The sequence below is a fragment of the Moraxella sp. CTOTU48717 genome (assembly GCF_032057165.1).
Taxonomy (GTDB): Bacteria; Pseudomonadota; Gammaproteobacteria; order Pseudomonadales; family Moraxellaceae; genus Faucicola; species Faucicola tetraodonis.
Map to the genome: position 1 here is coordinate 57,672 of NZ_DAMBBC010000011.1, position 51,322 is coordinate 108,993.

Below are 51,322 nucleotides of genomic sequence, written 5' to 3' on the forward strand. Positions count from 1 at the left end.
TCAATGTCTCAAGGTCGTGCAACCTACTCAATGGAGTTTGCAAAATACGCTGAGACACCACGTAACGTTGCTGATGAAATCATCAAAAAATTCACTCATAAAGATGATGACGAATAAATTTGATGGGCAATTTGATGGTTAAACCCAATCAAATTCTTCTATCCTATTCGACACTGAAAAAAATTATAAGTTAGCTAATTTGACCTGTTAAATTTAATGGGTCAAATTTTCATAACCTATAAGCGTTGATAATAAAGTAAATGACCTAATAGCATTAGGTTAATATTAACAAAAGAGGATTAAATTATGGCAAAGGCCAAGTTTGAACGTACTAAACCACACGTTAACGTAGGCACCATTGGACACGTTGACCATGGTAAAACAACCCTAACAGCTGCGATTGCGACCGTAGCAGCAAAACACAACGGTGGTGAAGCCAAAGACTACGCGTCAATTGACTCAGCCCCTGAAGAAAAAGCCCGTGGTATCACCATCAACACCTCACACATTGAATATGACACCCAAGCACGTCACTACGCACACGTAGACTGTCCTGGCCATGCTGACTATGTTAAAAACATGATCACTGGTGCCGCACAGATGGACGGCGCCATCCTAGTCGTATCAGCCACTGACGGCCCAATGCCACAAACCCGTGAACACATCCTACTATCACGCCAAGTAGGTGTACCATACATCATGGTATTCATGAACAAATGTGACATGGTTGATGACGAAGAACTACTAGAACTTGTCGAAATGGAAGTACGTGAACTACTATCAAGCTACGACTTCCCTGGCGATGACACCCCAATCATCAAAGGTTCTGCCCTAGAAGCCCTAAACGGTGGCGAAGGCAAATACGGTGAACCAGCCGTACTAGAACTACTTGACACCCTAGACAGCTACATCCCAGAACCAGAACGTGCGATTGACAAACCATTCTTAATGCCAATCGAAGACGTATTCTCAATCTCTGGTCGTGGTACTGTAGTAACAGGCCGTGTAGAATCAGGCGTCATCAAAGTTGGTGAAGAAATTGAAATCGTTGGTATCAAACCAACCGCAAAAACCACCTGTACTGGCGTTGAAATGTTCCGTAAACTGCTAGACGAAGGTCGTGCAGGCGAGAACTGTGGTGTACTACTACGTGGTACCAAACGTGAAGACGTACAACGTGGTCAAGTATTGGCTAAACCAGGTTCAATCAAACCACACACCAAATTTGACGCAGAAGTATACGTACTATCAAAAGAAGAAGGTGGTCGTCACACCCCATTCTTAAATGGTTACCGTCCACAATTCTACTTCCGTACCACTGACGTAACTGGCGCAATCCAATTACCAGAAGGTACAGAGATGGTAATGCCTGGCGATAACGTTGAAATGAACGTAGAGCTAATCCACCCAATCGCAATGGACCAAGGCTTACGCTTTGCAATCCGTGAAGGTGGCCGTACTGTAGGTGCGGGTGTTGTTGCTAAAGTTAACGACTAATCGTTAGCGAGCATACAAAAGAGTCACTTCGGTGGCTCTTTTTTTATACCTGCTTTTATGCCTGGCCTTTTGCCAAAATTTTATTTACCACTAGAATTTACGATTCTTTTAGGTCATTTTAGACAATAAAAAAAGCCAAGCGCTAAGCTTGGCTAAATTATACCTCAATAGATGCTAGTGTAGACCGCTGATATAGTCAGACAATACTTTGATATCGTTATCCGATAATTTTGAGGCTACGATTTGCATCATGCCTTTATCGCCTTTCTTAGCTGCATCATTCACACGCACTTGTGATGGGTCGGTCACCTCGTCTTCACGACCTGCCGCCCGGAATAGTTTTAATTGGGTCGCGATATAGGCTGAATGCTGACCCCCAATACGTGGAAAAGCGGCTAAATCGTTACCATTGGCTTTACCACCGTGACAGCCTGCACAAGGAATCACACCGCGTGTACTATTACCACCATAATACAATTTTTGTGCCACGGGAGCGTAAGCAGGATTGGCATAACCTACCCCCCAACGTGGTTGGCTTGCATAATAACCTGCCACATTCGCCAGGTCTTGGTCATTTAATTTTGCCACTTGCGATGACATAATAGGATTGACACGCGCGCCTGATTTGAATTCGGTTAGCTGTTTATAGAGATACTTAACGTTTTGTCCGCCAAGGTTAGGCTGTGCAGGAACACTACTAACACCATTGACGCCATGACAAGCACCACAAACTGATTCAGCAATAACCTTACCTTTGGCAATGTCATATTTTGGTACGGTAACAGCTGCAGAACCGCTTACGCTGGCAATTAAAAGGCTTGCGGCAGTGAGTATTTTTTTCATCGGTAACAATTCCTACTAAAGCGTGTTGGTTATGACTCACAATGAGCTAGCGACAAAGGCATTACTTACAATATCAAAGCAACACCCAGTTATCATCATATATATTTATTGCTTTAACACTGGTGAATGTATCTACTAAGTTACAATATTATAGCAAGACAACCATGCGCTTGTCTGCAAAATTTGTAGGCTACCCTATTAATGAACGCTAATCATATGGCTAATACGGCATTTAAGTTAGCTAAATGATTTTAAAACACCGAGGGTTTTGTCGATTACAGTGACAGTCATGATTAAAACCATAATCGAATAATTGATATGGCTGATTATTATGCCATAACTCGATAATCATGTAAAAGTCATTTGCAGGTTGGCAAGCGGGTTTCACTACAAAAAATATCTCACAAAACAGCGGTAGCAAGTGCTCAAAATTTTGGGTTATGGGTATTTGCTGATACAATAGCGCTTTAACATTAAGATTATGTGCTGATGATGGATTTTACTAACACCCTTGCGCCGACTGCGATTACTGACGATAGTGATGCGGCAAAACGCTGGTTGCATCAAACCCAATTTATGCTGTCTGCCCCTACTTTCAAACTGTGTCCTGCCGATACGGGTCGCGAAGTTGCTTTTGCTGGCCGCTCAAATGCTGGTAAGTCCTCTTGCATTAATGCATTGACCCAGCAGCGCCAGTTAGCCCGCTCCTCCAAAACCCCAGGTCGCACCCAAATGATTAACTTTTTTAATATGGGCAATTTGGATCAGCGGTTGGTGGATTTGCCAGGGTATGGCTATGCCGCCGTGCCCGAGGCGATGAAAAAAGAATGGCAGTCAGAGCTGGAAAAATACCTAATTTCGCGTAAAAGCCTCGCAGGTTTAGTGCTGCTCACAGACATTCGCCATCCACTAAAATTCTTTGATGAGCAAATGCTACACTGGGCAAAAGACGGTGAGCTTGAGGTTCATGTGCTATTAACCAAAGCCGATAAGCTCAAATATGGTGCTGCCAAAAACACGTTACAGCAAACCCGCAATCAGCTTAATAAATTAAAATTGCCGTTTAGTATTCAATTATTTTCTGCCCAAGATAGAATTGGTCTCGAAGAACTGTCACTGAAACTTGCCAGTTGGTTGGCGCTACCGGAGCAGGATGAGCCAACGGATAATGAACCTACGTTAGCCGTCTAATCGTTAAGATGGTTTAAACTGATTGGCGTCTTGTACTTGGTTGATTTGCTGATTCAGCAGTGCTAGCAAAGATTGGTTACTAGGTAGCTGCTTTGCTAACGATTTGGCTTGGGTGAGTGATGTCACCGCGTCTTTTAGCTCATTGCGCCATAACTCGCTATACGCGCGATAGCGTAACGTATTGATGCGATGAATCAGTTGCTCATCGCCGCTACGATGTTTTGCAAGTAGTTGACTGGCTTGTTGTAATCGATCCCACACCATGACGTCACGGGGATTTTGCTTGGATAAGGGTTGAAGCAGCGCTAATACTTTTTGACCACTTTCTGCAGTAGGTCGATATTTTAAATAAATGTCACTTAGATAGCGTGGCACATCTGTGCGCTCAGGATACACAGAAGCGAGTTGCTGCAATTTAGCGATTGCCACATCGACATTGCCTTGCTGCGCCGCTAACTGGCTAAATGTCACGACTGCTAGGGGATTGGCGAGCGTATTGATGTCCTTGTCAAAATCCTGCATTAAGCTTTGTGCCGCTTTGGGTTGTCCGTTATCAAGATAATAATTAATCAGCGCAAGCTTGGCACCTTCACTGGTTTTCGCCCCTTGTTCCAAATCGGCTTTGTTTACTAGATAGCCATAGTAGCGAGCACGCCACTGGATTTGTTCAAACAGTTGCGCACGCTGCTGTTGAATAGATTGATAACGGTTTGATGCCATATTAGCTTGGCTATCACGCTTGTAAGTTGCGACTCGCGCCCTTGCTTCACTGATTCTATCTGCGGTGAGCGGATGGCTTAAAATAAAACTGGGAATCAAGGTGTTACTTTTGACAGGGTTTTGTTGGTCTAGGGTGGCAAAGAAACTGGGCATGGCATTGACGTCATAGCCCGCTTGGTTCATGATTTGCATGCCAATACGGTCGGCTTCTCGCTCTTGACCGCGGCTATAGGAAGCAGCAGCGTTGGCAGACATCGCCTGAGAGCCTAGCATGACAGCGGCAGCGGCATCACCATCCCCGACTTTGGATGCTGCGACGCCCGCCAAAAGACCGCCTGCCTGCATCAGTAGCTGTTTGGTTTTTTCATCATTGCGATGTTGATAATGGCGCTGGCTGACATGAGCAATCTCATGCGCGACGACGCTCACTATTTCATCCAGACTTTTAGCTTTATCCAACAAACCGACATTGATGCCGATAAGCCCAGACGGTACTGCAAAGGCATTGATTTGCTTGTCATTGATAATCACTAGCCCCATGGGTGCGTTGAGACCTGCTACCGCATTGATTTGCCACACAATTTGTTCAAGCGATTGCTGCAACCAAGGGTCTTTTATCAGCGCTGCATTGCCGTTGATTTGTCGAAGCGCCCACTCACCGACTTGGCGATTTTGCTCGGTATCGATGAGCGCTTGTCCATTGTCCATAGAGGCTAATTGGCTATTCACCTTGGTAGGCTCAGCACTTGCAATCATGACTGGATTAAAAGCAGGCGCACTTTGATAGGAGAAGTTATCTAACGCAAAAACCGCTGTTGATAGGGTACTTAATATAGCTACTATGAGCGTTTTTCTTAATAAATAACTAGCAGATAAATAACCAGCAAATGGATTGATGGGCATGCGCGACCTTTGACAGCGAATTAGCTTAGAATGGTGGTTAAAAAATGGTGTTTAAAAAAAAGGCAAATGCTAAATAATACTGCTCAATATACAAATTTCAGCAGCTTTAAAAAGCCAAATTTTGTAATGATATCTTGCTGCAATCTACCGACCACTAAGTACAGGATAAAGGTTAGATTTTCAAAAATATAATGCTAACTTTGATTTATCTCAATCGTCTACACTTGTAATTTAGCCTATAATAACCACCTAACACACTTTAAATTTTCCAGTAGCGATTTTATTACCATGACGGATTCTTCTCAGATTACGCTAAATCCTGCCTTACTCTCAGATGACGCCTTTTGCCAAGATTGGGGATTGTTTCGCTCAGGCGAACATAACAATCTCAACATCAATGCTCAAATTGAGCACTATGTAAATGGTAAAGGACTCGCCTGCCCGATGCCGCTGCTTAAACTTAAAATGGCACTAAAAAAGACCGCGTTGGGTCATGCGGTGTATGTGACCGCAACCGACCCTAACAGCAAGCGTGACATCGCAGCTTTTTGTCAGCATGCCGGATATACACTCGTACAGCACACATCAATCATACCGTCTGAAAATACAACAGACACAATCTTTCACTCGATCATAACCAAAAATTGCTAAACGCCTCTTACAAAAAAGCTGGCTTTAAGGCATACTAAATAACAGAAATTAAAGGACAATTGACAGGCTATTTCATGGCTACAAAGACCAAAACAACGACAATAAAAAAGACTGCCAACGCAAAAAAATCGACCAAGCTTGACGCTAAGCTGGGTGACGATCCACACGCTGCATTTGATGACATCGATGACGACGAACTCGATGAATTTGACGAGCCAGACTTTGATAGCTTAGGCGACGACGATATCGACCTTGCACAGCTCCCTGATAGTTATGATGACTATGATGAGTTGGTGGACGAGGATGATGACGACTATGACGATGAGTTTGCTGAAAAACCACGTAAGACTGCATCGCGATCCCGTCAAAAGAAAGCCATGACCAATGCCCTTGTTCCTACCATGCCGACTGCGCTATCTGCGCCTGGGGTAAATTTAGGCGCGTATATCAACGCGGTTCATCAAATTCCTATTTTGACGGCAGAGCAAGAACAGGAGCTAGCGCATCGCTATACTGACGAAGGGGATGTAGAAGCAGCACGACTGCTGGTTATGTCGCATCTGCGGTTTGTGATTCACATTGCGCGCAGTTACTCTGGCTATGGTTTGCCACAAGGTGACTTGATTCAAGAAGGCAATGTCGGCTTGATGAAAGCGGTGAAACGCTTTGACCCAAACAAAGGCGTGCGTTTGGTGTCTTTTGCGGTGCATTGGATCAAAGCTGAAATCCATGAGTTTGTGATTCGCAACTGGCGTATCGTCAAAGTCGCGACCACCAAAGCGCACCGCAAGCTGTTTTTTAACTTGCGCTCACTGAAAAAAACCAACAACCAGTTAACGCTGGAAGAAGCCGAAGCGATTGCCAAAGACTTAAATGTTACTGTCAAGCAAGTGCTAGAGATGGAAAGCCGTCTGACTTCGTATGATGCATCGTTTGAAGCACAAAGTGATGATGAAGACGAAGGTCGCTATGCACCGCAGTATTTTTTAGAAGATGCGGCTGACCCAGCCGATATGGTAGAAGATGCTGATTGGGAAGAAAATAACAATTCAGCCTTGATGGAAGCGATGGAAGATTTGGACGATCGTTCGCGGGATATTGTACAGCAGCGCTGGCTCAATGAGCAAAAAGCGACCTTGCACGAGTTGGCGGCGGAGTATAATATCTCCGCGGAACGGGTACGCCAAATTGAAAAAAATGCCATGGATAAAATCAAAGAAGCCATGTTAGCCAATACCCATTTGCAGTTGGATTAAACGTCATGAATTGGTTAAGTGTTGGTGCGATAAATATGGCAGTGGCGGTCGCCTGTGGGGCGTTTGCCGCACATGGGCTTAAACCGCGTTTGTCAGCCGAGCAAATGGCTTGGTGGCAAACTGGTACGCAATACTTTTTTTATCACGCGCTTGGGTTGTTGATTGTTGGTATGTTATTGCGTATAAACCTCACCTCTCCTACTATCGCGTGGGTGATGCAACTGGGTATTGTGTTTTTTACAGGTTCACTATATTTGATGGCTTTGGGCATGCCACGATGGCTCGGTGCCATTACCCCGATTGGCGGCACGCTGTTTATTATCGCATGGATTTGGCTTGCGATTAGTGTTGCTAAGCACACTTCATCAGTTTAACCTTATTTAACCATGACAGAAAGCGTAACAAAACAGGAAGCGAAATAATGCCACAAGTGACTTTAAATGGTGACGTCAAACAAACGTTACATCAAAATCTCTTACAACTATTGGATGAAATGGGGCAAACCCAAGGTCGTTTTGCTGTTGAAATCAACGGTGAATTGATTCCAAAAAGCCAATTGGCAAATGTCACCTTGCAAGATGGTATGAACATTGAAGTAGTGCAAGCGGTGGGTGGTGGCTAATCATATCAGCGTAAAAGGAGCGGGTAACTCACCCGCTTTTTTATTTTTGCATTACACTAATTTTTGGTCATGGCTAATAAACGGTTGGCGGTTAGCCCATGTAAAAAAACCGACATCGCAATCATTACCACACAAATCACCCAAATTTTTAGCGCTTCATCACTGGTAAATACGCCCTTATTCATCGCATAGGCAATATAATACAATGTACCAATCCCACGAATGCCCAGTCCTGCCGTTACCCAGCGTTCATTGCGACTCATCCCCAGTTTACCTAGGCTAAAATAACCCACGATGGGACGTATCAAAAATATAAACGCCAAACATACCACATACACTTGCCAGCTAAGAGTAACATCACTCGCTAACGCTTGACCCACTAGCAGTCCCAAAAATACCATCACGAGCGACATCAGCAAACCTTCAATTTGCTCAGCAAAATCATGCAAGCCTTCATGATATTCATGTTCACATTCTGAGCGCCGAAGGGTTAACGCGGCGACAAATACGGCAATAAAACCATAACCATGCACAAACTCTGTGATGCTATAAGCCAGTAACATCAAGGCTAACACCATATAACTTTGCTCGACTTTATCGGGATATGCCTTAGTAAATAGCCAATTTGCCAAAAACTTACCGACACAGTAACCCGCCACCACCCCTGCGATGATTCGCCATAACACATCATAACCCAACCAATGCAGCCAATCTTCTACACCAAAACCTTGATTGAGAGACACTGCCGTAGCAATGGCTATCGCTAAATACACGAACGGAAATGCCAGTCCATCATTGAGACCCGCCTCTGAGGTGAGGGTAAATCGGGTCACATCTTCCTGTCGTTCGGAGTTGGGTGGACCGACTTGGATGCTTGCCGCTAGCACAGGGTCGGTTGGCGCTAGCACCGCACCGAGCAAAATAGCCGCCGCCATACTGAGTCCAAAAATATAATGCCCCATCAATGCCATCGCGGCGATACCCACTGGCATCACAATCACCAACAACCTTAAGGTCGGTTGCCAAGTTTTCCAATTGAGCGGACTATCAAGTTTGATACCACAACCGACCAACGAAATCAGCACCACCACTTCTGTAACTTTTTCGATAGGAACGCCATAATTAAGCGGATTAATTCTAGGCAGCCCCATAAAAAAATACCCTAGCAGTGCGCCAAAGGTAATTTGTAGCATAGGCAAGGATATCGAAAGCTTGCGCGGTAGCACAGGAAAAAATGCCCCGATTAAAAACGCCAACCCTAAAAAAAGTAAAATCAAATTATAGTGTTCAAGCATACCCGTGTACCAAGATAAGTTGCTAAAAGAGCCATGTTACTGCGTCAAAGGTTTATCCCTTATGAATCCATTATGCAAAAAGGTGGGCATGCTATCAATCATTGGTGTTTAGCAAAATACCAAGAGATTTGTTAACAGTTCGAGCGTTGAGTTAAACTTGCAAGTTGAGCTAAATTTAAAAATTTAGTTATATTTGACGGCTTAGTTAAATTTGAGAATTCAGCTAGAGAGGATTTTGACTGACCCTCTAAGCCCAACACTGCGGTCAAAACCGCACTTTACGCTGCGTAGAAGAACCGATGTTCATACCTTCCCGGTATTTGGTCACGGTACGACGGGCAATATCAATGCCTTTATCTTGCAGGTGCTTCATAATACTACTATCAGATAGCGGTTTTTTGGGGTCTTCTGCCTCAATCATTTGCTTGATCATCGCACTGATAGCAGTTGAAGAAACGCCTTCCCCCTCATCACTACTGACTTGACTGGAAAAGAAATATTTTAGGCTAAATAGCCCTTTGGGGGTAACGATGGTTTTGCTGGTAGTGATGCGAGAAACGGTTGACTCATGTAGGCCCACTTCATCTGCCACATCTTTGAGTACCATCGGCTGCATGGCCATGACGCCTTGCTCAAAAAAAGCCTGCTGACGTTTGACGATACAGGTTGCAACTTTTAGTAGATTTTGATTACGCTCTTCGATACTACGGATAAACAGCCGCGCATCATACAACTGCTCTTTTAGATAGACGCCTTGTTCACTGTTGTCATTGCGACTGACAAGCTTGGCATACATTTGGTTAATACGCAGTTTTGGCAAGGTTTCTGGGTTTAGGCTGACTTCCCAATGCTGCCCTCGCTGCACAACAATGACATCAGGAATGTCGTAGCTTTCAATGCCTTTATCTAGCTGGCGCTGTGATTTTTCATAAGACAGTGCAGGATTGGGGTTTAATGTGCGCAATAAGGCAAGGGCAGGCTGAATCTCAGAGACATCAAGATTGGATGATTTAAGCAGTGCATTGATGTTATTGTTGGCAAAAAACTCTGAATGCATCAAAATTTGCTTGGCTGCTTGCCAAGAGGGGGTATCACTCGGCAATTTATTGAGCTGAATCAGCAAGCATTCTGCCAAATTTCTTGCACCAACGCCCAGTGGCTCGCAGTTTTGTATTTGCTTAACCACAAGTTCAATGTCTTCAAGCGCCAAGTCCACGTTTTCAACTTGATAAAATGACAACATGGTATCAAAACTTTGAAATAGCTCATCATTCGATAACGTGATAAAACCGCGCTCGTCCATGCTATCAATCAGATACTCCGCCATCAGCATATCGATGGTGGAGAGCCGTCTTAAATTCAGTTGCCAACGGACATAATCTTGAATGTTTCCTTGCGTGGCAAGCTTATAATCATCCTGACTGTCTTCGCTATCAATGCCCGTGGTTGCCGAAGATTCATAGCTATAGATATCATCCCACTGCGCATCCACAGGCATATCGATTTGCTGGCTGCTAAGATGCTCGCTACTATCAATGCTGTCTAAGCCAAATTCCTCATCATAGCGATAATCGCTGTCTGCATAACTGTCCCTATTGTTGTCCCCATAACTGTCACTGTCACTGTAACTATCACTTGGGCTATGACTTGCATACTCATGCACTGCCGAAGGTTCACTGTGCTCGGGATAATCTTCGCTAGCAGAAGCAGGATAAACATCATCCGACGCTAAATAATCTTCCAACCCCTCAGTTTCATGATGGGTATAGTCATCCCAATCAACTTCAGACAACGCAACACCTTCTACTTGATAGTCATCATCATAGTCGTTATCCATGTCTTGTTCTGGATATTTTTCGCCATCGGGTAGGTTATCGGCGTCGTCATAAGACGTCTCCCACTCTTCCTCACGCTCAAGCATAGGGTTGCTATCGAGTTTAAGCTGCACTTCTTGTTCAAGCTCAAGACTCGATAATTGCAGCAAGCGAATTGCCTGCTGCATTTGCGGGGTGAGTGTCATCCCCGTCGTTAGCTTTGCCCCAATACCAATTTTCATAACGCGTTTTTTTAAGCCTTACTCTAATGAGGTTAGTTTAGATGGTGTGTCTATGGTGTGTTCATGCTCTGCTAGGTTGCTAGTTTAGTATTGTTTCAACAAGATATGCTAGTATTTTTTGACATTCAGCCGTATATTAATTATCTGCACTTAGCTTAACTGTGCTTAGCTTTACTTAGCTGCAGCACCCACAAATTTCCCTAAATTTTTTGCTTACGAAATCAAACCATGACAAAACTGACAAAATTTGCGATTATTGAACTCAATAGCCAGACCGATATCTTAGCAAATCTTCAATCTATTGAATTAGGTATTAAAATTGCCAGTGAACGCGGCACCCGCATGGTGATTTTGCCAGAAAACGCTTTTTGTTTTGGCAAACAGGGTTTTGCCAGTCAATATTTTGATGCCTTAAAAGCTTGGTCGGCACAGGCTGCCCGTCACTACGGTGTGTATCTGCTGGCAGGAACCTTGCCCTGCCCGTATCGACCTGATGGTACGCCTGTGGCTGACGGCAAACTTCGGCAAAGCTCACTATTATTTGACCCTGCTGGCGACTGCTTAGCGCGCTATGACAAAATTCATTTGTTCAAAGCCACCGTCAATGATAGCACAGGCAACTATGATGAAGGTAGAACCTTCGAAGCCGGTAATGCGCTCATTGTGGCGGATACCGAGTTTGGCAAGGTCGGCATGATGGTATGTTTTGATATTCGTTTCCCCACCCTTGCGGTCAAACTACGCGAACTAGGCGCAGATATATTGACCGCGCCTTCGGCGTTTACCTACCAAACAGGGAAAGCACATTGGCATGCGCTACTCACCGCAAGGGCGCTCGATAGTCAGTGCATGGTCATTGGCGCAGGTCAGACGGGTGACCATGTGGTCAATCCCTCAGCGCCTAGCAACGTTCGCAGCACTTGGGGGCATAGCGAATTTATCAGCAGTGATGGTGAGCGCGTTTTGACACAAAAAATCAATGCAGCAACCGACGCAGCAAATGATGCAGTAACCCGAGATTTTGATATCACTAACAATTTAGCGCATTTACCTTTATCCGCCAAAGCAGCAAGCTGGCTGCCTAAGTCAGATAATCGCCAACAGCTTGACCAAACTGCTGATAAGACAACCTTTTACCAACAAGCGCCGAGCGTGATTTTTGCTGACTTTGATGCGGATGCGCAGCAAATAACTCGGCAGAATATTGCGTTGCTCGAATGTCAAAAATTGAATATCATAGCAAATAATATCTAACGACCCTTAAGCGAAAAATGGATAATCCACTTTTTGAATATTTAAAGAATAGCCCAATTTTTAGCCGTCTTGATCCTTATATGTTTCAAGTGGTCGAGAACTCATTGCATTTTAAACAGTTGAGTCCGCAAGAAGTATTATTTACGGAAGGCGAGCATGGCGATTTTATGGCGTTTTTGCTGATTGGGGAGCTATCAGTCATTAAATACAGCCCTTCAGGGGTAGAAATTAAAGTCGGTGAAATTCGGGCGGGCGAAAGTACCGGTGAAATGGCACTGTTAGATTTATTAACTCGCTCCGCTACCATTAAAGCCGCCAGCCTGTGTGCGCTTGTCACCTTGTCCCGCGCTGACTTTGAGCGACTTTTATCAGATTATCCTCGTATCGGTGTTGAGATGCTGCGTGGCTTAGCGATTATCTTGAGCCTTAATCTTCGCCGTACTTCTGAGCATTTGACTCGCGCGGTAAATGCTTAATATGGCTAAGCTTAAGGTGGCTAGGCTTAATATTTTTTCCATGCCTAATATTACTGCTTAACCTGCCTACTATTGTGCGCTATCGTCGTGAGCGGGGATGCGCTTTGTCATACACTTGCGATAAATGCCCAAAATCCAAATGGGTATAAATCTGTGTGGTACTAATATCACTGTGTCCTAGCAGTTCTTGAACGCCACGCAAATCACCACTATCACTTAAAATATGTGACGCAAAACAGTGTCTTAGCAAATGCGGGTATAAGTCTTGTGCGATGCCTGCTCGTTTAGCCTGTAGCTTGATACGCAGCTGCACGGTGCGCGTTGAGATACGCGTCCCATAACGCTCACTGACAAATACCGCAGGGTCTTGCTCCTCCACCCACAGCGAGCGATGCGGCAAATAGTTGATGAGTGCCTGCCAGGCTTTTTCGCCAATCGGTACGATGCGCGTTTTTCCGCCTTTACCCAGTACTCGTAACAGCCGCTGTGATTTGTCGATATCAGACATATTGAGTCCCACTAGCTCGCCAACCCGTAAACCACTGCCATACAGTAATTCTAGCATGGCTTTATCGCGAATCCATAACCGCGCTTCATGGCTATCTTCTGGCGCAGCTTGGTCTAATAACTGGGATAATATATCGATATCAAGTAATGTGGGCAAGGGTCTCGGGGCGCGTTTGAGACGTATGGTCGTGGTGGGATTTAGTGTCATCAGCTGCTGAGCAATCAACCATTTATAAAGTTGACGCAACACGGTCAGTTCATATTGACTACTGGATTTGGATATTTTATCGACATCCAATCGTTGAATTAGGAAGTCTGACAACTGCTGACGGGTGATGTGACAAAGCTCGGTCTGTTGCTCATAGCAATACGCCAAAAAAGGCTGTAGCGCTTGGCGATAACTTTTGATAGTCGCCGCGCTATAACGCTTACTACTTAGCTCAGCAAGCCAGCGATCTACCAAAGCTTGGTCATCCGTGTTGAGCGCAGTCACTTCCTCATGCGGCGTTAAGTGGGTGGGCAAATCATCGTTTGCTGATTTGCCTACACGGTTGCGCTGATTTTTCCCTTGACTATTTTTGCCTTGACTTAGGCTACGGCTAGTTGGCATAGTGTCGGTTAGCGAGGTTGGGGTCTATTCATGGTAAGGATGTCCCTCATCTGAGCGATGTTCCTCACTTGATTGCGCCGGCGCAAATTTCAGCCCCGCACCTGCCATCAAACCCTCAGGACTAAACACCCCTTCGTACACAAAGGTCGCAGGACCGGTCATATACACAGGATAGCCTTCTTGCCAACGAATCACCAAACTGCCGCCATACAACTGGGCTCGAATATCCACGCCTTCATCTAGCCAGCCTTCACGCACCCCTGTGGCAACGGCAGCACACGCGCCCGTACCACAGGCTTGCGTTTCGCCCACGCCGCGCTCATAGACGCGTAGACGGATATGGCGATTATTCATCACCTGCATAAACCCCACATTGACACGCTCAGGAAATGCAGGGTGGCTCTCAATCGCTTTACCGAGTTTTTCCACCTCAGCGGTCAATACATCATCTACTTTGATGACGGCATGGGGATTGCCCATATTGGCGACATAGAGTGTCACAGGCGTACCATCCACATTGAGCCGATATGAGTTTTGAACTTTAGTAATGGTTTTGGGGGTAAAAGGAATCTCATCGGGCTCGAATTTTGGTTTTCCCATATCCACTTTTACCCAGCCATAATCATCGGTGCTAAGGGTGATAATACCGCTGGCGGTTTCCACCCGAATACGCTGTTTAAATGACAATTTACGCGCCTGCACAAAGCGGGCAAAACATCTAGCGCCATTGCCGCATTGCTGCACTTCACTGCCATCTTTGTTAAAAATACGATAGCGAAAATCGACATCAGGGCGGCTTGGCGGCTCAACAATCAGCAACTGGTCAAAGCCAATGCCTAAGTGTCTATCCCCTAACAACGCTACCAACTCTTTGGTCAAGTGAAGTCGCTGTGTGACTAGGTCAATGACCATAAAGTCATTCCCCAGTCCATGCATTTTGGTAAATTCAATTAACATTGTTATTCCTTAAAATTATTTTGATTTATGCACGCTATCTTATCATGATAGCTGATTTTTTATAAGGTAATTGAGGAACAAAAAAACCTTAGCAAGTCAAGCAAATTTGGGCTCGGTTACTAAGGTTTTGGTTTCAGTTTCTAAGGTTTTGGGCTCAGCGGGACAAATAAGGCTTAGCGTTGCCAGCAAAGCCAGCAAACCTTATAGGATAGATTTAATCTACCAATTTTTCTTTTTGCCAAAGGCTCTCAACCGTTTCACGCTCGCGAATCACATGAGCGTGACCATCTTTGACCAAGATTTCACAAGCACGAGGGCGGCTATTGTAATTGCTCGACATTACAAACCCATACGCCCCTGCGCCTGTGATGGCTAGGATATCATTGTCAGCCAACGCTAACACACGGTTTTTTGCCAAAAAGTCGCCCGTCTCACAAATCGCCCCGACCATATCCCATACTTTGGGTTCAACCGGTGAGTTCAACTGTGTGGGGATGACCGCCATCTCTGACTGATAAAGTGCCGGACGAATCAAATCATTCATCGCGGCATCGACAATGGCAAAATTTTTGTGTTCGGTAGGTTTTAAAATATCCACGCGGGTCAACAATACACCTGCATTGGCAACGATGCTACGACCTGGCTCTAAATAGAGTGTTAAGCCTAAAGTTTTCAGTTTTGGTAACAGTAACTGCGCAAATTCTTCAATACTTGCAACGTCTTCGTCAATATACTGCACACCCAAGCCACCCCCCAAATCAATATGCTCAAGCGCAATACCTTGCTTGGCAAGTGCGTGAATCATCTCAATGACTTTATCCAATGCATCCATAAAAGGCTGAACTTGGGTCAACTGCGAGCCAATATGACAATCAATACCGACGACTTTTAAGTGCGGTAAGTCATGGGCAATTTGGTAGATACGGGGCGCATCTTCATGGGTAATGCCGAATTTATTTTCTTTGAGCCCTGTGGAGATATATGGATGGGTTTGCGCGTCGACGTTGGGATTGACGCGTAGCGAAATTGGCGCTTGCTGCTGTAGTTTGCCTGCCACTGCATTGATGCGGTACAGCTCAGCTTCTGATTCGACATTAAAGCAAGCAATCCCTACTTCAAGGGCAGTGCGGATATCTTCGGCGGTTTTGCCAAGTCCTGAAAATACGATTTTTTTGGGGTCGCCGCCCGCAACCAAAACCCGCGCAAGCTCGCCCCCTGTAACAATATCAAACCCTGCCCCTGCTTTAGCAAGTTCGTTTAATACCGCAAGGTTACTATTGGCTTTTACCGCATAACAAATCTGATGCTCAATCTCAGTAAAACTATCATCATAAGCTTTATAGGCTGCCAAAATCGACTGCTGACTATACACATAGGTCGGTGTGCCGAAGGTCTTTGCGATATCCGCAAGACTGACGCCATCCATCATCAAGGCAGTGCCATCATAACTCAGACAGTTGATTGACTTGACGTGTTCGGTCGGGTTGATCGCTAAACTTGCAGCTGCATCATCAGTAATCATTTTTACCTCCAACCGATGGCACAGATGGCACCGATGGCGTGGTCGCTGAGTGAGGCGCTGATTGCGGCGTTGGGGCTGCACTATTATCAATCATGACGTTGGGATCTTGGATGTTGACATCGACTTTGGTATCAGAGGCATTGGCAGTGGTGCTAGTCGGTTTGGCGGCAGCATCGACTACTTGTTGGCTATGGTTGGTGGGTAGGTATAATGCCCCTTTTTGCCCACATCCTGTCAGCATATGAGTTGCCAACATCACCGTCAGCACGGTCATTGTTGCGGATAGTTTTGAAATTTGCATGAATGCCCTTAAGTTTAAGAAAAAAATAAGTGTAAAAATAAAATTTGCGATGGGGTTATTGTAGCTGTTTTTGCGTTTTATAAGCAATTATCTCACCTTATTTCTCACCTTACTAAAGATGAGCGTTAAATCGATGATTTTTGTTAATTTTTCATTCTGTTGAAACTATCGTTGTTGTGGTATGCTTTTTCGCTATAATGATGACAACAAAAATTTGGCAAAAAATTACCACAATACATTTTTTTTAATCTACAATAAATTACTGAAGGCAAGGATAGCTTAAAATTTAATCCAGTTAGGAAGGGGCTTGTTGCAAGGAATGCACAAGATCTTGTCTAAAGGAACAGCCATGCAAAATCCGATCTTAGTACTTAATTGTGGGTCTTCGTCAATCAAATACGCGTTATTAAGCAATGACAGCAGCGAGCGCGTTGCCGGTCTTGCGGAGAACTTGGGCTTAGATACAGCGCGTATCAAACACACTGACCTCAATGGGGAAAAAGTCGAAATCTCTTTGGCAGGCGCTAATCACCAATGGGCGCTGCAAAAAATATTAGGTTTATTAGCCGCTTACAAACCCGTTGCCGTGGGTCACCGTGTGGTGCATGGCGGGCGTGAGTTTTCTCATGCCGAAAAAGTCAATGACCATGTCTTGGCGGAAGTCAAACGGCTAAAAGTATTGGCGCCCCTGCACAACCCTGCCCATGCCTTAGGTATTGAGGCGGTGGAAAAAATTTACCCAGATTTGCCGCAAGTGGTCGTGTTTGATACCGCCTTTCACCAAACCATGCCTGCCAAAGCCTACCGCTACGCCATTCCAAAAGATTTGTACAATGAGCATTATATCCGTCGCTATGGCTTTCATGGTAGCTCGCACGCCTATGTCAGCCACCGCGCTGACAGCCTAGCCCCTCACAACCAAGCCAATGGTTGGATTACGGTGCATTTGGGCAATGGTTGCTCGTTAACCGCCGTGTATGATGGCAAAAGTCTGGACACCAGCATGGGTCTGACCCCGCTGGAAGGTGTGGTCATGGGTACGCGCAGTGGTGATGTTGACCCAAGTTTGCATATTCATTTACACCGTATTTTGGGCTATAGCCTTGACCAAATTGATACGATTTTAAATAAACAAAGCGGGTTGTTGGGCATTTCAGGTATCTCAAGCGACATGCGCACGGTGGAGCAAGCCGCCAACGAAGGCAACGAAGATGCCAAACTTGCCATCGAAATTTTCTGTTATAAGGCAGCCCGTTATATCGCCTCTCTCAGCTGTGCATTACCGACCTTCACTGGCTTGGTATTTACCGGCGGTATCGGTGAAAACAGCGCCTCAATTCGCCAAAAAATCTTACAAAACTTGCCGCATTTTGGCATCAAAGCGAACCTTGACAAAAATGCCGCGCTCTCTCGTGGCGTAGAAGGTAGCTTCCACCAAGCCGACAGCCAACTGCAATTGTGGGTGATTCCGACCGATGAAGAATACCAAATCGCCAAAGAAACCAAAGAAGTCTTAGGTTTATAAACCCTCTCACCCTGATGACCCATCAGGGTTTTTAGTTTGAATAAAATAACAAATAGGAACTATCATGCAAACTATTTTATTTGTGCCTACCAGTAGCGGCATTGGCTTGACCTCAGCTTGTTTGGGTTTTATCCGTGCACTGGATTATATCGGGCTAAAAGCAGGATTTTTAAAACCCTTTAGCCAAAATACCACCGCCAATCATGAGAGTGATGACAGCTCAAGTGTGCTTGCAAAACATGCCTTTAACTTAAACCCGCCAACATCCATTGACCGTAGCCGCTTAGAGCGCGTGATTGGGGATGGTCAGTTAGATGACTTGATGGAAGAAGTGGTTGCCAAACACCAAGCATTGGCTGAGCAATATGACGTTATCGTCTGTGAAGGTCTGGCTGCCGACAATGATTCAAGTTATGCGGAATTGGTGAATTTAGCCATCGTCAACGCGCTAGATGCCAAAGTCATCTTGGTCAGTAGTGGCGATATTGCAAACCCTGATAGTTTGGTAGACAAGCTAGATATTTTTGCCCGTGATTTTGGCGGTATGGCAAGCGAGCGCACATTAGGCACGATTTTGATGCGCGTCAAAAACGTGGACAACCACTATGATGAAGCACCCGTCGCGCCGGGTAAAGCCAAAGTTGATTTGGCAGCGGAGCAGTTACAGGCGATTAAATCCCACTCGCCTTATTTTGACTCCGATAAATTTCGCTTGATTGGCGTAGTGCCTTTTAGTAACACCTTAAGTGTCCCCCGTACCTGGGATGTGGCTCGTGAGCTTGATGCCAAATGGCTCAATGAAGGCGACGCCAAAAACCGTCGTGTGCTCAATACTTTACTGGTTGCGCGTACCGTTGCCAATATTGAAGATTCTTTCACCCGTGGTAACTTACTGGTGACGGCAGGCGACCGAGACGATTTGATTTTGGCGACTGCGCTTAGCACCATGAATGGTGTACCGCTAGCAGGTCTTATTCTGACAGGCGGTATCGTGCCGAACCAAAAGATTATCAATCTGTGTCGCCCCGCTCTAAAAACAGGGATTCCTGTGATGCTGGTTGACACTGACAGCTTTGATACTGTTACCAAACTTAACCACATCAGCCATGAAATCCCCGCAGATGATACCACTCGCGCCAGTGAAGTCACCGATTTTGTCGCCGCGCATTTGGATTTGGACTGGATCAAAACCACTTTTAGTCAAGGCAACAACAACCGCAAACTCTCGCCTTCGGCTTTTCGTCATACCTTGGTCAAAAAAGCCCAAGCCGCCAAAAAAACCATCGTATTGCCTGAGGGCAATGAGCCACGTACGGTTGAAGCGGCGGTCATCTGTCAAAATCGTGGTATTGCCCATTGTATCTTACTTGCCAAACGCAGTGAGGTCGAAGAGGTTGCCAAGAACTTGGGGCTCACCCTACCTGAAGGCCTGCAGATTCTTGACCCAGAGACCTTGATTGACAAGTACGTCAAGCCTATGGTTGAGCGCCGTAAAGGCAAACTCGATGAACTACAAGCCCGTGAGCAGCTCAAAGACACCGTCGTACTGGGTACCATGATGCTGCACTTGGGTGAAGTCGATGGTCTGGTATCTGGCGCCGTACATACCACCGCCAATACCGTCCGCCCTGCGTTTCAGTTAATTAAAACAGCGCCGCAGTATTCACTGGTTTCGTCAATTTTCTTTATGCTACTGCCTGAGCAAGTGGTGGTGTATGGTGACTGTGCCATCAACCCAGACCCTACCGCAGAACAGTTGGCTGAAATCGCCCTACAATCCGCCCAATCTGCCAAAGCGTTTGGTATCGAACCCAAAGTTGCCATGATTAGTTACTCGACGGGTTCATCAGGTGAAGGCGCAGACGTGGATAAAGTGCGTCAAGCCACCGAAATCGCCAAAGCCAAAGCACCTGATTTACTCATTGATGGGCCGTTACAATATGACGCTGCCAGTGTCGCAAGCGTGGCAAAGTCCAAAGCGCCAAACTCGCTGGTGGCAGGTCAAGCCAATGTGTTTATCTTCCCAGATTTGAACACTGGCAATACCACTTATAAAGCGGTGCAGCGCTCTGCTAACGTGGTAAGCGTCGGTCCTATGCTGCAAGGCTTAAATAAGCCTGTGAATGACTTGTCGCGTGGCGCCTTGGTTGAAGATATTGTCTATACCATTGCGCTCACAGCCGTTCAAGCCGATAGCGGTGAGTTTTAAGCGTTTATATTTAAAAAAAGGTGAGTTTGACACTCACCTTTTTGTTGTCTGTCACAATTGCCTGTCACACAGGATATCAGCTTAAATGCAATGCAAGGCTACTGTGCAACCACTCGCCTATTTTTCGCTGAATAGGCTATTTTCCCACCACTAGGCTAGTGCGCCACAATCTGTTATGCCCAAAAATTGCTTTATGGTAAAATGTCGCTCAACCACATCTAACTTTATCGCTGGGTGACCAACATGGCACATTCGCAGAACTATTCAACGAGCGTTGACGCCCGACTTGCCGTATTGATTGATGCTGACAATGCGTCAGTCAATCATCTTGATGCGCTGTTGTCTGAAATTGCCACGCTCGGGATTAGTAGCGTTCGACGCGCGTATGGTGATTGGACGCGCCCACAATTAAACAGCTGGAAAAATGTGTTACTGAGCTACTCTATTCAGCCGATCCAGCAATTTAGCTACACCACGGGTAAAAATGCTACCGATGCAAGCTTAATCATTGATGCGATGGATTTGTTGTATACCGAGCGTTTTGATGGGTTTTGTTTGGTGTCGTCTGACAGCGACTTTACCCGACTTGCCCAGCGTATTCGTGAGCAAGGGTTATTGGTGTATGGTTTTGGTCGTAGCACCACGCCCAAGCCTTTTGTGCAAGCCTGTGACCGTTTTACTTATCTTGAGTTTTTTGAAGAAAACCAAACCCCTTCGACGGTAGATTTTTATGACTCTGCTGATATGCTGTTCTCCACTAAAGGTAATCAGATGAAGCCTGTGGATGTCGCCATCACTTTGGTCAAGCTTGCCATCTCAAGTATGGCGGATGACCAAGGCTGGGCAAATATCGCACCTGTCAAAAACTATCTGCTAAAAGTCGAGCCCGATTTTGATGCGCGCTTGTTTAACTTTAACAAATTCAGTGATTTTCTACGTGCCTATCCGCGCTATTTTGAGGTACAAGAGCGCTACCCCAATGACAATCAGCATAAAGTAATTTTTGTGCGCAATGTACCAACCGATGAACCGCCAAACCAACCGTAAGATGTGTCAGTGATGATGAAGGATGTTAGTTTTCTTTACCCTAAATTTATATTGGGTTTGTGGTTATGACAATGCCTCGCTGTATTCGTGTCTGGTTGGGTGGCTCATTTGATCCGGTACATTTGGCGCATTTACAGATGATTGCGCATGTGTACCATGAGCTCATGCGCGCCTTCCCCAACGTTGATATCATCGCCAAATTATTGCCTACCGCAGGTTCGCCCCTAAAAACCCAGCCAACTTCCAACCACCAGCGCCTTGAAATGCTTGCGCTTGCGATTGACGATGTGCCTTTTTTGTCGATTGATAAGACTGAGCTGCAGTGTCAGCCGCCTGTGTATAGCTTTCATACCTTGAGTGAATTTAAACAGCGTTATCCCAATGACCTACTGATTTTTGTCCTTGGGCAAGACAGTGTTGAACAACTTGATAAATGGTATCGCGGCTTTGAGCTGCTTTCGCTGACCAATCTATGGGTGCTACCCCGTCCTGCCTTGGGCAGCCTTAGCCACAATTTAAGCCACACTTTACACCAAAACTTAAACCAAAATGCTTTGGCCAATACGGATAAACCCCCTAATATAAATATTGATAATCGGCTAGTGCCTTTTATCATTCATTCGCCAAAAGACTTGATAAATCAAACCACTAACCATATTTATATTGATAAGTTTGTCGTGCCTGATATCGCCAGTAGTGATATCAGAGCTTGGCTATACAGCGTAGAAGCTCGGCAACGACAGCAAGCGCGGCTAAGTTTACCGAGTCAAGTTTATCGGTATATTGTTGAGCATCAGTTATATGCCCCACATGTAGCCTGATATTGATTTACATTTTTTGATAACCTGTGTGTTAGATTTTTGTTAAAATAGCGCACTTTTTTTAGGATTGTCATGATCCTATTTTAAGCTACTCTTATAACCTAATCATTATGACCCAATCCATGGAACCCACGCATTTATGACCGATACCCAATTTGCTAGTTTAGTCAATCAACACCCTGCCCACCAACAGTTAACCACTTGCCTTGACATCGTTCAAGATGCCTTGGATGATCTAAAAGCCAAAAACATTACCGTACTCGATGTTGCTGATATGACTGAAGTCATGGAGCGTATCGTGATTGCCGAAGGGACATCTACCCGCCACCTTAAAGCGGTTGCCGACCATGTCGCGATGAAATCGAAGCAAGCAGGATTTAATCCGATTGGTGTGGAAGGTCAAGGCACCAGTGATTGGACCTTGATTGATTTGGGCGCTGTGGTGGTGCATGTGATGATGCCACAAGCCCGCACGTTTTATGACCTAGAAGGCTTATGGCAAGGTCAATCCCAGCGCGAGCGTATCGAAAAAACGGCGTAGTATAATAGTCTATAGCTTAGTTTAGACTATGCGTTATGAACTAGGCGCTACAACCAAATGGGTAAACAAGTTTTACCCATTTTTTTATGCCGTTGATTTTCTTTGGTGAAAAGTTATGCCACCGCAGCCGTTTGCTGACGTTGATGGTTTTTCATCCAAAGATTGATACCAATAAGGATAATAATATAGCCGATTTGTGCCAAAAATGTCTGTAGCGTTGGGTAAAATCCTAGCCATTCAATGGCGGGCAAGCGGCTCATGGCGGTCATCGGCAGATACCCTGTCAATTGCAGGGCGTGCAAACTGACACCTAAAATCTTAAAGCCCAGTAAATAAATCACCCAAGTTAAGACTTTAAACAACTGTGGAATCGGTAATTTAACTGAGGTTTTTAGCATCGCCCAAGCCACTGCTGCCAGTGCTACAAGCGCCAAACCAATCCCAGTTAAGAAATTACTCATGCTGATATTGGGTAATATACCGACATAAAACAATATGGTCTCTGCGCCTTCTCGAAACACGGATAAAAAGCTCAATCCAAATAACGACACAAAGCTACCTGCCGTCATGGCCTGTCCCATATGACGCTTGATATAAGCGTTCCATGATTGGACGGATGATTTGCTATGCAGCCACGCGCCAATGCCAATCATCATAATGACCGCAACGATGCCTATCACCCCTTCAAACATCTCACGATTGGCGGCAGAAGTCACCGCAGGGAATAATAGCTGTAATGCCATCGCGCCTGCGATACTGGCAAGTAAGCCAAAAGCCACGCCAGCATACACCCATTTTTTGGCTTTGACTTGTTTGGCAGCGGTTAAAGCCGATAACAGCGAGATGACAATCAATAAGGCTTCCAACCCTTCTCGAAGCAATATCAGCATCGAGTCAACCGCGGTATATTGGGCTGTTGGATTGATTGCTGCCAATTCATTGATAATCGATTGCAGTGTTTGCTGCTGTTTAGGGTCTTGCCCCTTCGCCATGGCTAGCGGGATTTGACTTTCCACCCGATTATATAAACTGGGGTTACGCGTACTAACATCGCCTTCGACCGTTGGCCATATACTAATAAACTCGCCTAACTTGGCTTGACCAGTTGCTGCGTCGTTTGTTTTAAACGCCTGTAAACCATCGCGCAGTAACTGGATACTATCCGCCAAGGTGACTGTTTGTGTGGTTTGTACAGCGGCTACGTCACCTTTGTTATAACTGTCGATGGCGTCTTTTAGCGCAGCAGATTGGGTTTTGATTTGCGCCATATTAATGGGTTGCGTTTCAATCGCCACTCGCATCAGCGCCATGGATGTTTCGATTTTGCCGTAGTGCCCCATACTGGTATTGCGCACGACCCGCTCATTACCTAGCCAAACTGCATTAAACTGGTTGTAAGCCGCCCGTAATGCTTCGACATCTGTCGCTGCTGCACCTTGTATGACTTGATTAAGATTGTCATACGCCGGTACCATTTTTTTGGCAAACTCTTTTCGCTTCGCGCTGTAATCCACAGGATTTTGTTCTTTTTCAAAGGCATATAACGCATTTGACACGGCTGATAAATTGGCTTCTGTGGGGTTGCTGATGGCTTGCCCAATTGCTTGGCTTGTCTGTTGCCCAAGTGTGGAATTTTTTGCCGTTGCATCTATGGCATCAAAGGCTGTTTGAATTTGCGCAAGGGTATCCTTGGCTTTTGAAGTATCCTTGGCTTTAATCGCTGCCATCGCGTCGGATAGGTTGATAAAAATAGGGCTTAAATTCAACTTTTTGCTGGCTGGTTGACTGGCTTGCGTCGCTATCTGTGCACTTGCAGGCGTTGGTTGCTGCGCTTGTAAGCCTTGACTGGTGATGAGCAGCGAACTGGCTAGGCCAAAACTTAGCAGGGTTTTTTGGGTGATGTTTTTCATGAGTAGCTTTTTAACCGTCTGTTTTTAAGCGTGTTTTTTGAACCGCCTATTTTTAAGCGTGTGTTTTGAACCGTCTATTTTTAACTGATGCAGGTTGCATTTTAACCTTAAGCTTCAAATAATGCTTGTCCAATATAGCCACCCTGCGGAATACCACCGAAACAAGCAAATAGCCCACTGCCAATGTGGGTGGTGTATTCATTCATTTTATCAAGACGACCTAGGGCATTTTGGATGATGATAAATTGCTCGGGCGATTTTTGAAATGAAATAAACAGCAGCCCTGAATCAAACTGCCCCGTGGCTGGGTTAATGCCGCTACTGTAAGAATACGAACGGCGTAGCATCTCCACGCCTGTGCTTTTTGCCAGTCCCATGTGGGAAATTTCAGGTATCACTGCTTTACCCTGCGCGTCTTTGGCGTGCACATCAAAGGTGTCAAATTCGCCTTTTTGTCCAATCGCCGCGCCGCTATCACGATGTCGACCAAAGGTATCTTCTTGACCTTTAAGCGAGGTGCGATCCCAAGTTTCAAGATGCATCTGAATGACGCGGGTGACCAAATAAGTGCCGCCTTTCATCCAATCAGGCGCGTCCGCCCATAAGTTTTTGTCCGCAGCTTTGATGGTGCTTTGGTTGGCAGTGCCGTCTTTAAAACCGAATAAATTACGGGGCGTATGGTCACCGGTATCAAACCCAACAAAACCTGACTGACTCCAACGCATGGTAATATTAGAACGCGCTTGGCGAACCAGTTGCCGTACCGCGTGGAACGCCACTTGGGCATCTTCGGCGCAGGCTTGAATACAGATATCACCCCCCGTCAAATTTTCTCGTAATTGATCGCGCGGGAACTTGGGCAAGTCTTGGAATTCTTTGGGCTGCTTATGGGTAAGTCCCATTTTTTTTAGAAAACTTGGGCTAATCCCAAAGGTCAACGTCAATCCGTACGCGCCCATACTGTCTGCTTCGCCTGTGTCGGTTGGGGGCACAAACGGGTTTTTTTCGTACGCTTTGATGTTTTTACCTTGCGTCAAATTGGCCGCATAGGTTGTCCAGTCTTTGAACATCTGTTTGACATCATCAAGCTTATCGGTATGTAAATCCATCACCAAAAAATAAATATTACGCTGTGACGGCGTGGTAATGCCTGCTTGGTGTTCGCCATAAAAATCATATTTGACATCCGCAAAACTATTTTTGGTAGTATTGGCATCACTACCAGCATGTTTAGGATTTTCGTTTTTATCGCTATCTTTGGACTGATTACTATCCAAAGCTTGCAAGTTAGGTAAGTTTTCGCTTGGTTTTTGCTGACAGGCCGACACGGCTAAACCTGCGCCTGCGACACTGAGCGCACCAAATTGGCGTAAAAAACTGCGACGATTTGACGTTTTTAATCCCACCCCTGTTTCTTGCGCTTGCTTATCTAATTCACTATGTTTCATACTGCCCCTAACTTGCTACTGACCTTTTTATTCCACCCTAAAACCGTAAAGTGAAGCAATTTTTTGCTTCACCTTTCACTTATTGCAATACAATGCCCATCTGCGCTAAGGGTTCACCGAGTTTATTCACTGCTTCGGCTAGCGCTTTGGTATCTGCAGGGGTTAGCTCTTTATAGGATTTATAATCTTGTTGCCCGACTTGGTGTTTGGCAAGTAGTTGGTTGACTGCGTCAAATTTTTGCTCAAGCTCCGTGACTAACGCCGGGTTTTTGGCTTGGATTTTTGGTTTTAAAATGGCAAATATTTTCTCTGCGCCTTCAATATTGGCTTTAAAATCATACAAGTCTGTGTGCGAGAAAATTTCTTCTTCGCCGGTGATTTTGCTTGTTGATACTTCATTGAGCAAATCTACTGAACCTTGTACCATCAAGTCGCCTGTGACCTCTGCCGTTGGAATTTTGGCGTGCAATTCTTTGACATCTGCAATCAGTTGTTTACCCAGTTTTTCAGTGCCTTTGGTGGTATTTTGTGTCCACAAGATTTTTTCAATCGCATGGAACCCTGTCCATACTTCATTGGGCTCAAGGTCGGCTTCACGGTTGTCGATACGTGGGTCAAGGTCGCCAAAACTTTCAGCAATCGGCTCTGAGCGCTCATAATACATGCGTACTTTTGGGTATAACGCCTTCGCCTCTTCTAATTTACCCGCTTCGAGCAGTGCGACAAATTTTTGGGTATCGGCGAGCAAGCTATCAATTTGGGTTTGTACCCAAGCTTTGTATTCCGCCGTTTCTTTACTCAAATCAACTGAGCTCTGCGCCGACGCTGTGACTGCAGAAGCGTTAGTCGTTGCACTTGCAGCAGGTGCTACGTCGGTTTTTTGTTCGGTTTTTTGGCAAGCCGTCAATAGTAATGCAGATATCGCTAGAGGTAATATTGATAAGGTAAAAGTACGGCTCAACATAAAACATCCTTAAAAGTAAACACGAATAAATAATAAAAAAAATAATGACAATTTGCGAATTATAGTGTAAATGAGAATCGTTATCAATATTTATTTTACTTTGATTGTGCTTAGAAGTTTAGGCAAAAAAATACCCCGCAGCAGCAAAGTAGCGAGGTATTGTGATTGACTAAATGACGCGCAGATCGCCTAATAACAAAATAACCTAGCCGAATTTACCCGTGATGTATTCTTCAGTTTCTTTACGGTCTGGGTTTGTGAACATTTTATCAGTATCCCCCATTTCCATCATTTCGCCCAAGTACATAAACGCGGTATAGTCAGACACCCGTGCCGCTTGCTGCATGTTGTGAGTGACGATGGCGATGGTGTAATCATTTTTTAGGTCTGAAATCAAATCTTCAATTGAGCCTGTTGAGATAGGGTCAAGTGCCGAGGTGGGTTCGTCTAGTAGCAATACTTCAGGACGGGTTGCCACACCGCGGGCGATACACAGACGCTGCTGCTGACCACCCGACAATGACAGACCCGATGCTTTAAGTTTATCTTTGACTTCATTCCATAGTGCCGATTTTTTGAGCGCCCATTCAACGCGCTCGTCTAGCTCAGCACGGCTTAAGCTTTCGTACAGACGCACACCAAATGCCACGTTGTCATAAATTGACATCGGAAATGGCGTTGGTTTTTGGAATACCATACCCACGCGAGCACGCAGCAAGTTGACGTCCACCGATTTATCCAAGATGTTTTGTCCATCTAGGTTAATTTCACCCGTGGCACTCATGCCTGGGTATAGGTCATACATACGGTTGAAGGTACGCAGTAACGTTGATTTACCACAACCTGACGGTCCAATAAACGCGGTGACTTTTTTGTCAGCGATATCGATGTTGATATTTTTAAGGGCTAAAAATTTACCGTAATAAAACTGTAGATTACGAATTTGCATTTTTGCGGTCATGATGAATACCTTAATAAATTTTGTTTGATACTAGCAAATAGTTTTAATCTTCTATTGATCATCAATGTGATGATTGCTCTTTACCACTGAGCGCACGTGCCAAAATATTCAATGTTAATACTGCCAAGGTGATGAGTAACGCACCTGCCCAAGCCAATTGGTTTGAAATAGGGTATGGTTGGCTGGCGTATTGATAAATCACGTTTGGTAAGTTGGCAATGGGCTGACCCATATCGGTACTAAAGAATTGGTTATTGAGCGCGGTAAATAGTAATGGCGCGGTCTCACCCGAGATACGCGCAAATGCCAGTAAGATACCTGTTAACACCCCAGTTTTGGCAGCACGTAAAGTAACGGATGTTACCAGTTTCCATTTTGGCGTCCCTAACGCATAAGCCGCTTCACGCAATGTATTGGGAATTAGACGAAGCATATTTTCGGTGGTACGTACCACCACAGGAATAACCAATAGCGCTAAAGCCATTGCACCTGCCCAACCTGAGAAGTTACGACCTTGTACCATCAACGCAAAAATAAATAGACCAATCACAATCGAGGGTGCGGATAGCAAAATGTCGTTCATAAAACGGGTGACTTTACCAAGCCAGCTGTTTTCGGCAAATTCAGCAAGATAAATACCTGCCATGACACCAATCGGTGTGCCGACTACAAGCCCTAATCCTGTCACCATGATTGAGCCGATAATCGCATTGCGAAGACCGCCGATTTCGTTTGGCGATGGCGTGTCTTGAGTAAAAATAGGCATGGTCAATAACGCATGAGAGCCTGATAAAAACAATTTGAATAAAATTAAACCTAAGAAGGTCAAGCCAAATACAATGGACAAACCGGCAAATACCAGTCCTAAAGCATTGCTTAGACGGCGGCGTTTGTAAATGGCGTTATTACGATTCATGTTGGTAGTAGTCATAGTATTCCCCAGCGTCCTTATTTCGTACCCGCATTTTTATCCATACGACTGAGCATCAATTTTGAAATCACCAGTACAATAAAGGTAATGATAAATAGTAAGAAACCTAAATGTAGTAGCGATGATTGGTGCAAGCCTTCAGACTCTGCAAATTCATTTGCCAATGCCGAAGTGATTGACACCCCTGACTGGAACAAACTTGGACTGACGTTATAAGCGTTACCAATAACAAAGGTGACTGCCATCGTTTCACCCAATGCGCGACCCAATCCCAAAATGATACCGCCCATCACACCGGCTTTGGTATAAGGCAACACCACGTATCGCATCACCTCCCAAGTGGTTGACCCCAAACCATAGGCAGATTCTTTAAGCATCTTTGGCGTAATGGAGAAAACGTCACGCATGACCGATGCAATAAATGGGATAATCATGACGGCCAAAATCAAACTTGCGGTGAACAGACCAATACCCATCGGCGCACCTTGGAATAAACGACCCACATAAGGCACATCACCCAAATGGTCAATCAACCAAGGCTGCACATGTTCTGAAAACCAAGGCGCAAATACGAAAAATCCCCACATACCATAGATAATTGAAGGGATACCCGCTAACAACTCAATGGCAATACCCAAAGGACGTTTTAAAAAATTGGGGCAAAGCTCTGTCAAAAACATGGCAATACCAAAACTTACCGGCACCGCAATCAAAATGGCAATGACAGAAGTCACCAACGTACCATAGATTGGTGCAAGTGCGCCGTATACATCCATCCCTGTATCCCAGTCTTTACTGGTATAAAAGTTAATGCCAAACGCTTTCATACTTGGCAATGCGCCAAGAAATAGTGAGATTAAGATACCACCTAACAACAACAGCACGATAAACGCAAAAAGACGAGTCGCGTTGACAAACAACCAGTCTAATTGTTTTTGCTTTGCGAGTTTTGCGTGTAAATCTGACATAAGAACCCAGCCATCAAAAAAATAATTTTAGTTTACTGTTACTAATTCTATAAATTTAAAAAAAAACGTAGAGCATTAACTTGTTTATTGCTCTACGTATCGTTTGACATGCCTAACCCTGTTAACTGTTAACCATCATCATGAGATTATTTTGCCGCTGACGCAGTTGCTGTGGCAGCCTCTGAGCTAAATAGTGGCTTACCATCAGCCCCTACAACTTTCTTCCACTCTTCACGGAAGATAGCTTTGCTTTCTGCTGAGAACGGTACAAAGTCCAGTGATTTTGCTAGTTCATCACCGCTTGAATACGCCCAATCAAAGAATTTAAGGGTATTTTTGACGTTTTCTGGGTTGGTTGGTTTAGTATGGACTAAGATGAATGTTGCCGCAGAGATTGGCCAGGCATTTGGGTCTGCTTGGTTAGTCAATACAATGTTAAAGCCTGGTGTACCTTTCCAGTCTGCATTACCCGCAGCAGCAAAGCTTTCAGCCGATGGTTGTACAAAGTTGCCCGCCGCATTTTTTAGCTGAGTATGCGACATTTTGTTTTGTTTTGCGTAAGCGTACTCAACATAACCGATTGAGTTTTTGGCACGCGTAACGTTACTTGCCACGCCTTCGTTACCTTTACCACCTGCACCTGTGGCAGCGGTTGGCCATTTAATGGATTTGTCTACACCTGGACCTGCTTTCCATTCTGGTGATACAGCGGCTAAGTAGCTTGCAAAGTTAAAGGTTGTACCTGAACCGTCAGAACGGAAAATCGTGGTGATTGGCGCATCTGGTAGTGTCACGCCTGCGTTTAATGCGGTAATCGCTGGGTCATTCCATTTAGTGATTTTACCCAAGTAGATATTGGCAAGGGTGGCACCATCTAGTTTTAATTGACCGGGTGCAACACCATCGATATTAACAACTGGTACAACACCCCCGATAACGGTTGGGAACTGGATTAAACCGCTTTTATCCAACTCTTCTTTGCTTAAAGGCGCATCCGACGCACCAAAGTCAACGGTATTGGCTTGGATTTGTTTGATACCACCTGATGAACCGATTGATTGGTAGTTCACTTGACCGCCAGTGGCGTTTTTGAACTCACCTGCCCATTTAGCATAGATAGGTTGTGGGAAAGAGGCGCCTGCACCTGTGATGGTAAATACGGCGTTTTTGTCGCTACCTGCCGCGCCTGTAGTCGCAGTGCTTGACGTCGCTGAGGCACCCGCTGCTTTATTGTCTGCTTGCTTGTTGCCACAAGCGGTTAATGCTAAGGTCGATGCTACGACAACACTTAATAATGAATAACGCATGGATAGCTCCTAAAAACATTTTTTGAGTTTACAATGAAAATGCTTGAATAAAATAAATGTCACGAACCGTACAATTTAACTTTCTTTGATTATTTTCACTATGATAGCTCAATGCTGACCAATTTAACTGTCATGATAATAATCATAATTCGGTTTGTATAAAAATTGTGTATATGATTACAAAGAAATGTGACAGTATCATGACAATTTGATGACTGACCGATTGCGCACGTTATAAGTAGACTAGATAAGTGCATTTAACTCGCTTATTGATTGCCAAAGCCTTGAAAAGCTTTGCGACTTTTAGCGGTGCATGGGAAAGAAGCGATTAACCATTTAACTGCTTCTCAACTTAACAGCTTCTTAACTTAACAACTTCTTAACTCTTAACTTAGTAGCTTAAGACTATAAAAACCAATGGCAGTCGCAACCAAAGTTAAAAGCACATGGATGCCAATCAAGGCTAAACCTTGCACTACCTTGCCGGTATTCAACAAAGTAAACACTTCGGCACTAAACGTACTAAAGGTTGTTAGTCCCCCCAAAAACCCTGTGGTGATAAATAGTCGTAAGTTTGGGTGCATCTTTTGGGTGAGTATCAAGGCAAAGCCCATCAACAGCCCACCTAGTACATTGGCAAATAGTGTGCCATAGGGCAGCCAAGGATGTACGCTATTGATTCTGGCTAACCACCAGCGCAGTATTGCCCCAAATCCCGCCCCCAGTCCTATCCATAGCCATGGCATCTTTAAATCCTTGTAGATGGTTATGGGTTAGCTGGATTGACAGCAGGCAGCATTGTCATGTCCCAACGCGGCAAGCAGCTAACCGCTAGCTCATCGTGTTGGCCGGCGTTCAAGCGCTGCCACCCGGCGAAGGCAATCATGGCGCCATTGTCAGTACACAGGGCAGGCGGTGCATAATGCACGGTGGCGTTGATTTTGGCTAATGCCTCAGCTAGCGATTCTCGTAGTTGTTGATTGGCACTCACCCCGCCTGCGATTACTAAGCGTCTCATGCCTGTTTGCTGCAAGGCTTTAACGCATTTTTTCACCAACGTATCGACCATCGCATATTGAAAACTTGCCGCAATATCGGCGCGCGTCTGGGCATGCTCAGGATTATGGCTATCGGTTGGATGGTCTTTAATCAAATTATGCACGGCGGTTTTCATACCACTAAAAGAAAAATCCAATCCTTTGCCCAACATCGGGCGCGGTAATTCATAGGCTAACGGATTGCCTGTTTGCGCCAAGCGGGCAATATTAGGTCCACCAGGATAAGGTAACTCTAGCATTTTAGCGGCTTTATCAAAGCACTCACCTGCGGCATCGTCAATAGATTCACCTAATATTTCATATTGCCCGATGCCTTTGACCGCCACTAACATAGTATGTCCACCCGACACGAGCAACGCGACAAACGGAAAATCGGGCGGATTGGCGCCTAATAGCGGCGCGAGTAAATGTCCTTCCATGTGATGTACACCAATCGCAGGAATATCAAGCGCCATCGCCAAACTGCGCCCAAACAATGCCCCTGTCATCAACGCGCCCACCAGTCCAGGACCTTTGGTAAAGGCAATGGCATCGATATCGGTTTTTTTGAGTTGGCAGTCATCAAGCAGTTGCTGCAACAAGGGCACTAATTTACGGATGTGATCGCGGCTTGCAAGTTCAGGGACTACCCCACCATATGTCGCATGTAGCGCGATTTGACTATATAGCACTTGCCCGACCAAACCTTGATTGGGTTGGTGACGTTGGTCACTATCAAAAATGGCTAATCCCGTTTCATCGCAGGATGTTTCCAGTCCTAGCACACGCATGGTATTTCCTTAAACGATAAATAAACGTCAATATACCGATGGCAAGTTAGTTATTTTTTGCCATCATTGATAATTTTGACAGGAATGGTTAACCCTTTGGCAAAGGGCTCGGCAAAGACATAAGTGTATTGACTCGGGGCAATTTGCTGGGTGGTATGGATGACAAACGCGCTGTTCTTGCCGGCTGTGAGTTCATGTGACACATAGGCAGTCCCCAGCTGGTCGAGCACTTTGGATAAGACTTCATTGACTGCCATACCCACCGTTAAGTTGTAGCGGGAGGTTTCATTATCCACATGATACATCTCGGCATAGGCTTTGACAGGCTCACTATCGAGCGCAAAGGGATATTTAAAGCTAGCCTTATCGACTGGCTTAACGCCCGAATCCACCAATGCCCAGTTGATTTGTTTGGGCGCACCGTTTTGGGCGGCTTGGGGGGATACGGTACTGGCAGCAGCTACACTGGCAACGTGATGTGGACTCTGAATACTAGCTACTGTGGCACTTGCTGTGCTGTTTTGCTGTGGCTTGTTATCACTGGCAGGTTGACAAGCCGAGAGTAACACCCCACCTATCAGCAAACTTGATATCATAACTGCTTGTTTCATTGGCACGCCTCCAATATATCCAAACTCTTTGTCTAGCTTAGCCTAGCTTAGCCCAGCTTAGGCAGTAACGCCCCCATTACTGACGGGCTGATAAGAAAGATGACGATTGATGCGTTTTTCTGCCAATCGAAACATCCCAATCAATAGCCAAGACAATAACAAATAAATGATACCTGAGGCAAAGAACAATTCAAAAACAGTATAAGTTTTTGACATAATCGTCGTTGCCACACCGGTGATATCCATCAAAGTGATGGTCGATGCCAGCGCACTGCCTTTGAGCATAAAAATCACTTCATTGCCATACGCAGGTAGCATGATGCCAAAGGCGCGAGGAAAAATAATTCGGCGCAATTTTTGGCTATACGACATGCCAATGGCATCGGCAGCTTCATTCTCGCCTTTGGGGATGGACTTGATAGCACCGCGGATGATTTCTGCGGTATAAGCTGCCGTATTGAGGGTAAAAGCGATGATAGCGCACCAAAATGGACTCGCTAACACACCCGATTTCCACAGCACAGACTCGGTCACCCATTTAAATTGTGACAAGCCATAATAAATCAAAAAGATTTGCACCAGTAGCGGCGTACCCCGAAAAAAGAAAATATACGCAAACGGCAATGCCTGCACCCAAGGTTTTTTCGACAGCCTAGCCAGTGCTAGCGGCACTGCCAACATAAACCCCAATAAACCCGACAACACCACAAGCTCAATGGTGATAATACTGCCTTGCAGCAGTTTTGGGATACTATCAATAATAATTTGCCAATTCCAGTTCATTGATGAATCCCCTATTTTGCCATGCCGATTTTTTGCAGGCGTTTTGCATAACGCTCTGCTGGGTTATTGACCCATTCTAGCCACATAATCACACCGGTGATGATGACGGTCAGACTCAAGTACAACAAGGCTGCTGCCATATAAAAAGTAAACGGGCTTTGCGTGGAAGTCGCTGCCGTTTTGGCGTGGCGCATGATATCTTCAAGCCCGACCACAGAAACCAACGCAGTATCTTTGAGCAGTACCAAAAACAAATTACCCAGTCCTGGCAGTGCAATACGCCACACTTGTGGCAACGTCACTCGCCAAAGGATTTGAAATTTTTTCATGCCAATCGCTTGCGCTGCTTCAGCTTGACCTTTTGGAATCTCTTGAAATGCCATACGAAAAGTTTCGGTCGCATACGCACCAAATGCCACAGACAGCGCTGTAACCCCCGCCCAGAACGGACTGACATCCACGTATCCCGTATTGCCAAATTGCGATAGAATAAGACCCATCAACATCGAGCCGCCAAAGTAAATAAACATGACTGACAGCAGTTCTGGAATACCACGGATAATCGTGGTGTAAGCGGTGGCGATGGCGTTGAGCACTTTAAATCGTGACATCTTAGCGGTCGCACCCAATAATCCCAAAATCAGCCCAATGACCAAACTAGTCAATGCCAGTTTGATGGTGACCCAAGCGCCGCTTAATAATAGCTGCCCAAAACCTTGTAGATCTAACACAATATTGATACCCTGTCTTTTTAACTCTGTTTGCTGACCTATTACCCAAAAAATGCTTAAAACGCAGTTTTACCGTCACATAGACAAAAGGTGATAATGGATATAACCTTTTGCTTTGTTTTTTGCAGGGTGCAATTTTACGTGATTGCCCTATCAAAAACCATCAAAAAAACAAAAAACTGAGTGACTTTTCACCCAGTTTTTGACTGAACCCAAGCGCTTGGTTGAGTTACTTGCTCGTACTTGCCACAGTCGTCGTGGTCGTTGTACTGCTAGAGACCGTAACGGCCACGTTGCTTGCCGCCGCCGTTGTAGTGGTTGCATTACCAAAATATTGGTTATAGATTTTGTCATACGTGCCATTTGATTTTAACGTGGCAATCGCTTTGTTAAATTCTAAACGCAGTGGGTCGCCTTTACGGACGATGATACCCATTTTGTCATTAACATCAATCTCTTTACCTTTGATTTCAAACCCTTTACCTTCTGGCGTGGTCAGCCAATAAGCGGCCGGGGCTTTATCCGAAATCATCAGATCCGAACGCCCTGCTGCCAAGTCCATAAAAGCATTGTCCAAACCTTCATACAGGTTTAGCTGGGCTTTTGGGTGATTTTTTTCCATCCACTGGGTCGATAGCGTTGAACGCTGCGCCGCAACTGTATGGCTGTCAATTTGGGCAGGGTCATCCGGATTGATAGGACTACCTTGTTTGGTCAAAAATACCAATGTATTGGTAAAATAGGGGTCGGTAAAATCGACCTGCGCTTGACGCTCTGGGGTGATAGACATGGCATCAATTACCACGTCATATTTTTTTGCCATCAAGCCTGGTAATAAACCATCCCAATCTTGTGGCTTGATTTCACAGTTGGCTTTCATTTCTGCACATAAGGCCCGAATAAAATCCACATCAAAACCTGTCAAACTGCCATCCGCTTTGGTGATGCTAAAGGGTTTATAGGTGCCTTCGGTGGCGATGCGAATGGTTTTGCCTGCCATACTGCTCGATGTCTCAGTGCTGCTACTGGCCGTTGTAGAAGCGGCTGTGCTACCCGTTGTTGCCGCCGTTTTTTCTGCAGGTTTTTGACAACCCACTAGCGCTAGACCTGCCACTGCCAAGCTACCCAATAATGAAATATTTGCTTTCACCTGATACTCCTAATTTTTAACGTCTAACACATGACAAAATTTTACTTGTGAGTTGTAAGAAAACGAACACTTAATCAGTTATTTAACGGCTTATTTCGGCAAATCTGCAAAATATTTTTGGCTGATTTTATCGTAAGTACCATTGGCTTTTAGCGCCGCCAGTGCGGTGTTGAATTTGCCAATCAATGGATCATTTTGACGAAGGGCAATGGCAATTTTGTCATCAATATTAATCGGTTGACCTTTGACTTCAAAGCTTTGACCTTTGGCGGTTTTTAACCATGATAAGGCTGGGGCACTGTCAGAAATCATCAAATCCGTACGACCCGATTCTAGGTCAAGATAGGCATTATCTTGGGTGTCATACAGTTTTGGGGTGGCTTTTGGGAAGTTTTTGGCTAAGTACTCAGCTGCGGTCGTTGAACGCTGCGCACCCACTGATTTGCCTGCTAGGTCATCAGCACCTTTGTCTACCCCTTTTTTGCCAATCACAACGAGGTTATTGGTAAAGTATGGGTCGCTAAATGCCACCACTTGGCGACGCTCTGCGGTGTCTGACATCCCCGCCATGATGGCATGGTATTTTTGTGCTTGTAGTCCTGGAATCAGTCCATCCCAATCTTGGGAAATCACTTCACATTTTAGTTTGGCTTCACTACATAACGCATCTGCCAAATCAATCTCAAAGCCGATTAATTTGCCATTGGCATCTTTATAACTAAAGGGGACAAAGCTTGATTCGGTAGCGATACGAATCTGTGGCATATCTGCGTTTGCTGCCGTGGTAGCGTTACTTGCTGCTGCCGTGTCTGCCGGTTTTTCCGCAGGTTTTTGACAGGCAGTTACCCCCATCAAAATGGCTAACGACGATACACCCAAAACCGATAACTGTTTCATAACAACACCTTTTGTCAAAATTTGAGGGTCACCCACATCTATTGTGTAAATTTTAAAACGATCGATACAACGTCAATTAATTACCAAAATGTTGCTTTTGTAATTTTGCCAACTCGCCATTACTTTGTAGTGCATCTAAGGCTTTATCAAATTCTGCTTTTAGTGGATCGCCTTTACGAATGGCCATTGCGATGTTGTCACCATTATCCATCTCACTGCCTACGAGTTGGTAGTTGCTGTTTTGTTTTAGCCATTCGCTAGCGGTTACTTTTTCAGACAGCACTGAATCGATACGACCTGATTTTAGGTCAATGTAGGCGTTGTCATAGTTGTCATACAATTTGATTTCGTTGGTTTTGCTCAGTTTATCTTGAAGGTACTGCGCCATGGTGGTTGAGCGTTGACCGCCAATTTTTAGCCCTGAAATCGCTTGTGGGTTGAATTTGCCACCTTTGGCAGCGACCCAAACCATGGTGTTTTTAAAATAAGGCGTGGTGAAATCCACTTGCGCTGAACGCTCTGGGGTAATTGACATACCCGCGGCAACCGCGTCGTATTTTCTCGCCATCAAGCCTGGCAAAATACCGTCCCAATCTTGCGCTACGATTTCGCAGTCGAGTTTCGCTTGGGCACACAAGGCTTTGGCAACATCCACGTCATAACCACCTAACGTGCCATCGGCATTGGTATAGTTAAATGGTTTGTAGGCGCCTTCAGTGGCAATACGAATTTTTTTGCCTGTGCTGGCACTGGCAGCGGGTTGGCTGGCGGCTGCACCTTCTGTTTTTTCAGCAGGTTTTTGACAGGCGGTTAATCCCATGCTAACTGCACATACCGTTGCCAAGGCGAGTTTTGAGTAGGTTGAATTCAAGGTTGATTGCATGGATGTTCCTTACAAATGAAATTTTTGAGTAAAAAGCGATTTAATATCAGGTTTCGCTTTCAGCGATTTCAATATTTAAAATCAATGCGACTAAAATAAATGCGAGTTTACAATTTAGTTAAAATTAACATAAATTAACATTTTTGCAAGTGAAAAACGTATGCAGCAACAATTAAATCAAATAAATTTTTTCTGATGCCTAAAATTACAAAACCGCCAATCGCATGGCAATTGACGGCTGATAGGTTGATTGGATTATTTTTGATGGCTTGCCATAAAGTCTTTCACCCGCGCTGATTGCGGATTGTCAAATACCTGCTCGGGTGTGCCTATTTCTTCGATACGTCCCTCATGCAAGAACACCACTTGGCTTGATACATCGCGCGCAAAACGCATTTCATGGGTGACAATCAGCATGGTGCGACCTTCTTCAGCAAGCGATTTCATCACCGCTAATACTTCATTGACCAATTCTGGGTCGAGCGCAGAGGTTGGCTCATCAAATAGCAATACTTGGGGCTTCATCGCTAGCGCACGAGCGATGGCAATACGCTGGCGTTGTCCACCCGATAAGTTTTCTGGGTAAGCGTCTTTCTTATCTAGTAGTCCTACGCGTTTTAGTAGCACTTCAGCTTCACTGATGGCTTGGTCTTTGGCGACTTTTAGGACTTGGGTCGGCCCTTCAATGATGTTTTGCAAAATAGTCCGGTGTGGCCATAGGTTAAAGTTTTGGAACACAAAACCCATTTTTGAGCGAAACTGCTCAAGCTGACGCTGGTTGGCGGCAACCAAATCCCCAGATTTATTCGGTCTTAATACCAATGCTTCACTGCCCAAGAAAACCTCCCCTTGCGAGGGGTTTTCAAGCAAATTTATACAGCGTAGCAAGGTGGATTTGCCCGAGCCGCTCGAGCCAAGAATTGAGATGACATCGCCATCATAAGCGGTCAACGATACACCTTTTAGTACTTCAAGCGATCCAAAGTTTTTGTGGATATTGTTAAGTTGCAAGGCTACAGGACGCTGTAAGTTTGGCATAGCATCTGACATGATATTCAATCCAAAATTTGACGATAGGTGAAAAAAAACTGTCTATTTTCGCTTAAAACGCTACTAAAACGCAACTTTTTCTCTTATTTAACTTTATTTCATGGCGCCGGTCTTTAGCACTGGTTTTTAGATTAAGTCATAACCATTAATTTTTATCTGTCAAAACTTTCTAAATTCCATTTTTGGATTGAAGTTGTTATGATGAAGCGATAATTATATTAGGGACTGACTATGCAAACCATGACTGATACCAAACATTATATGCAAACCGTGGGACAGCAAGCGCGCGCTGCTTCAGCGATTTTGGCAAAAGCAGACACCGCGCTCAAAAATAGCGCCCTACTCGCTATCTATGACGCCCTGCAACAAGCCAAATCACAGGTGTTGGCGGCCAATGCCACCGATATGCAAAACGGTCAACAAAAAGGACTGGATGACGCACTACTTGACCGATTAGCGCTCACCGATGCGCGTTTTGAAGGCATGTTACAGGGGCTAAAAGATGTCGCCATGCTACCTGACCCGATTGGCGAGGTCACGGATATGACCTTTCGTCCATCGGGTATTCAGCTAGGTAAAATGCGCGTGCCGCTGGGTGTGGTCGGGATGATTTATGAATCTCGCCCCAATGTGACCATTGAAGCTGCGTCTTTGGCATTAAAATCTGGCAATGCGATTATCTTACGTGGGGGTTCAGAAGCGTTTTATTCTAACCAAGCATTGGCTGCGTGTGTCAAACAAGGTTTACAAGCGGTTGGTTTGCCAGAGGCGGCAGTGCAAGTGGTCGAAACCACCGACCGTGCGGCAGTGGGGGAACTTATCACCATGAATCGCTATGTCGATGTGATTGTGCCGCGGGGTGGTAAAAGCCTAATTGAGCGTATCAGTAATGAAGCGCGCGTCCCTGTCATCAAGCATCTAGATGGTAACTGCCATACCTTTGTCGATCGCGATGCAAACCTGACTATGGCAACCGCTATTTGCGTCAATGCCAAAACTCACCGCTACGGCACTTGTAATACTATGGAAACGCTGCTGATTGATAGCCAAATCGCTGCGCAAGCCTTGCCGCCAATCGCCAGCGCCATTGTCGCTGCAGACAGTGCCATGCAATTACGCGGCTGTCCAAAAACCTTAGCCATCTTGAGCGATACCGCTGAATTAACCGCTCATTTGTCAGCGGCGAGTGAAGCAGATTGGGATACCGAATATTTGGCACCGATTTTGGCGATTAAAGTAGTCGCCGATATCGATGAAGCCATTGCCCATATCAATGCCCATGGCTCACACCATACCGATGCGATTATTACCGAAAACTACTCAAAATCGTTAAAATTCATGCGTGAAGTTGACTCTAGTAGCGTGATGGTCAATGCATCGACCCGCTTTGCCGATGGATTTGAATATGGTTTGGGCGCAGAGATTGGTATCTCTACCGATAAAATCCATGCGCGCGGCCCTGTGGGTCTTGAAGGTTTAACATCGCAAAAATGGATTGTGTTTGGGCATGGGGAAATCAGACAGTGACAGCTAAAACTTTTGGTAATCAAATGAATTGTTTTCACAAACCCACTTTAATTATTGGTATTGACTTCCTCCCCTCCCTAAAGTGAGGGGATTCCTGCTCCCAGACGGTCAAGCCCGACCGCAAGAATGTTCTTACTGGCATTAATATCTCTATCATGCCGTGTGTCACACTTTACACAAGTCCATTCTCTTATTCGCAAACCTGCTCTACCGCTCAAGCTACTGGACATATCGCCACAGCACGAGCAAGTTTGGGTAGTGTATCGTTCATTCACGATTTCAAAACGGCAACCTGCGTTCTCGCATTTATAGGTCAGTTGCCTTTTGAGTTCAAACCAACCTGCATCGTAAACCGACTTGGCTAGTTTGCCTTTTTTACTGTTAAACTGGGTGGTTTTAACGTCACCAACCACGATTAGGGCATTGTCCTTGACTAATTGGGTGGTGAATTTATGTATCAGGTCTTGGCGTGTGTTTTTGATTTTGGCATGGATTGCCTTTACATGCTGTTTGTTTTTGGCACGTTGGGCGGTGGCTAAATCTTTGGCATATTTTAACGTTTGCTTAATGGTGAGTTTGTCACCGCTTGAGGTAGTGGCACTGTCTTTTAAACCTAAATCTATGCCTACACTACCAGTTCCACAAGTGGTTTTAGGGTAGTCTTTAACGATGATACACGCATACCAACGGTTACGGCTGTCTTGCACAATCTCGCAGGTGTTGATTTGGTAAAGCGATAGGTTGTAGCTGTCCCATAGGTCGATGATGAGTTTCTGCCCTTTGGCTAGACTTAGTTGCAGGGTTGATTTTAAGCCCTTTTTGCCTGTTTGGTGAGTGGCAATATGCTTAATAGCCGATTGTTTAAACGGTAGCCAGCCAAGCGATTTACGCTTGGCATTGGGGTTATTGGTTCGCCAGTTGAGTTTAGCCTTTTTGAATTGCTTACGGCTTTTAGCATGGGTTTCATTGATGGCTTGAATGGTTTGAGAGTGCAAGCCCAGTAATTCACCGCTACCTTTGGTGTATTCGTTCAAATCATAAGCTGAAAAGAATTTGCCTGTTTTTTGTAGATGTTTGTAACTCAAGTCATTGACGTAGTTCCATACGAAATTGACTGAACCGCTTAACTTATTAAGCTTTGCTGTATGTTTATCTCGTATGCGTAGCTTGAGTGTTTTCATGGGGTTATTTTAGCAAAATTTATGCAAGTATTATAGCGTGTAAGCATAGTTGCTTAAGTTGCCTTATATCCATTGCCTGAGGTCGGTGGTTTTACGGCAACGGAGGATAAAAACCATTATTTGGCAATCGCTTTATTGGCAATCGCTTTAAATAGACTGATTTGGCTCTTATCCGTCACCGTCAACATCAGTTCGCCTTTGCTATCTTGGGTCAGTTTAAATTGCCCTTGTAGTGTGGATGGCGCAGCGGCATCAAATGCCATGCGCGATTCTGGCAGACACATCATGCGCGTGGAAACGATATTTTTTATCAATACATTGTCATGGGTCAGGCTATAATTGCCCCACATGCGATTACAGGTATTGTCAAAGCTGACACGACCTTTATCAAAGCTGACCAATAGCGGCTTGGCTTGGTTAAATAATTCAGGTTTAGTGGGTTTACCCGACAAATCAGTCACCGAGACCAATTGCCAGCGATAATTTTGCAACGTGGCATCGGCTAACGGTAAGGTGACCGCTTGGGTCGGGTTCACGATCCCTAACTTACTATCCGCTATGGTTTGACAGCCTGTCATTGCCAGCGTTCCTGCTATCAAGCAACTTAGCGCTAGTGAGTAGATTTTGGCACATCTTTTCATCATGATTTCCTTTTGTTTAAAATTATTGTGTAAAAAATTATTGCAACCATTATATAAAATACCCTTAAAACTTTATTGCTCAGCATGACGATTATTGTTATTCGATTGTATTACTAGATTTGACGGACGCTTCATTTGCTTAAATGGGTTTTTGCAAAAACTCTAAAAATACCTCATCGCGTTTGGGGTCGCCATTGTTGCCGTCTCTAGGAAATGCCATCCTCTCCCCTGTCAGTAGATAACCGCGGCGCTGATAATAACTTAACAGCTCTGGTCGATGACTTAAAATCGACATGGACAAATGGGTTAAAGGTAAATGGGTTAAGTTTTTGGCGTGGGCGTGTCTGATAGCAAACGTTTCTACCGCAGACAACATCGTATCGCCAATGCCTCTACCTTGCACAGCAGGATGAACCGCAAAAGTGCCAATATACGCCGCTGGCTGATGGTTAATGGGTGAGAAATCCACAGAAATACACCCGAGCAAATCATCGCTATCGTGCGGATTTTCAAACACGAATAGATAAACGTTGGGGTTGTCTATCAAGGCTGTCATTTCCTCGGCAGTGGTACGAATCCCACCAATTAAAGCCGCTTCATTGGTCCAGCCTTCATCTGAGCGGTAACAGCGATTGAGCAAAGTTACCAAATTTTCGACGTCTGGTTGCCTGGCAACGCGTAATTGCACGGCGTTTTTATCGATATCGCTATCAGGGTCTTTCATGTTTTTTCTCTTTTTATACTCACATTCGCTAAACATAGGATGCGTTAAAAATTTTGCCAAGTCAGCTGACCGATTTTGCCACCCAATGCACCTAAATTAACCAACATACCTAACTTAGCAAGCACTACTTTATTGTCTATTACTTTGGCATTCAAGCCGTATTTGACGTCATTGTTGTTGCCTTCATATTTTTAACCTATTAGCATAAGACAATAAAGCATGGCTATAATTAAGCGCTGCTGTAATCGAGATGGTTTATCAATCATCCGTTTGTTAAAATAAACCTTTTACAAGTAACCCTAGCATGCCAAAACTGCCTTCACCCTATACCCCTGCGATTGAGTCCGCTATTTATAAACAACAACCCACTGATTTTATTGTCCATGAAAAACTAGGCATTGAATGCAGCCATACAGGCGAACATCTTTGGCTTCATATTCAAAAGACCCGAATGAATACCAATTTTGTGGCAAAGTTGCTGTCACAATGGGCAGGCATCCCACTCAAGGATGTGGGATATTCGGGTCTCAAAGATCGTCATGCGCTGACGACGCAATGGTTTAGTCTTCGCTTGCCAGAAAAAATTACCCCTGAACAAAACTTTCAGCAATTTGTCCAGACCAAATTAGCTAGCGATGAAACCCTAGAAATACTGGCACAGCATTGGCATCATAAAAAACTGGGTCGCGGTACTCATGAGGCCAATCAGTTTATCATCACCCTACGCAACGTAGTGGGCGAGAAAGCTGCCATCGAGCAACAACTTGCGACCATCAAAACCCAAGGCGTTCCCAATTATTTTGGCGAGCAGCGCTTTGGGCAAGATGCCAATAATATTGATGCCGCTATCGAACTATTTACCCATCATACAATTAGGGGTAAAAAAATTCATCGCAAATTTGACCAAGATAAAATCAGTCTGTATCTGTCGGCAGCGCGTAGTGAATTATTCAATGCCATCTTGGCAAAACGTATCGCGTTGGGCATCTGGAACCAACCGCTTGATGGTGATGTGATGAATTTGGCGGGTTCAAACAGTATTTTTGTGGCACAGCATATAGATGAGACTATAATATCAAGGCTACAAAGTGGCGATATCCATTTGACTGCACCCATGTGGGGCGCGGGTGAGTTAAAAAGCAGTGGTAAGGTTAACGCATTAGAACTATCAGTCATCACTGACAATCCCATTTATCAGCAGCTAAGTCAAGGTCTGATTGAGTTTGGTTTAAAGCAGCAGCGCCGCTCCCTGCGTATGCTGCCCAGTAACTTACAATGGGTTTGGCAAGACGGTGAGACATTGGTGTTAGATTTTGAATTACCGGCAGGCAGTTTTGCAACGACGATGATTGATACGCTTGTTGCAAGCTCGCTACTCACGACTACGTCATGAAAGCCCAGTTAAAGGCTGGGTTATAAAGGCTAAGTTATGAATGCTGATTGATTGGCGTCATCAATAAATAACATTGACCTTTGACCACACAGTTGCGACCATTGGCTTTGGCTTGCTGCATTGCCAAATCGGAGAATTTGATAATGCGCTCAAGGGCAGGTGGCAGTGCAGGCATGGTTGGTAAACTATGCATATACTCGCGCATATATTCGATAAAACTGCGATTATCAATCGCACGCTCGCTATCTCTCCCATGATTTTGATAAAGGCTGGATATACCTAAGCTTGCGGTAAATTGAATTTCTGTATCAAAGATGCCATATCTCACCACTTGCTTTTCAAAAGCCTGGCGCAGCTGCTCTGCCATATCGTAGGCTTGCTCAATCCCCATATTAGGCAAGATGATGCAAAATTCTTCCCCACCCACGCGTCCAAACATCGTCCCTGTCGGTAAGAAGTTTTTTAAGGTATTCGCGGTACAAATCAACGTCGCATCACCCGCATCATGACCATATTTATCATTGATATGTTTAAATTTGTCCAAATCAATATAAATCACACTAAGCGTATTCCAATCGCTTTTACGTTGCCATAAATAACTCAAAAAACTATAAATGGTACGCCGATTGGCAATATTGGTGAGCGCATCAGCTTCTAGCAAATCATAAATCTTGCGGCGCTGAAAGTTCATGACTTTCATGCCCTGTAAAATACAATACAGCGTGACTGTTGCCTTGGCGGTTACCAAAAAGCTAAAAGACAATCCCCAAAGCCAATGACTACGCGCTGCTAAACTTGGATACAACCTAGGCAGCAATTGCCACCAATTCATGCTATTACTCATATTAAAAATAAATAACGCAACAATACAACTGACAAACGACACCCAGACCAGTCGCCATCTTAATAGCACCATCCCAAGACCGGTGGAACTAATCAGCATTACACCTTCAAGCGCACTGTTGTTGCCAATCCAGACAATAAAAAGATTTTCATAAATCAAATAGATGATTACAAAAAAGATTTGGTACTCTCGCCAAAGTCTTGACTGTTCAGGAATGCGAGTGATGACCCATAGTGAATACCCGCAAAACAACACCATCGCCAGTCCCAAATAGGTGATATTTATCATCAAGCCGCGATTAAAAATTTGATTGAACGTCTGAGCAAAAGGAAAGATATCTAGGGGCGATGTGATGACAAGAACTGTCGCATACCAAATTAAATGAAAAAATGTCTCAACCAACGCCAATATAATAAACAGCATGAATTTATTGGTATCGTTGACTCTTGGCGAATTGATATATACCGAAGGTTTAAAGCTAAAAAATTTTAGCGTTTGTTGCAATTGTTCTTTAAAGCTTGGCAAGGCGGTTTGGGTCATAGGATTATTGCAAAATCAATAAATCTATTAAAAAAGGGCGTTACGCATTAAACAAATCAACAGCGATGTCAGTCATTGATTAGTTTTAGTCGTTTGCATTTAACTTACCCTAAAGATTATATAAGGTATTGTTGCTTCATTCTAATACTTTATTAATAACCAATGGGTAAATGTTTAATTTTTTTTAATGAGGCTTGACTTATCTATTTTTATCAAAATTTCCTCGACCAAATAAAAAAGGCAAGCCTAAGCTTACCTTGATCAACATTTTACAGAGTTTTAACTTTATTGGTTTTTTCAACAATATTTTTTAATAGTAACGTTCTTGATTACACTCAAGCGTCCAATACACGGCGCGCTGTCACGAATTTGTTTGCCCAATAGCCAGAATCTAAACTTGTAATAGAAATACTTTTGCCGGTTGATGGTGAATGAATAAAACGACCTTCACCGATGTACATGCCCACATGAGAGATACGACCACCACCTTGAGAGAAAAACACCATATCGCCTGGTTTTAACTCACTACGGTTAATACGTTCACCAACTTGCGCCATGCTGCCTGAGGTGCGTGGCAGATTGATGTTGGCGGTTTGTTTATAAACATATTGCATAAAGCCGCTACAATCAAAACCACTGGCTGGGCTGGTGCCACCCCAACGGTAAGGTAAGCCGATAAAGTTTTTGGCTTTTGCAATGAGGCTATCTACTTTTGAGCCACCTTCTGGATTTTGAGAAACGCTTGAGTTAAAGCTACCGAAATATTCTGTGATACCATTGTCGGCATTGGCAGCGGTTGGGGCTACGCTTAACAAGACACAAGGTAGAGCGGTTAATAAAGTTTTTTGAAGAAAGTTCATAGGGCTTTAATCCGTTCAGAACTTTTATCCGTATATGGGCTATATCAAAATTGATTGCTAGAAGCTAAAAAGTTGATATACGGATAAAAATTACATAACTATTGTACTGGTTACATTCTGTAAAACAACGCCATCATACCAATAAAGTTTTTCGAATGTAGATATCTTTTATCCAGAAAATGTTAAAAAATATTACAATGTAAGCTAATTTGCTTACAGAAAGCCTATAGAAAGTATACAGCAATAATTCGGTAAGAAAATCGTTGATTTAACACAACATTGGGTTAAATCAACGCCTATTACTCTGTATTTATTTTGGTGTAATGTAAAAAAAGCAGGGTCAATATGTAACAGACCCTGCTTCATTGTTGAGTAAAAAATGATAAAAATCGTTAAATTGCTGTCTTTTTACCCCATCATTCGCACTAATCTCTCGCCCCAAAAATGGCGGTGCCAATACGAACGATGGTAGCGCCCGCGGCAATGGCTTGTTCAATATCGCCGCTCATGCCCATTGACAAAGTATCCCACTGCTCAGGATGCGCATGATAGCGCTTGTTTTGCTCAAATAATTGCTGGGTTTTGACAAAGGCAGCGGCTGAATTTTTGGCAGGGATAATCATCAGTCCGCGTAATTGCAAGTTGGGTAATTGGCTAATCTCTGTCACCAATTCGGGTAACTGGTTTGGCTGGCAGCCTGATTTACTGGCTTCATCGTCAATATTGACTTCGATACAGATATTGAGTGGCGGAAGGTGTTCACCCCTTTGCCCATTGAGACGCTGGGCAATAATTAAGCGATCGACCCCATGCACCCAATCAAAATGCGCCGCCAACTCTTTGGTCTTGTTACGCTGGATATGACCGATATAATGCCACACCAATGGCTGCTCGTTGGCAGTAACGTCTTTGAGTGCTGCGATTTTTGTCACCGCTTCTTGCACATAGTTTTCACCAAAATCTTGCTGACCTTGCTGCGCTAAGGTGCGAATCATCCAGTTGGGTTTGGTTTTGGATACCGCAAGCAGTTTGACAGTTGGATTGAGCCTAGCAACGTCAGTTTTCACCTGTTGCCAACGCGCTATCAAGGCTTGGTTTTCAGCATCTGTTGCGCTTGTCGCCAATGGCTGCTGTGCGTCGAATGTTTGCATGGTTAACTTTTCCTGTTGATAGTGGACTGGCTTGATGGCTACCGGGTTAAGGTAACGTTTTTTTTGCACTTGTGTGCCCAATTTTCCAATTGAGTTTAACATAAGCTAAAATCAACAAAAAACTATGATGCCTAGTCAGTTTTTTCTGTTTTTTTTGTGGACGGATGATTATAGTATAACTATCTTTTTTTCCCGCAGCTTTTTTCTATTGCTGCTTTTGTATTTTCATTACCCACCTGTAGGATTCGCTATCATGGCAAAGGAATTATCGATTGACGATTTGTTGCGTTTTGCATTCAAAAATAAAGCCTCTGACTTACACATTTCAGCAGGCTTACCGCCGATGATTCGGGTAGATGGTGAAATTACCAAAATCAACATGCCACCGCTCGATCACCAAAAAGTGCATAGTTTGATTTATGACATCATGAACGACAAACAACGTGCCGATTATGAAGAGTTTTTTGAAACCGATTTTTCGTTTGAAATCCCCAATGTGGCGCGCTTTCGTGTCAATGCCTTTAACCAAAACCGGGGCGCAGGTGCGGTATTTCGTACCATTCCATCTGAGGTCTTGACGATGGAACAGCTTGGTATGGGACCGATTTTTGAGAAAATCTCTAACTACAAACGCGGCGTGGTACTGGTCACAGGTCCAACAGGTTCGGGTAAGTCAACAACTCTTGCGGCGATGATTAACTATATCAATGAAACCCGTAAAGAACATATCTTAACCATCGAAGACCCGATTGAATTTGTGCATCAATCAAAAAAATCCCTCATCAACCAACGTGAAGTCCACCGTGATACTTTAAGCTTTGACGCCGCGCTGCGCTCTGCCTTACGTGAAGACCCTGATGTTATTCTTGTCGGTGAGATGCGTGACCTTGAGACCATCCGCTTGGCATTGACGGCTGCTGAAACAGGACACTTGGTATTTGGGACATTGCATACCTCATCTGCTGCCAAAACCATTGACCGTGTGGTCGACGTGTTCCCCGCCGCCGAAAAAGACATGATTCGAGCGATGTTATCTGAGTCGCTGCAAGCGGTTATCTCGCAGTCGCTACTCAAACGCCAAACGGGTGGGCGTGTCGCCGCACATGAAATTATGATTGGTACGCCTGCGATTCGTAACTTGATTCGTGAAAACAAAGTCGCCCAAATGTACTCTGCCATCCAAACCAGTGCAGGCGATGGTATGACCACACTCGATCAAAGCCTTCGCGAGTTGGTCAATAAGGGCGTGATTAGCAAAGAATCGGCGCGCCAATATGCCAAACAACCTGAAAATTTTATGTGATAACTGTTTGATAGAAACAATCTTATAAAACCAATGCGAGAGACGCGTTATGGATCTTGATAAATTACTGCAGCTAATGATACAAAAAAACGGCTCCGACCTTTTTATCACCGCCGATGCGCCCATATCAATGAAAGTCAATGGTACTATCGCGCCAGTCACCAAGTCAGCGCTGACCCCCGAGCAATCAATGACGCTGGTCAAAAGCGTGATGACGCCTGCTCAAAGCAAAGAGTTTGACGACACCCTAGAATGCCAGTTTGCCATTGTTGACAAAAACCAAACCGCACGCTTTCGTGTTTCTGCCTTTGTCCAAAAAGACTGTGCGGGCATGGTGCTACGTAAAATTGAAACCAAAATCCCAACGGTAGAGCAACTCAATCTACCACCGATTTTGAATGAAATTGCCATGAAAAAACGCGGCATCGTGCTACTAGTCGGCGCGACAGGTACAGGTAAATCTACCACACTGGCAGCTATGATGGGGTATCGCAACGAGAATTCGCGCGGTCATATCATTACTATCGAAGACCCGATTGAATACCTGCATGAACATAAAGGCTGTATCATCACCCAACGCGAAGTTGGCATTGATACCAAGTCATTTGAAGCAGGATTAAAAAACGCCCTACGTCAAGCACCTGATGTGATTTTGATTGGCGAGATTCGTACCCGCGAAACCATGGATTATGCCATTCAATATGCTGAAACAGGACACTTGGTGTTTGCCACCCTACACGCCACCAATGCCAACCAAGCGCTTGAGCGTATTATTCACTTCTTTGAAGCAAAACATCACGAGCAGATTTTGATGGATTTATCATTGAACCTTCGAGCCATTGTGGCGCAGCAATTGATTGCTACCCCTGATGGCAAAGGTCGCCGCCCTGCGATTGAAATTTTGCTCAATTCGCAACTGATTGGTGATTACATCCGTAAAGGGGAAATCCACGAAATTAAGCCCGTGATGAAACGCTCTCGTGAACTCGGTATGCAAACCTTTGACCAAGCGTTGTTTGATTTGTATGAAAATGGCGAAATCACTTACCGCGATGCCATCAAACACGCTGACTCACCCAATGATTTACGCCTACTTATTAAGCTGGAAAGTAAATCAGCCAATAAAATTGATGAAAATGAACTAAATTTCTCCCTGCAATGTGACGATAATAGCGCAGCAAATGAAAACGGAATGTTCTAACAACAGGCTATCGTCCAATAATCATAGTAACTATGTAACACAAAAAAGGCTCATATTGAGCCTTTTTTTATGGCATTAAAGATCTAAATTAAGGTGCCGTACAATATTGAGGATTTGAGTTATACTGTGGGCTCAGTGCAGTAAAATTATCATCATTTGCTAACCATTGATCTATTGGCTTATAGGTCACGTTACATTGCGCGTCAACGACTAGGTCAAATCCGTACCAAAATAGATTGTTACTATCAGCAAGCGTTGGATAAATAATACGTTTTTGTAACTTAGCACCTTCTAATTCAACCCGTACAGGTGATTGCTTCATGTTAGTCGGGATTAACGTGCTTGAATAATTATGCAATCCATAACGATAAGTACCTACTTGCAGGCGACGGACAGTCACCACTTCAGGACCAAAGCTTGTAGTGTCATCTACATCAAGATTGGCAAAAGGCTCACTTGTTAAGCTGCCATCATTGATGTAATAAATGTGCGAACCATTTGGTGTGATCAAGTGCGAATCGACATCTTCTGGATATTGACCCCAAGTCAATCGCATGGTCAGTGAATTGTTTTGTGAACTTACGATAAGACATTGTGACATAGTTTGCGCACTCGCAGTCGTCACGATTTTTTGGGCATTTGAAGTTTTGTTACCACTTTGTGCCAACACATACAGATTATACCAAACCCAATAATTAAAGCACTGCCCAATGACGAGCAGTGAGCGACTT

At 44.6% G+C, this 51,322-nt stretch carries 49 protein-coding genes (1 of these 49 running past the window's edge); 18 read left to right on the plus strand and 31 right to left on the minus strand.

Features of this window, described 5'->3' with window-relative positions:
• Positions 1-117 carry the 3' end of an elongation factor G gene (gene fusA, locus RT084_RS07960; protein WP_219334243.1) on the plus strand. Its footprint begins 2,010 nt before the window's first position, so the window shows 117 of its 2,127 coding nt (coding positions 2,011-2,127); its start codon lies beyond the left edge, outside the window; its stop codon occupies positions 115-117.
• 189 nt (positions 118-306) lie between these two features.
• Positions 307-1,497: an elongation factor Tu gene (gene tuf / locus RT084_RS07965; RefSeq protein WP_007117403.1), complete on the plus strand. Its 1,191-nt coding sequence runs from the start codon at positions 307-309 to the stop codon at positions 1,495-1,497.
• A 174-nt stretch (positions 1,498-1,671) separates the two neighbouring features.
• Here tuf and RT084_RS07970 read toward each other — a convergent pair whose 3' ends face one another.
• A complete protein-coding gene (locus tag RT084_RS07970; RefSeq protein WP_312385569.1) occupies positions 1,672-2,340 on the minus strand; it encodes a c-type cytochrome in 669 nt (222 codons plus the stop codon).
• Between the two features lie 489 nt (positions 2,341-2,829).
• Between RT084_RS07970 and yihA the strand changes: the two genes are divergently transcribed.
• Positions 2,830-3,531: a ribosome biogenesis GTP-binding protein YihA/YsxC gene (yihA, locus tag RT084_RS07975; protein ID WP_312385568.1), complete on the plus strand. Its 702-nt coding sequence runs from the start codon at positions 2,830-2,832 to the stop codon at positions 3,529-3,531.
• 3 nt (positions 3,532-3,534) lie between these two features.
• On the opposite strand, the gene RT084_RS07980 is transcribed toward yihA, so the two are convergent.
• The gene (locus RT084_RS07980; RefSeq protein WP_312539369.1) at positions 3,535-5,154 is read right to left on the minus strand and encodes a M48 family metalloprotease; all 1,620 of its coding nucleotides are present in this window, start codon (positions 5,152-5,154) and stop codon (positions 3,535-3,537) included.
• 288 nt (positions 5,155-5,442) lie between these two features.
• On the opposite strand from RT084_RS07980, the gene RT084_RS07985 reads away from it, so the two are divergent.
• The 4 genes from RT084_RS07985 to thiS all read left to right on the plus strand — a co-directional run bounded on the left by RT084_RS07985 (position 5,443) and on the right by thiS (position 7,683).
• The gene (locus tag RT084_RS07985) at positions 5,443-5,805 is read left to right on the plus strand and encodes a sulfurtransferase TusA family protein (RefSeq protein WP_312385566.1); all 363 of its coding nucleotides are present in this window, start codon (positions 5,443-5,445) and stop codon (positions 5,803-5,805) included.
• 74 nt (positions 5,806-5,879) lie between these two features.
• Complete coding sequence (gene rpoH / locus RT084_RS07990; RefSeq protein WP_312385565.1) at positions 5,880-7,061, plus strand: RNA polymerase sigma factor RpoH; 1,182 nt, start codon at positions 5,880-5,882, stop codon at positions 7,059-7,061.
• Positions 7,062-7,066: 5 nt separating this feature from the next.
• Entirely contained in the window at positions 7,067-7,435 is a 369-nt protein-coding gene (locus tag RT084_RS07995; RefSeq protein ID WP_312385564.1) for a DUF423 domain-containing protein, read from the plus strand.
• Between the two features lie 47 nt (positions 7,436-7,482).
• Positions 7,483-7,683 carry a sulfur carrier protein ThiS gene (gene thiS / locus RT084_RS08000; RefSeq protein WP_060995472.1) on the plus strand — a complete coding sequence of 67 codons (201 nt, stop codon included), beginning with the start codon at positions 7,483-7,485 and terminating at the stop codon, positions 7,681-7,683.
• Positions 7,684-7,739: 56 nt separating this feature from the next.
• On the opposite strand, the gene RT084_RS08005 is transcribed toward thiS, so the two are convergent.
• Positions 7,740-8,978 carry a cation:proton antiporter gene (locus RT084_RS08005; protein WP_312385563.1) on the minus strand — a complete coding sequence of 413 codons (1,239 nt, stop codon included), beginning with the start codon at positions 8,976-8,978 and terminating at the stop codon, positions 7,740-7,742.
• A gap of 265 nt (positions 8,979-9,243) precedes the next feature.
• The gene (gene rpoN / locus RT084_RS08010; protein WP_312385562.1) at positions 9,244-11,034 is read right to left on the minus strand and encodes an RNA polymerase factor sigma-54; all 1,791 of its coding nucleotides are present in this window, start codon (positions 11,032-11,034) and stop codon (positions 9,244-9,246) included.
• A 228-nt stretch (positions 11,035-11,262) separates the two neighbouring features.
• Between rpoN and RT084_RS08015 the strand changes: the two genes are divergently transcribed.
• Positions 11,263-12,288, plus strand: coding sequence for a nitrilase-related carbon-nitrogen hydrolase (locus tag RT084_RS08015; protein WP_312385561.1), 1,026 nt, complete (start codon positions 11,263-11,265; stop codon positions 12,286-12,288).
• A 17-nt stretch (positions 12,289-12,305) separates the two neighbouring features.
• The gene (locus tag RT084_RS08020; RefSeq protein WP_312385560.1) at positions 12,306-12,764 is read left to right on the plus strand and encodes a cyclic nucleotide-binding domain-containing protein; all 459 of its coding nucleotides are present in this window, start codon (positions 12,306-12,308) and stop codon (positions 12,762-12,764) included.
• Positions 12,765-12,843: 79 nt separating this feature from the next.
• Here RT084_RS08020 and xerA read toward each other — a convergent pair whose 3' ends face one another.
• From xerA to lptM, 4 genes are all read right to left on the minus strand, one after another.
• A complete protein-coding gene (gene xerA / locus RT084_RS08025) occupies positions 12,844-13,881 on the minus strand; it encodes a site-specific tyrosine recombinase/integron integrase (RefSeq protein ID WP_312385559.1) in 1,038 nt (345 codons plus the stop codon).
• Positions 13,882-13,905: 24 nt separating this feature from the next.
• Complete coding sequence (dapF, locus tag RT084_RS08030; RefSeq protein WP_096489232.1) at positions 13,906-14,838, minus strand: diaminopimelate epimerase; 933 nt, start codon at positions 14,836-14,838, stop codon at positions 13,906-13,908.
• A gap of 214 nt (positions 14,839-15,052) precedes the next feature.
• A complete protein-coding gene (gene lysA, locus RT084_RS08035; protein ID WP_409418430.1) occupies positions 15,053-16,360 on the minus strand; it encodes a diaminopimelate decarboxylase in 1,308 nt (435 codons plus the stop codon).
• Positions 16,350-16,661: an LPS translocon maturation chaperone LptM gene (lptM, locus tag RT084_RS08040; RefSeq protein ID WP_313099037.1), complete on the minus strand. Its 312-nt coding sequence runs from the start codon at positions 16,659-16,661 to the stop codon at positions 16,350-16,352. The genes lysA and lptM overlap by 11 nt, the downstream gene beginning before the upstream one ends.
• A gap of 349 nt (positions 16,662-17,010) precedes the next feature.
• On the opposite strand from lptM, the gene RT084_RS08045 reads away from it, so the two are divergent.
• From RT084_RS08045 to rsfS, 5 genes are all read left to right on the plus strand, one after another.
• Positions 17,011-18,186, plus strand: a complete 1,176-nt coding sequence (locus RT084_RS08045; RefSeq protein WP_065253289.1) for an acetate/propionate family kinase — start codon at positions 17,011-17,013, stop codon at positions 18,184-18,186.
• Positions 18,187-18,250: 64 nt separating this feature from the next.
• A complete protein-coding gene (gene pta / locus RT084_RS08050) occupies positions 18,251-20,395 on the plus strand; it encodes a phosphate acetyltransferase (protein ID WP_313099042.1) in 2,145 nt (714 codons plus the stop codon).
• A gap of 243 nt (positions 20,396-20,638) precedes the next feature.
• Positions 20,639-21,442, plus strand: coding sequence for an NYN domain-containing protein (locus tag RT084_RS08055; protein ID WP_007115203.1), 804 nt, complete (start codon positions 20,639-20,641; stop codon positions 21,440-21,442).
• 65 nt (positions 21,443-21,507) lie between these two features.
• On the plus strand, positions 21,508-22,263 hold the full coding sequence (gene nadD / locus RT084_RS08060; RefSeq protein WP_312385552.1) for a nicotinate (nicotinamide) nucleotide adenylyltransferase: 756 nt from the start codon (positions 21,508-21,510) through the stop codon (positions 22,261-22,263).
• Positions 22,264-22,402: 139 nt separating this feature from the next.
• Positions 22,403-22,804, plus strand: a complete 402-nt coding sequence (rsfS, locus tag RT084_RS08065) for a ribosome silencing factor (protein WP_312385550.1) — start codon at positions 22,403-22,405, stop codon at positions 22,802-22,804.
• Between the two features lie 113 nt (positions 22,805-22,917).
• Here rsfS and RT084_RS08070 read toward each other — a convergent pair whose 3' ends face one another.
• The 16 genes from RT084_RS08070 to RT084_RS08145 all read right to left on the minus strand — a co-directional run bounded on the left by RT084_RS08070 (position 22,918) and on the right by RT084_RS08145 (position 39,226).
• Positions 22,918-24,714 carry an FTR1 family iron permease gene (locus RT084_RS08070; protein WP_312385548.1) on the minus strand — a complete coding sequence of 599 codons (1,797 nt, stop codon included), beginning with the start codon at positions 24,712-24,714 and terminating at the stop codon, positions 22,918-22,920.
• A gap of 107 nt (positions 24,715-24,821) precedes the next feature.
• Entirely contained in the window at positions 24,822-26,162 is a 1,341-nt protein-coding gene (gene efeB, locus RT084_RS08075) for an iron uptake transporter deferrochelatase/peroxidase subunit (protein WP_312385546.1), read from the minus strand.
• A gap of 79 nt (positions 26,163-26,241) precedes the next feature.
• Positions 26,242-27,126, minus strand: coding sequence for an iron uptake system protein EfeO (efeO, locus tag RT084_RS08080; protein WP_095355921.1), 885 nt, complete (start codon positions 27,124-27,126; stop codon positions 26,242-26,244).
• 205 nt (positions 27,127-27,331) lie between these two features.
• Positions 27,332-28,087, minus strand: coding sequence for a phosphate ABC transporter ATP-binding protein PstB (gene pstB / locus RT084_RS08085; RefSeq protein WP_159375112.1), 756 nt, complete (start codon positions 28,085-28,087; stop codon positions 27,332-27,334).
• A 61-nt stretch (positions 28,088-28,148) separates the two neighbouring features.
• A complete protein-coding gene (gene pstA / locus RT084_RS08090) occupies positions 28,149-29,018 on the minus strand; it encodes a phosphate ABC transporter permease PstA (protein WP_188874750.1) in 870 nt (289 codons plus the stop codon).
• Positions 29,019-29,035: 17 nt separating this feature from the next.
• A complete protein-coding gene (gene pstC / locus RT084_RS08095; protein ID WP_144918103.1) occupies positions 29,036-29,986 on the minus strand; it encodes a phosphate ABC transporter permease subunit PstC in 951 nt (316 codons plus the stop codon).
• Positions 29,987-30,132: 146 nt separating this feature from the next.
• Entirely contained in the window at positions 30,133-31,293 is a 1,161-nt protein-coding gene (gene pstS / locus RT084_RS08100; RefSeq protein WP_312385980.1) for a phosphate ABC transporter substrate-binding protein PstS, read from the minus strand.
• Positions 31,294-31,679: 386 nt separating this feature from the next.
• Positions 31,680-32,039: a fluoride efflux transporter CrcB gene (gene crcB / locus RT084_RS08105; protein WP_201665909.1), complete on the minus strand. Its 360-nt coding sequence runs from the start codon at positions 32,037-32,039 to the stop codon at positions 31,680-31,682.
• A 20-nt stretch (positions 32,040-32,059) separates the two neighbouring features.
• Positions 32,060-33,121 carry a tRNA (adenosine(37)-N6)-threonylcarbamoyltransferase complex transferase subunit TsaD gene (gene tsaD, locus RT084_RS08110; protein WP_138018613.1) on the minus strand — a complete coding sequence of 354 codons (1,062 nt, stop codon included), beginning with the start codon at positions 33,119-33,121 and terminating at the stop codon, positions 32,060-32,062.
• A gap of 50 nt (positions 33,122-33,171) precedes the next feature.
• The gene (locus RT084_RS08115; RefSeq protein WP_282841318.1) at positions 33,172-33,732 is read right to left on the minus strand and encodes a hypothetical protein; all 561 of its coding nucleotides are present in this window, start codon (positions 33,730-33,732) and stop codon (positions 33,172-33,174) included.
• Between the two features lie 57 nt (positions 33,733-33,789).
• Positions 33,790-34,515, minus strand: coding sequence for an ABC transporter permease (locus RT084_RS08120; protein WP_007117179.1), 726 nt, complete (start codon positions 34,513-34,515; stop codon positions 33,790-33,792).
• Positions 34,516-34,526: 11 nt separating this feature from the next.
• Positions 34,527-35,246, minus strand: coding sequence for an ABC transporter permease (locus RT084_RS08125; RefSeq protein ID WP_007117180.1), 720 nt, complete (start codon positions 35,244-35,246; stop codon positions 34,527-34,529).
• Positions 35,247-35,475: 229 nt separating this feature from the next.
• Complete coding sequence (locus RT084_RS08130; RefSeq protein WP_312385983.1) at positions 35,476-36,396, minus strand: transporter substrate-binding domain-containing protein; 921 nt, start codon at positions 36,394-36,396, stop codon at positions 35,476-35,478.
• 90 nt (positions 36,397-36,486) lie between these two features.
• Positions 36,487-37,293: an ABC transporter substrate-binding protein gene (locus RT084_RS08135; protein WP_138018610.1), complete on the minus strand. Its 807-nt coding sequence runs from the start codon at positions 37,291-37,293 to the stop codon at positions 36,487-36,489.
• A gap of 76 nt (positions 37,294-37,369) precedes the next feature.
• Positions 37,370-38,176 carry a transporter substrate-binding domain-containing protein gene (locus RT084_RS08140; RefSeq protein WP_239742979.1) on the minus strand — a complete coding sequence of 269 codons (807 nt, stop codon included), beginning with the start codon at positions 38,174-38,176 and terminating at the stop codon, positions 37,370-37,372.
• Between the two features lie 255 nt (positions 38,177-38,431).
• A complete protein-coding gene (locus RT084_RS08145; RefSeq protein ID WP_282849930.1) occupies positions 38,432-39,226 on the minus strand; it encodes an ABC transporter ATP-binding protein in 795 nt (264 codons plus the stop codon).
• 231 nt (positions 39,227-39,457) lie between these two features.
• Between RT084_RS08145 and RT084_RS08150 the strand changes: the two genes are divergently transcribed.
• Positions 39,458-40,753, plus strand: a complete 1,296-nt coding sequence (locus RT084_RS08150) for a glutamate-5-semialdehyde dehydrogenase (RefSeq protein WP_409418442.1) — start codon at positions 39,458-39,460, stop codon at positions 40,751-40,753.
• A gap of 77 nt (positions 40,754-40,830) precedes the next feature.
• Here RT084_RS08150 and RT084_RS08155 read toward each other — a convergent pair whose 3' ends face one another.
• From RT084_RS08155 to RT084_RS08165, 3 genes are all read right to left on the minus strand, one after another.
• Positions 40,831-41,934 carry an RNA-guided endonuclease InsQ/TnpB family protein gene (locus RT084_RS08155; RefSeq protein WP_095355910.1) on the minus strand — a complete coding sequence of 368 codons (1,104 nt, stop codon included), beginning with the start codon at positions 41,932-41,934 and terminating at the stop codon, positions 40,831-40,833.
• Between the two features lie 116 nt (positions 41,935-42,050).
• Entirely contained in the window at positions 42,051-42,578 is a 528-nt protein-coding gene (locus RT084_RS08160) for an META domain-containing protein (RefSeq protein ID WP_227522648.1), read from the minus strand.
• Positions 42,579-42,714: 136 nt separating this feature from the next.
• Positions 42,715-43,299: a GNAT family N-acetyltransferase gene (locus RT084_RS08165; RefSeq protein ID WP_312385984.1), complete on the minus strand. Its 585-nt coding sequence runs from the start codon at positions 43,297-43,299 to the stop codon at positions 42,715-42,717.
• A gap of 304 nt (positions 43,300-43,603) precedes the next feature.
• On the opposite strand from RT084_RS08165, the gene truD reads away from it, so the two are divergent.
• Positions 43,604-44,692 (plus strand): tRNA pseudouridine(13) synthase TruD, encoded by a 1,089-nt coding sequence (truD, locus tag RT084_RS08170; protein WP_312385986.1) that lies wholly within the window; start codon positions 43,604-43,606, stop codon positions 44,690-44,692.
• Positions 44,693-44,726: 34 nt separating this feature from the next.
• Here truD and RT084_RS08175 read toward each other — a convergent pair whose 3' ends face one another.
• The 3 genes from RT084_RS08175 to RT084_RS08185 all read right to left on the minus strand — a co-directional run bounded on the left by RT084_RS08175 (position 44,727) and on the right by RT084_RS08185 (position 48,087).
• Positions 44,727-46,076, minus strand: coding sequence for a GGDEF domain-containing protein (locus tag RT084_RS08175; RefSeq protein WP_312385988.1), 1,350 nt, complete (start codon positions 46,074-46,076; stop codon positions 44,727-44,729).
• A gap of 335 nt (positions 46,077-46,411) precedes the next feature.
• Positions 46,412-46,936, minus strand: a complete 525-nt coding sequence (locus RT084_RS08180) for a C40 family peptidase (protein ID WP_096489252.1) — start codon at positions 46,934-46,936, stop codon at positions 46,412-46,414.
• A gap of 425 nt (positions 46,937-47,361) precedes the next feature.
• Complete coding sequence (locus tag RT084_RS08185) at positions 47,362-48,087, minus strand: YggS family pyridoxal phosphate-dependent enzyme (RefSeq protein ID WP_312385989.1); 726 nt, start codon at positions 48,085-48,087, stop codon at positions 47,362-47,364.
• Positions 48,088-48,340: 253 nt separating this feature from the next.
• Between RT084_RS08185 and RT084_RS08190 the strand changes: the two genes are divergently transcribed.
• Positions 48,341-49,390 (plus strand): type IV pilus twitching motility protein PilT, encoded by a 1,050-nt coding sequence (locus RT084_RS08190; RefSeq protein ID WP_219299044.1) that lies wholly within the window; start codon positions 48,341-48,343, stop codon positions 49,388-49,390.
• A 49-nt stretch (positions 49,391-49,439) separates the two neighbouring features.
• Positions 49,440-50,591: a PilT/PilU family type 4a pilus ATPase gene (locus RT084_RS08195; protein ID WP_312385990.1), complete on the plus strand. Its 1,152-nt coding sequence runs from the start codon at positions 49,440-49,442 to the stop codon at positions 50,589-50,591.
• An 88-nt stretch (positions 50,592-50,679) separates the two neighbouring features.
• Here the strand turns inward: RT084_RS08195 and RT084_RS08200 are convergent.
• Positions 50,680-51,322 (minus strand): YfaP family protein (locus tag RT084_RS08200; RefSeq protein ID WP_409418443.1); only part of this gene is annotated, 643 nt, incomplete at its 5' end.

Excerpts from the sequence above, each read along its gene's own strand:
- RT084_RS08160 (WP_227522648.1), bottom strand. The coding sequence starts at position 42,578 with ATGATGAAAAGATGTGCCAAAATCTACTCACTAGCGCTAAGTTGCTTG.
- efeB (WP_312385546.1), bottom strand. The coding sequence starts at position 26,162 with ATGAAACATAGTGAATTAGATAAGCAAGCGCAAGAAACAGGGGTGGGA.
- RT084_RS08070 (WP_312385548.1), bottom strand. The coding sequence starts at position 24,714 with ATGAAAAACATCACCCAAAAAACCCTGCTAAGTTTTGGCCTAGCCAGT.
- pta (WP_313099042.1), top strand. The coding sequence starts at position 18,251 with ATGCAAACTATTTTATTTGTGCCTACCAGTAGCGGCATTGGCTTGACC.
- RT084_RS07995 (WP_312385564.1), top strand. The coding sequence starts at position 7,067 with ATGAATTGGTTAAGTGTTGGTGCGATAAATATGGCAGTGGCGGTCGCC.
- RT084_RS08020 (WP_312385560.1), top strand. The coding sequence starts at position 12,306 with ATGGATAATCCACTTTTTGAATATTTAAAGAATAGCCCAATTTTTAGC.
- RT084_RS08150 (WP_409418442.1), top strand. The coding sequence starts at position 39,458 with ATGCAAACCATGACTGATACCAAACATTATATGCAAACCGTGGGACAG.
- yihA (WP_312385568.1), top strand. The coding sequence starts at position 2,830 with ATGATGGATTTTACTAACACCCTTGCGCCGACTGCGATTACTGACGAT.
- RT084_RS08180 (WP_096489252.1), bottom strand. The coding sequence starts at position 46,936 with ATGAACTTTCTTCAAAAAACTTTATTAACCGCTCTACCTTGTGTCTTG.
- lptM (WP_313099037.1), bottom strand. The coding sequence starts at position 16,661 with ATGCAAATTTCAAAACTATCCGCAACAATGACCGTGCTGACGGTGATG.
- RT084_RS08145 (WP_282849930.1), bottom strand. The coding sequence starts at position 39,226 with ATGTCAGATGCTATGCCAAACTTACAGCGTCCTGTAGCCTTGCAACTT.
- truD (WP_312385986.1), top strand. The coding sequence starts at position 43,604 with ATGCCAAAACTGCCTTCACCCTATACCCCTGCGATTGAGTCCGCTATT.
- lysA (WP_409418430.1), bottom strand. The coding sequence starts at position 16,360 with ATGATTACTGATGATGCAGCTGCAAGTTTAGCGATCAACCCGACCGAA.
- RT084_RS07980 (WP_312539369.1), bottom strand. The coding sequence starts at position 5,154 with ATGCCCATCAATCCATTTGCTGGTTATTTATCTGCTAGTTATTTATTA.
- pstS (WP_312385980.1), bottom strand. The coding sequence starts at position 31,293 with ATGCGTTATTCATTATTAAGTGTTGTCGTAGCATCGACCTTAGCATTA.
- RT084_RS08140 (WP_239742979.1), bottom strand. The coding sequence starts at position 38,176 with ATGCAATCAACCTTGAATTCAACCTACTCAAAACTCGCCTTGGCAACG.
- RT084_RS07970 (WP_312385569.1), bottom strand. The coding sequence starts at position 2,340 with ATGAAAAAAATACTCACTGCCGCAAGCCTTTTAATTGCCAGCGTAAGC.
- xerA (WP_312385559.1), bottom strand. The coding sequence starts at position 13,881 with ATGCCAACTAGCCGTAGCCTAAGTCAAGGCAAAAATAGTCAAGGGAAA.
- nadD (WP_312385552.1), top strand. The coding sequence starts at position 21,508 with ATGACAATGCCTCGCTGTATTCGTGTCTGGTTGGGTGGCTCATTTGAT.
- RT084_RS08005 (WP_312385563.1), bottom strand. The coding sequence starts at position 8,978 with ATGCTTGAACACTATAATTTGATTTTACTTTTTTTAGGGTTGGCGTTT.
- tsaD (WP_138018613.1), bottom strand. The coding sequence starts at position 33,121 with ATGCGTGTGCTAGGACTGGAAACATCCTGCGATGAAACGGGATTAGCC.
- RT084_RS08165 (WP_312385984.1), bottom strand. The coding sequence starts at position 43,299 with ATGAAAGACCCTGATAGCGATATCGATAAAAACGCCGTGCAATTACGC.
- RT084_RS08190 (WP_219299044.1), top strand. The coding sequence starts at position 48,341 with ATGGCAAAGGAATTATCGATTGACGATTTGTTGCGTTTTGCATTCAAA.
- RT084_RS08115 (WP_282841318.1), bottom strand. The coding sequence starts at position 33,732 with ATGAAACAAGCAGTTATGATATCAAGTTTGCTGATAGGTGGGGTGTTA.
- RT084_RS07985 (WP_312385566.1), top strand. The coding sequence starts at position 5,443 with ATGACGGATTCTTCTCAGATTACGCTAAATCCTGCCTTACTCTCAGAT.
- efeO (WP_095355921.1), bottom strand. The coding sequence starts at position 27,126 with ATGTTGAGCCGTACTTTTACCTTATCAATATTACCTCTAGCGATATCT.
- RT084_RS08185 (WP_312385989.1), bottom strand. The coding sequence starts at position 48,087 with ATGCAAACATTCGACGCACAGCAGCCATTGGCGACAAGCGCAACAGAT.
- rsfS (WP_312385550.1), top strand. The coding sequence starts at position 22,403 with ATGACCGATACCCAATTTGCTAGTTTAGTCAATCAACACCCTGCCCAC.
- pstA (WP_188874750.1), bottom strand. The coding sequence starts at position 29,018 with ATGACTACTACCAACATGAATCGTAATAACGCCATTTACAAACGCCGC.
- RT084_RS08175 (WP_312385988.1), bottom strand. The coding sequence starts at position 46,076 with ATGACCCAAACCGCCTTGCCAAGCTTTAAAGAACAATTGCAACAAACG.
- pstB (WP_159375112.1), bottom strand. The coding sequence starts at position 28,087 with ATGACCGCAAAAATGCAAATTCGTAATCTACAGTTTTATTACGGTAAA.
- rpoN (WP_312385562.1), bottom strand. The coding sequence starts at position 11,034 with ATGAAAATTGGTATTGGGGCAAAGCTAACGACGGGGATGACACTCACC.
- dapF (WP_096489232.1), bottom strand. The coding sequence starts at position 14,838 with ATGTTAATTGAATTTACCAAAATGCATGGACTGGGGAATGACTTTATG.
- RT084_RS08045 (WP_065253289.1), top strand. The coding sequence starts at position 17,011 with ATGCAAAATCCGATCTTAGTACTTAATTGTGGGTCTTCGTCAATCAAA.
- crcB (WP_201665909.1), bottom strand. The coding sequence starts at position 32,039 with ATGCCATGGCTATGGATAGGACTGGGGGCGGGATTTGGGGCAATACTG.
- RT084_RS08120 (WP_007117179.1), bottom strand. The coding sequence starts at position 34,515 with ATGAACTGGAATTGGCAAATTATTATTGATAGTATCCCAAAACTGCTG.
- thiS (WP_060995472.1), top strand. The coding sequence starts at position 7,483 with ATGCCACAAGTGACTTTAAATGGTGACGTCAAACAAACGTTACATCAA.
- rpoH (WP_312385565.1), top strand. The coding sequence starts at position 5,880 with ATGGCTACAAAGACCAAAACAACGACAATAAAAAAGACTGCCAACGCA.
- RT084_RS08135 (WP_138018610.1), bottom strand. The coding sequence starts at position 37,293 with ATGAAACAGTTATCGGTTTTGGGTGTATCGTCGTTAGCCATTTTGATG.
- RT084_RS08155 (WP_095355910.1), bottom strand. The coding sequence starts at position 41,934 with ATGAAAACACTCAAGCTACGCATACGAGATAAACATACAGCAAAGCTT.
- RT084_RS08015 (WP_312385561.1), top strand. The coding sequence starts at position 11,263 with ATGACAAAACTGACAAAATTTGCGATTATTGAACTCAATAGCCAGACC.
- pstC (WP_144918103.1), bottom strand. The coding sequence starts at position 29,986 with ATGTCAGATTTACACGCAAAACTCGCAAAGCAAAAACAATTAGACTGG.
- RT084_RS08195 (WP_312385990.1), top strand. The coding sequence starts at position 49,440 with ATGGATCTTGATAAATTACTGCAGCTAATGATACAAAAAAACGGCTCC.
- tuf (WP_007117403.1), top strand. The coding sequence starts at position 307 with ATGGCAAAGGCCAAGTTTGAACGTACTAAACCACACGTTAACGTAGGC.
- RT084_RS08055 (WP_007115203.1), top strand. The coding sequence starts at position 20,639 with ATGGCACATTCGCAGAACTATTCAACGAGCGTTGACGCCCGACTTGCC.